General features: G+C 54.9%; 44 protein-coding genes and 1 pseudogene (2 of these 45 cut by a window edge). 27 read left to right on the forward strand and 18 right to left on the reverse strand.

The features are described 5' to 3' along the window. The 3 genes in view from QN378_RS05150 to sixA are tightly spaced (at most 42 nt apart) and all read left to right on the forward strand, a layout consistent with a single transcriptional unit that may run on beyond the window. Positions 1-430: the final stretch of an NAD(P)H-dependent glycerol-3-phosphate dehydrogenase gene (locus QN378_RS05150; RefSeq protein WP_322202994.1), read on the forward strand. Its footprint begins 593 nt before the window's first position; 430 of the gene's 1,023 nt are visible here — the last part of the coding sequence; its start codon lies beyond the left edge, outside the window; its stop codon occupies positions 428-430. Between the two features lie 42 nt (positions 431-472). Then, on the forward strand, positions 473-817 hold the full coding sequence (locus QN378_RS05155) for a DUF4389 domain-containing protein (RefSeq protein WP_323546409.1): 345 nt from the start codon (positions 473-475) through the stop codon (positions 815-817). Then, positions 814-1,269 carry a phosphohistidine phosphatase SixA gene (gene sixA / locus QN378_RS05160; protein ID WP_322202997.1) on the forward strand — a complete coding sequence of 152 codons (456 nt, stop codon included), beginning with the start codon at positions 814-816 and terminating at the stop codon, positions 1,267-1,269. Before QN378_RS05155 ends, sixA begins: the two co-directional genes overlap by 4 nt. 25 nt (positions 1,270-1,294) lie before the next feature. Here sixA and QN378_RS05165 read toward each other — a convergent pair whose 3' ends face one another. The 9 genes from QN378_RS05165 to QN378_RS05205 all read right to left on the reverse strand — a co-directional run bounded on the left by QN378_RS05165 (position 1,295) and on the right by QN378_RS05205 (position 11,486). Next, positions 1,295-2,440 (reverse strand): M14-type cytosolic carboxypeptidase, encoded by a 1,146-nt coding sequence (locus QN378_RS05165; protein ID WP_407074077.1) that lies wholly within the window; start codon positions 2,438-2,440, stop codon positions 1,295-1,297. 259 nt (positions 2,441-2,699) lie between these two features. Next, complete coding sequence (locus QN378_RS05170; protein WP_322202998.1) at positions 2,700-4,691, reverse strand: acetyl/propionyl/methylcrotonyl-CoA carboxylase subunit alpha; 1,992 nt, start codon at positions 4,689-4,691, stop codon at positions 2,700-2,702. Then, complete coding sequence (locus QN378_RS05175; RefSeq protein ID WP_323546407.1) at positions 4,688-5,503, reverse strand: gamma-carboxygeranoyl-CoA hydratase; 816 nt, start codon at positions 5,501-5,503, stop codon at positions 4,688-4,690. Before QN378_RS05175 ends, QN378_RS05170 begins: the two co-directional genes overlap by 4 nt. Positions 5,504-5,527: 24 nt before the next feature. Beyond that, the gene (locus tag QN378_RS05180) at positions 5,528-7,135 is read right to left on the reverse strand and encodes a carboxyl transferase domain-containing protein (protein ID WP_323546403.1); all 1,608 of its coding nucleotides are present in this window, start codon (positions 7,133-7,135) and stop codon (positions 5,528-5,530) included. Between the two features lie 95 nt (positions 7,136-7,230). Next, the gene (locus QN378_RS05185; protein WP_322203001.1) at positions 7,231-8,394 is read right to left on the reverse strand and encodes an isovaleryl-CoA dehydrogenase; all 1,164 of its coding nucleotides are present in this window, start codon (positions 8,392-8,394) and stop codon (positions 7,231-7,233) included. A 183-nt stretch (positions 8,395-8,577) separates the two neighbouring features. Further along, positions 8,578-8,784, reverse strand: coding sequence for a hypothetical protein (locus QN378_RS05190; protein ID WP_323546400.1), 207 nt, complete (start codon positions 8,782-8,784; stop codon positions 8,578-8,580). 260 nt (positions 8,785-9,044) lie between these two features. Further along, positions 9,045-9,944: a hydroxymethylglutaryl-CoA lyase gene (locus QN378_RS05195; protein WP_322203002.1), complete on the reverse strand. Its 900-nt coding sequence runs from the start codon at positions 9,942-9,944 to the stop codon at positions 9,045-9,047. A 26-nt stretch (positions 9,945-9,970) separates the two neighbouring features. Then, complete coding sequence (locus QN378_RS05200) at positions 9,971-10,372, reverse strand: MerR family DNA-binding transcriptional regulator (protein WP_322203003.1); 402 nt, start codon at positions 10,370-10,372, stop codon at positions 9,971-9,973. Between the two features lie 166 nt (positions 10,373-10,538). After that, positions 10,539-11,486: a LysR family transcriptional regulator gene (locus tag QN378_RS05205; RefSeq protein WP_322203004.1), complete on the reverse strand. Its 948-nt coding sequence runs from the start codon at positions 11,484-11,486 to the stop codon at positions 10,539-10,541. A gap of 161 nt (positions 11,487-11,647) precedes the next feature. On the opposite strand from QN378_RS05205, the gene QN378_RS05210 reads away from it, so the two are divergent. Then, positions 11,648-12,883 carry an acyl-CoA dehydrogenase gene (locus QN378_RS05210; RefSeq protein ID WP_323546396.1) on the forward strand — a complete coding sequence of 412 codons (1,236 nt, stop codon included), beginning with the start codon at positions 11,648-11,650 and terminating at the stop codon, positions 12,881-12,883. A gap of 135 nt (positions 12,884-13,018) precedes the next feature. Here QN378_RS05210 and QN378_RS05215 read toward each other — a convergent pair whose 3' ends face one another. Further along, positions 13,019-14,392: a phosphate ABC transporter substrate-binding/OmpA family protein gene (locus QN378_RS05215; RefSeq protein ID WP_322203006.1), complete on the reverse strand. Its 1,374-nt coding sequence runs from the start codon at positions 14,390-14,392 to the stop codon at positions 13,019-13,021. 98 nt (positions 14,393-14,490) lie between these two features. Further along, positions 14,491-15,303, reverse strand: coding sequence for an exodeoxyribonuclease III (gene xthA / locus QN378_RS05220; RefSeq protein WP_322203007.1), 813 nt, complete (start codon positions 15,301-15,303; stop codon positions 14,491-14,493). A gap of 200 nt (positions 15,304-15,503) precedes the next feature. Between xthA and QN378_RS05225 the strand changes: the two genes are divergently transcribed. The 3 genes from QN378_RS05225 to QN378_RS05235 all read left to right on the forward strand — a co-directional run bounded on the left by QN378_RS05225 (position 15,504) and on the right by QN378_RS05235 (position 21,656). Continuing rightward, positions 15,504-16,154 carry a GNAT family N-acetyltransferase gene (locus QN378_RS05225; protein WP_322203008.1) on the forward strand — a complete coding sequence of 217 codons (651 nt, stop codon included), beginning with the start codon at positions 15,504-15,506 and terminating at the stop codon, positions 16,152-16,154. 67 nt (positions 16,155-16,221) lie between these two features. After that, positions 16,222-17,967 (forward strand): autotransporter assembly complex family protein, encoded by a 1,746-nt coding sequence (locus QN378_RS05230; RefSeq protein ID WP_322203009.1) that lies wholly within the window; start codon positions 16,222-16,224, stop codon positions 17,965-17,967. Continuing rightward, entirely contained in the window at positions 17,964-21,656 is a 3,693-nt protein-coding gene (locus tag QN378_RS05235) for a translocation/assembly module TamB domain-containing protein (RefSeq protein WP_323546392.1), read from the forward strand. The genes QN378_RS05230 and QN378_RS05235 overlap by 4 nt, the downstream gene beginning before the upstream one ends. Positions 21,657-21,822: 166 nt before the next feature. On the opposite strand, the gene QN378_RS05240 is transcribed toward QN378_RS05235, so the two are convergent. Beyond that, entirely contained in the window at positions 21,823-22,818 is a 996-nt protein-coding gene (locus QN378_RS05240) for an aldo/keto reductase (RefSeq protein ID WP_322203011.1), read from the reverse strand. Positions 22,819-22,949: 131 nt separating this feature from the next. Here QN378_RS05240 and QN378_RS05245 point away from each other — a divergent pair, with 131 nt between their 5' ends. The 7 genes from QN378_RS05245 to QN378_RS05275 all read left to right on the forward strand — a co-directional run bounded on the left by QN378_RS05245 (position 22,950) and on the right by QN378_RS05275 (position 35,894). Further along, complete coding sequence (locus tag QN378_RS05245; RefSeq protein WP_322203012.1) at positions 22,950-23,873, forward strand: LysR family transcriptional regulator; 924 nt, start codon at positions 22,950-22,952, stop codon at positions 23,871-23,873. A 63-nt stretch (positions 23,874-23,936) separates the two neighbouring features. After that, entirely contained in the window at positions 23,937-24,437 is a 501-nt protein-coding gene (gene tpx / locus QN378_RS05250) for a thiol peroxidase (RefSeq protein ID WP_323546388.1), read from the forward strand. Between the two features lie 174 nt (positions 24,438-24,611). Beyond that, positions 24,612-25,943, forward strand: a complete 1,332-nt coding sequence (locus QN378_RS05255; protein ID WP_322203015.1) for an MdtA/MuxA family multidrug efflux RND transporter periplasmic adaptor subunit — start codon at positions 24,612-24,614, stop codon at positions 25,941-25,943. Next, positions 25,940-29,050, forward strand: a complete 3,111-nt coding sequence (locus tag QN378_RS05260) for an MdtB/MuxB family multidrug efflux RND transporter permease subunit (protein WP_322203017.1) — start codon at positions 25,940-25,942, stop codon at positions 29,048-29,050. Before QN378_RS05255 ends, QN378_RS05260 begins: the two co-directional genes overlap by 4 nt. Further along, positions 29,047-32,154: an efflux RND transporter permease subunit gene (locus QN378_RS05265; RefSeq protein WP_322203019.1), complete on the forward strand. Its 3,108-nt coding sequence runs from the start codon at positions 29,047-29,049 to the stop codon at positions 32,152-32,154. Before QN378_RS05260 ends, QN378_RS05265 begins: the two co-directional genes overlap by 4 nt. Continuing rightward, positions 32,151-33,617 (forward strand): efflux transporter outer membrane subunit, encoded by a 1,467-nt coding sequence (locus tag QN378_RS05270; RefSeq protein WP_322203021.1) that lies wholly within the window; start codon positions 32,151-32,153, stop codon positions 33,615-33,617. The genes QN378_RS05265 and QN378_RS05270 overlap by 4 nt, the downstream gene beginning before the upstream one ends. A gap of 171 nt (positions 33,618-33,788) precedes the next feature. Continuing rightward, positions 33,789-35,894, forward strand: coding sequence for a putative bifunctional diguanylate cyclase/phosphodiesterase (locus QN378_RS05275; RefSeq protein WP_323546386.1), 2,106 nt, complete (start codon positions 33,789-33,791; stop codon positions 35,892-35,894). An 86-nt stretch (positions 35,895-35,980) separates the two neighbouring features. On the opposite strand, the pseudogene mapR reads toward QN378_RS05275, so the two are convergent. The 4 genes and pseudogenes from mapR to QN378_RS05295 form a co-directional block, all read right to left on the reverse strand. Next, positions 35,981-37,390 (reverse strand): annotated as a pseudogene (gene mapR / locus QN378_RS05280) (GntR family transcriptional regulator MpaR). Between the two features lie 56 nt (positions 37,391-37,446). Then, a complete protein-coding gene (gene ccoG, locus QN378_RS05285) occupies positions 37,447-38,859 on the reverse strand; it encodes a cytochrome c oxidase accessory protein CcoG (protein ID WP_322203024.1) in 1,413 nt (470 codons plus the stop codon). A gap of 231 nt (positions 38,860-39,090) precedes the next feature. After that, the gene (locus QN378_RS05290) at positions 39,091-39,312 is read right to left on the reverse strand and encodes a DUF3203 family protein (RefSeq protein ID WP_322203026.1); all 222 of its coding nucleotides are present in this window, start codon (positions 39,310-39,312) and stop codon (positions 39,091-39,093) included. Positions 39,313-39,410: 98 nt separating this feature from the next. Continuing rightward, positions 39,411-39,581 (reverse strand): hypothetical protein, encoded by a 171-nt coding sequence (locus tag QN378_RS05295; protein WP_322203028.1) that lies wholly within the window; start codon positions 39,579-39,581, stop codon positions 39,411-39,413. A 268-nt stretch (positions 39,582-39,849) separates the two neighbouring features. Here QN378_RS05295 and QN378_RS05300 point away from each other — a divergent pair, with 268 nt between their 5' ends. The 3 genes from QN378_RS05300 to glgB are packed head-to-tail and all read left to right on the forward strand — an operon-like array spanning position 39,850 to position 47,452. Next, positions 39,850-41,880 (forward strand): alpha-1,4-glucan--maltose-1-phosphate maltosyltransferase, encoded by a 2,031-nt coding sequence (locus QN378_RS05300; RefSeq protein ID WP_323546383.1) that lies wholly within the window; start codon positions 39,850-39,852, stop codon positions 41,878-41,880. A gap of 20 nt (positions 41,881-41,900) precedes the next feature. Continuing rightward, complete coding sequence (gene treS / locus QN378_RS05305; RefSeq protein ID WP_322203032.1) at positions 41,901-45,227, forward strand: maltose alpha-D-glucosyltransferase; 3,327 nt, start codon at positions 41,901-41,903, stop codon at positions 45,225-45,227. Continuing rightward, a complete protein-coding gene (glgB, locus tag QN378_RS05310; protein WP_323546380.1) occupies positions 45,224-47,452 on the forward strand; it encodes a 1,4-alpha-glucan branching protein GlgB in 2,229 nt (742 codons plus the stop codon). The genes treS and glgB overlap by 4 nt, the downstream gene beginning before the upstream one ends. Before the next feature lie 62 nt (positions 47,453-47,514). On the opposite strand, the gene QN378_RS05315 is transcribed toward glgB, so the two are convergent. Both QN378_RS05315 and QN378_RS05320 read right to left on the reverse strand, forming a co-directional pair. Then, the gene (locus QN378_RS05315; protein ID WP_322206855.1) at positions 47,515-48,717 is read right to left on the reverse strand and encodes an MFS transporter; all 1,203 of its coding nucleotides are present in this window, start codon (positions 48,715-48,717) and stop codon (positions 47,515-47,517) included. Positions 48,718-48,939: 222 nt separating this feature from the next. Continuing rightward, complete coding sequence (locus tag QN378_RS05320) at positions 48,940-50,529, reverse strand: ABC-F family ATPase (protein WP_322169417.1); 1,590 nt, start codon at positions 50,527-50,529, stop codon at positions 48,940-48,942. Positions 50,530-50,894: 365 nt separating this feature from the next. Here QN378_RS05320 and QN378_RS05325 point away from each other — a divergent pair, with 365 nt between their 5' ends. From QN378_RS05325 to QN378_RS05370, 10 genes are all read left to right on the forward strand, one after another. Continuing rightward, positions 50,895-51,596 carry a glutathione S-transferase family protein gene (locus QN378_RS05325; RefSeq protein ID WP_322203036.1) on the forward strand — a complete coding sequence of 234 codons (702 nt, stop codon included), beginning with the start codon at positions 50,895-50,897 and terminating at the stop codon, positions 51,594-51,596. 133 nt (positions 51,597-51,729) lie between these two features. Then, positions 51,730-52,293, forward strand: coding sequence for a TetR/AcrR family transcriptional regulator (locus QN378_RS05330; protein ID WP_322203038.1), 564 nt, complete (start codon positions 51,730-51,732; stop codon positions 52,291-52,293). A gap of 263 nt (positions 52,294-52,556) precedes the next feature. Then, the gene (locus QN378_RS05335) at positions 52,557-52,772 is read left to right on the forward strand and encodes a hypothetical protein (protein ID WP_323546376.1); all 216 of its coding nucleotides are present in this window, start codon (positions 52,557-52,559) and stop codon (positions 52,770-52,772) included. A gap of 258 nt (positions 52,773-53,030) precedes the next feature. Next, positions 53,031-53,360 (forward strand): hypothetical protein, encoded by a 330-nt coding sequence (locus QN378_RS05340; RefSeq protein WP_323546373.1) that lies wholly within the window; start codon positions 53,031-53,033, stop codon positions 53,358-53,360. A gap of 488 nt (positions 53,361-53,848) precedes the next feature. Beyond that, positions 53,849-54,700 (forward strand): transporter substrate-binding domain-containing protein, encoded by an 852-nt coding sequence (locus tag QN378_RS05345; protein WP_322203042.1) that lies wholly within the window; start codon positions 53,849-53,851, stop codon positions 54,698-54,700. Positions 54,701-54,753: 53 nt separating this feature from the next. Beyond that, positions 54,754-55,416, forward strand: a complete 663-nt coding sequence (locus QN378_RS05350; RefSeq protein WP_322203044.1) for an amino acid ABC transporter permease — start codon at positions 54,754-54,756, stop codon at positions 55,414-55,416. Positions 55,417-55,426: 10 nt separating this feature from the next. Then, positions 55,427-56,089: an amino acid ABC transporter permease gene (locus tag QN378_RS05355; protein WP_323546370.1), complete on the forward strand. Its 663-nt coding sequence runs from the start codon at positions 55,427-55,429 to the stop codon at positions 56,087-56,089. Then, positions 56,086-56,874: an amino acid ABC transporter ATP-binding protein gene (locus QN378_RS05360; RefSeq protein WP_323546367.1), complete on the forward strand. Its 789-nt coding sequence runs from the start codon at positions 56,086-56,088 to the stop codon at positions 56,872-56,874. Before QN378_RS05355 ends, QN378_RS05360 begins: the two co-directional genes overlap by 4 nt. 53 nt (positions 56,875-56,927) lie before the next feature. Beyond that, positions 56,928-57,320, forward strand: coding sequence for a RidA family protein (locus QN378_RS05365; RefSeq protein WP_322203048.1), 393 nt, complete (start codon positions 56,928-56,930; stop codon positions 57,318-57,320). Positions 57,321-57,422: 102 nt separating this feature from the next. Next, a protein-coding gene (locus QN378_RS05370) for an IclR family transcriptional regulator (protein WP_322203050.1) crosses the window boundary here: on the forward strand, positions 57,423-57,671 show its 5' end (the start). It continues 516 nt past the right edge of the window; only the first 249 of its 765 coding nucleotides appear in the window; its start codon is at positions 57,423-57,425; its stop codon lies beyond the right edge, outside the window.

Here is a 57,671-nt window from a genome sequence, read left to right on the forward strand (position 1 = left end):
CGGGATGGCCGTCGCGCTGGGCATGGGTGAAAACACCAAAAGCATGTTGATAACTCGTGCCTTGGCCGAGATGACTCGCTTCGCCGTGAGTCAGGGCGCCAACCCGATGACTTTTCTCGGCCTGGCCGGTGTGGGCGATCTTATCGTGACGTGCTCATCGCCCAAAAGCCGCAACTATCAGGTGGGTTTTGCTCTTGGTCAGGGGTTAAACCTAGAAGAGGCCGTAACTCGTTTGGGCGAAGTAGCGGAAGGGGTGAACACTCTGAAGGTGCTTAAGGTCAAATCTGATGAGCTACAGGTCTATATGCCGCTAGTGGCAGGCTTGCATGCAATTCTCTTCGAGGGCCGTACGCTCAATCAGGTTATTGAGGTATTAATGCGTGCCGAACCAAAAACCGATGTCGATTTCATTTCGACCAGTGGGTTTTAAATGTGCCACTGATTACTGAACCCACAGAAAGCAGGTGAAGTTTTGAACGAGTCCAAACTCAAGCAGCATGAATCAGTTTTGCTGCGCGTTATGTGGATGCTGCTATTCGTGCTCATTTGGCAACTGGCCGAAGTAGTGCTCGGTTGCGTAGTCCTGGTGCAACTGGGCTATCGATTGGCTTATGGCGCACCGAGCGGCAGTCTGATGAATTTCGGTGACAGCGTCAGTCAATACCTAGCTCAAATTGGACGGTTCGGGACCTTTCACAGCGATGAAAAACCGTGGCCTTTCACTGACTGGCCAGCGGCTCGCTCCCCGGCAGGTGAAGTGCCACATCGCGTACCGCCCGCAGCACATCCGGTCCGTGATGAGGAACCGAAGCTATGAAGTTGTGGATATTGCGCCATGGCGAAGCTCATTCTCAGGCACGCAGTGATGCCGAGCGGGAGTTAACGCCCCATGGCAGAGGCCAAGTACTGAGCAGTGCGGCGCACCTGTTAGGTAAACCGCTTACCCGAATCATCGCCAGCCCTTATGTAAGGGCGCAACAGAGCGCTGAGTTAGTGCATCAGGTCTTGGGTTTCAGCGAACCAATCCTGACGGTACCTTGGCTGACACCAGACAGCGACTCGCGAATGGTACTCAACCAGTTGGATAAATACTCGACCGAAGACGTGCTGTTGGTCAGCCACCAACCGTTGGTGGGCTCGTTGGTAGGCGTGTTGGTTCACGGCCATTACCGCCAGGCACAACCTATGAATACTGCAAGCCTAGCCGAGTTAGAAGGAGATTTCCCTTTGGCGGGCCTCATGGAGTTGCGCACCGTTCGTCACGTTTGACCACTAGCGATCTTCGGTCACTGTTTCAACGCAAGACTGGAATCATCTCTGCAATTGTCGTCAACACATCCTTGGCCAGTTGTTTGGAGCGCCTACCCGACCAACCTGTCACCGCATCCGGTGCATCGTCGTTGTCTTTGAACGGCATTTCCAAGGTCAGTGCCAAGCACTTATAGCGCTCGCCGGTGCTGTTGCAAGCCAAGTTCATGTTGGCTTGGCCAGGCCGCGCACGGGGATAGCCATAACGCGATTGGAAGTCCCGTGTGATTTCGCTCAAGCGGCGGCGGAAATGCTCTTCCAGTTGCTGCTGATGTGGCGTGTAGCCAGGGTTGCCCTCGCAGGCGGCGGTGAATATGTAAGGAATCTCCTCATCACCGTGTACATCAAGGAACAGATCGACACCGTACTGCTCCATCTGCTGACGAACGAAAAACACTTCCGGGCTCAGCGCCTCGGTGGAATCTTGCCACGCACGGTTAAGGTCTTTACCCATGGCGTTGGTGCGCAAATGGCCATGGAATGAGCCGTCCGGATTCATGTGCGGCACCAGATATAGATTGGCCATCGACAGCAATTGCGCCATTACCGGGTCAGCGGCGTCCTGCAACCGCTCGATCAATCCCTCCATGAACCATTCGGCCATGTGCTCGCCGGGGTGCTGCTGGGCAATGATCCAGATATTGCGCTTGCCCACCGAACCATCACCTTTGCGCAGCAACTGAACGTCACGGCCTTCGATGCTCTTGCCGGTCGCGATCAGTTCTAGGCCGGCTTTATTGATGGCCTGCTCGATCAACCCGTCGTGACGCACCCGGCTATAAGGTTCGAAGTAGGCGAAATAGATCTGCGAATCACTTGGATCGATGCTGAAATCAAGGGAGGAGCCGTCATAGGTGGTCGGTACGCGGAACCAGTTTTCATGGTCATAAGACGCCACGACGTTGTAGCCGCTCCAGGCGCGGCTATAGCTGGATTTACCCGCATTGCCGAGGCTAAATGCATGCGTATGACCTATTTGCAGGTTCTCAACTTTGAAGTGAAACCACTGAAAGTGCGGGCTAAGCGTGTCTGGGCGAATTGCCAGTAAGGTGTGCGATGGGTTGCTGGCGTCGATCACTTCGATGTTGCCGCTGTCGAAATCAGCGCTGATTTTGAGAGAGGTCTGAGTCACGATTGTTTCCTGAGTACGGCAGTGCCAAATAAGCCCGGTACTCTACACCATAGAAACGAATGCAAAAAAAAGACCCGGCAAAAAATGCCGGGTCAAACCGTGATTAGCCTGATGAGGAGATAACCCGAGAGCCGACCTAAAGCTCTTGAATTACCAGACTGATCTTGCGATCAGTTGCCGCAATACTAATCGTTATCATTCGTAAGTAAAGGCTTTTTTCTCTCTACTTAAGAAATATTCTCAATGGCGAGCGGCGGGCTTATAGCGTCAACGGGCTTTCCAGCTCCACCAACGTCGCCCCTTCACTGACCATCTCGCCCTCAACGCAATAAATCGCTTTGACCACACCGGCATGGGGGGCCCGAATGCTGTGTTCCATTTTCATGGCTTCCAATACCACCAGCTGGGTGCCGATATCGACGCTTTGCCCGACCTCAATCATCACCCGCACGATGCTGCCGTTCATGGGCGCGGTCAGGCCACCCTGTTGAGTATGACGGGCCTCAACCTCGGCAATTGGATCAAGGCGTTTGATCGTATGCAGTTCACCGCGCCAATTGAGATACAAGGTGTCGCCACGACGGATTGCAAGATATTGCCGTCGCACGCCGTCGAGCTCGATGACCAGTTGTTCGCCAAGCAATCGCGCTCTACTTGGGCTGCTGTAGCGTAGTTGAATCACCTGCTTCTGGTTGTTACAGCTCAAATGCAGATCGATCTCGGCCGGTACGCCAGCGCGTAAGCCTTGGTTACTGGACCAGGGCGAATGCAGATCATCCTGACGGACAGGGTTCGCTTGGCTTTGGCTGAAGGCTTCGCCAGCTGCCTGCCAAAACTCAGCCGACAGTTCACCGGCTGGCTGCAGCAATTGCGCCTGATAATGCGGAATGAAATCGGTATCCAGCTCCGCCGCAGCAAACGCCGGGTGGGCAATGATACGCCGCAGAAACGCCAGGTTCGTTTTCAGGCCGCCAATGACAAATTCGTCCAGCATCGCCAGCAAGCGCAACCGCGCTTGTTCGCGGGTTTCACCCCAGGCAATCAGTTTGCCGAGCATCGGGTCATAGAAGGACGAAACGCTGTCGCCTTCAGCCACGCCGCTGTCCACCCGGCGACCAGGGCCGGCCGCAGATTCACGGTAGAGCGCCAATGTGCCGGTGGCTGGCAGGAAGTCGTTGGACGGGTCTTCCGCGTAAAGCCGAACTTCGATGGCATGCCCGATCAGCGGCACTTGCGCTTGAGTAATGGGTAGCGGCTCGCCTTGCGCCACGCGAATCTGCCACGCCACCAGATCAAGCCCGGTGATGGCTTCAGTGACCGGGTGCTCGACCTGCAGGCGCGTGTTCATCTCCATAAAGAAAAACTCGCCGCGTGAGTCGAGCAAAAACTCTACGGTACCAGCCCCTACATAGCCAATGGTCTGGGCCGCACGCACGGCGGCTTCGCCCATGGCTTGACGCAGTTTAGGGCTAAGACCGGGAGCCGGAGCCTCCTCAACGACTTTTTGATGGCGACGCTGAATCGAGCAGTCGCGCTCGTTGAGGTACAAACAGTTGCCATGTTGATCGGCAAACACCTGGATTTCCACGTGGCGCGGCTTGAGCAGGTATTTCTCTACCAACATCCGCGATTCACCGAACGACGACTGTGCTTCCCGCTGAGCCGAAGCCAGCGCTTCGGCCAGATCACTGACCTGTTCGACAACCTTCATGCCTTTGCCGCCGCCGCCCGCGGTGGCTTTGAGTAATACGGGGTAACCGATGCGCTCAGCGGCTTCGCTAAAGGTTTCAAGATCTTGTGCGGCACCGTGATAACCCGGCACCAAGGGTACGCCAGCGTCTTCCATCAACGCTTTGGCGGCGGACTTGCTGCCCATGGCGTCAATGGCCGAGGCGGGCGGGCCTAGAAAGATCAGCCCGGCACTTTCGATGGCTCGGGCGAATCCGGCGTTTTCCGATAAAAAGCCATAACCGGGATGGATTGCCTGGGCGCCGCTGGCGTTAGCGGCAGCGATCAATTTGTCGATCAGTAAATAGCTGTCCGCTGCTTTTGTGCCACCCAAGTCGACACAGATATCGGCCTCACGAACATGCCGCGCCTCGCGATCTGTGGCGCTGTGCACGGCAACGGTGGTCAGCCCCAGCGCTTTAGCGGTGCGCATGATACGGCAGGCAATTTCGCCCCGATTGGCCACCAGAATCCGCGTCAGCAGCGGGGCAGCGTTCAAGGGAGGCTTTGGCGATGCGCTCATGGGCGCGGTTCCTTGCTGAGTTCAGGTTGCCACGTGGGTGGGCGCTTTTCCAGGAAGGCGCGCAAGCCTTCCTGGCCTTCCGGGCTGACGCGAATCCGCGCGATGGCATTTTCGCAGTAACGGCGCAGGGCAGGGGTCAACGCACCGTTACCCACTTCTCGTAATAAGTCTTTGCTGGCTCGCATTGCTTGCGGACTGTTAAGCAGCAGGTTGTCGATCCATTGATCGACCCGCTGTTCAAATCCGGCGACTGGATAGCTCTCGGCCAGCAAGCCGATCTCCCGAGCGCGAACCCCACTGAAACGCTCGGCGGTCAAGGCATAGCGTCGGGCGGCGCGTTCGCCAATCGCTTGCACCACAAACGGACTGATAACGGCCGGGGCCAAGCCGATGCGTACTTCCGACAGGCAAAATTGCGCATCGTCGGTGCCTATGGCTATGTCACAACAACTGATTAGTCCCAGCGCACCGCCGTAAGCTGCACCCTGGACGATAGCTACGGTAGGGATTTTCACTTTGGCCAAGTTGTACATCAGCTCAGCCAATTCCCGGGCGTCGTCCAGATTGGTGTTGTAATCCAGCTTCGCCGATTCCTGCATCCAGGCCAAATCGGCGCCGGCGCTGAAGTGCTTGCCGCGGCCTCGAATTAACATGAAGCGCAGGCTGGCATCACTTTGAACGTCATCAAGCGCCAAGATCAGCTCGCGGATCATCTGCGCGTTAAAGGCGTTGTTCTTGTCCGGGCGGTTCAACCACAGGGTGGCAAAACCTCGTGGGTCGGTGTGCAGTTCCAAGGTATGGAAGTCGGTCATGTTCACTCCTTTGGTGAGCCCCGGTTACATCCGGAACACGCCGAATGTGCTCGGCTCTATGGGTGCGTTCAGCGACGCGGACAGTGCCAGCGCGAGAATGTCGCGGGTTTGCGCGGGGTCAATTACACCGTCGTCCCACAAGCGGGCACTGGAATAATACGGATGGCCCTGATGTTCGTATTGATCGAGAATCGGTCGTTTAATCTCGGCTTCTTGCTCGGCACTGAATACCTGACCGCTGCGCTCGGCCTGTTCGCGCTTGACCTGCACGAGAACGCCGGCCGCCTGTTCGCCGCCCATCACGGCGATCCTTGCGTTGGGCCACATCCACAGGAATCGTGGGTCGTAAGCGCGGCCACACATGCCGTAATTACCGGCGCCAAAGCTGCCGCCAATGATGACTGTGAATTTCGGCACCTTGGCGCAGGCCACTGCGGTGACCAGCTTGGCACCGTGTTTGGCAATGCCTCCTGCTTCGTATTTCTGACCGACCATAAAACCGGTGATGTTTTGCAGGAATAGCAACGGGATGCCGCGTTGGCAGGCCAACTCAATGAAATGCGCGCCTTTCTGCGCGGATTCGGCAAACAGCACGCCGTTATTGGCCAGGATCGCAATCGGGTAGCCGTGCAAATGGCCAAAACCGCACACCAGCGTGGTGCCAAACAAGGCTTTGAACTCATCGAATACTGAACCGTCCACCAACCGCGTGATCACCTCACGCACATCGAACGGCTGCTTGGCGTCAGCTGGGACTACCCCATACAGTTCTTCGCTGTCGTATAACGGAGCAATCGGGGCGAGGGTGTTCAGCGCACCTTGTTTGCGCCAGTTAAGGTTGGCTATGCTGCGGCGCGCGACGGCCAGAGCGTGCTCATCGCTGTCGGCGTAGTGGTCGGCGACGCCGGAAATCTTGCAGTGCACATCGGCACCGCCAAGGTCTTCGGCGCTGACGACTTCACCGGTGGCGGCTTTTACCAAAGGCGGGCCTGCGAGAAATATCGTTGCCTGTTGCCGGACCATAATTGCTTCGTCGGCCATGGCTGGGACGTAGGCACCGCCAGCGGTGCACGACCCCATGACCACCGCGATCTGCGGGATGCCCACTGCGCTCATATTCGCTTGGTTAAAGAAAATTCGACCGAAATGTTCCCGGTCTGGAAAAACCTCGTCCTGCCGGGGCAGGTTGGCACCTCCGGAGTCCACCAAGTAGATGCACGGCAAACGGTTTTCCCGGGCAATGGTTTGCGCCCGCAGGTGCTTTTTCACCGTTAGGGGGTAATACGAGCCGCCTTTTACCGTCGCGTCATTGGCGACGATCATGCATTCGACTCCTTCAACGCGGCCGATGCCGACAATCAACCCGGCCGCAGGGACGTCCTCCCCATACACCTCATACGCCGTTAGTTGTCCGATTTCGAGGAAGGGCGAGCCGATATCGAGCAAACGATTGATGCGCTCACGAGGCAGTAATTTGCCGCGGGAAGTGTGACGTTCCTGAGCCTTCGGCCCACCGCCTTGATGAACTTTAGTGAGCAACTGGCGCAAACTTTTAACGTTTTTCAGCATTGCGGCGCCATTGAGTGCGAACTCAGGCGAGCGGGTATTGATCTGAGTGTGCAGGATGGTCATGGGCAACTCCGTATAAGTTGCAAGCTTGAAGCTGCAAGCTGCAAGGATCGACCGGAGCCACCTGCTGCTTGTTGCTTATAGCTTGCCGCTATCCGTTATTTTGTTTCATTGAACAGTTCGCGACCGATCAACATGCGGCGAATCTCGCTGGTGCCAGCGCCGATTTCGTACAGCTTGGCGTCACGCAGCAGCCGACCGGCCGGAAATTCATTGATGTAGCCGTTTCCACCCAAAATCTGGATAGCGTCCAGCGCCATCTGCGTGGCGCGTTCGGCGCTGTACAGAATCACCCCGGCGGCGTCTTTACGTGTGGTTTCGCCGCGTTCGCAGGCTTGGGCCACGGCATACAGGTAGGCGCGGCTGGCGTTGAGCTGGGTGTACATGTCGGCGACTTTGCCCTGAATCAGTTGAAACTCACCAATGCTTTGTCCGAACTGCTTGCGATCGTGGATGTACGGCACCACCACGTCCATGCAAGCTTGCATGATCCCGGTCGGACCGCCGGAGAGCACAACGCGCTCGTAATCAAGGCCGCTCATCAGCACCTTGACGCCGCTATTGAGTACGCCGAGCAGGTTTTCTTCTGGCACTTCAACGTCATCGAAGAACAGTTCGCAAGTATTGGAGCCGCGCATCCCGAGCTTGTCGAACTTGGGGCCGCGGGAAAAGCCCTTCCAGTCGCGCTCGACAATGAAAGCACTGATACCGTGAGCACCTTTTTCCAAGTCGGTCTTGGCATAAATCACGTATGTGCTGGCGTCGGGACCGTTGGTGATCCACGTTTTGCCGCCGTTAAGCACATAGCAATCGCCGCGTTTGTCGGCGCGAAGTTTCATCGACACCACGTCGGAACCGGCATTCGGTTCGCTCATGGCCAGTGCCCCGACATGCTCGCCACTGATCAGCTTGGGCAAGTACTTGGCTTTCTGTGCGGGGGTACCGTTGCGGTTGATCTGGTTCACGCACAGGTTTGAATGCGCGCCATAGGAAAGGGCGACCGACGCCGAACCACGGCTGATTTCTTCCATGGCGACCACGTGGGCCAGGTAACCCATGCCTGCGCCGCCGTATTCTTCGTCGACGGTAATGCCCAGCAGACCCATGTCACCGAACTTGCGCCACAGGTCAGCCGGGAACAAGTTGTCTTTGTCGATCTGCGCGGCGCGGGGGGAGATTTCAGCGGCGACGAAGGATTGAACTTGATCGCGCAACATGTCGATGGTTTCGCCCAAGGCGAAGTTAAGGCTCGGGTAGCTCATGGATGTGCCTTTTCTATTATTGTTTGAAGTGTGATGTTCACCTTTACGTTAACGTAAGCCCGAGAGGGTTTGTGTGTCAACGGGAGACTGGAGGGAGTGAGGTTTTTCAACGGATGGGCATAAGCCAGACAGCACGAAGGGGAGCCCAGGCTCCCCTTCAAGGTTTTTTGTATGCTCTTTTTATTATTCGAGGGCGGCCTGTTTTTGTTTTTGGCGACCAGTCCCTTTCACTGCTTTTTTAATCGATCCCCATTCAGGATCAAGAGCAAACGTATTTTTTTGAGCGCTGATACTGCTTTTATCAATATCGATCCAACCAGTGCTGGAGCTACCTGAAGTAGTTTTATTATTCTCTGTCCGGTTGCGGGACCGAAATCCCTGAAAAGCCATCCACTCCAAAAAGATCTGTTAGCTGCGTCTCTGTCCGTGTTGTTTTTGTTATGTCAGAGCCGATACGTATTGTTTTTATTGGGTACTGCTTCGTTTTCTTATTTTTGTTGTACAAGAGACATAGCAGGAGCCGTGCCAATTTTGTAAATACTTAAAAATCAATGGCTTAAATGAATACCGTTTATTCGGCTCTTGAGGTGTGAATAGAATATGTTTCCGTGTTACCCGTTTCCGGTAACCGCTCATCGTTGGGGTAACACTCAGATTGCCAGTCGTGCCTTTGCCACTCTTGAGCCGCTAGGACGCCCTAACACGTCGCATATCCGTTGGCCGGCATCGATCAATAGGTCGAGATCCACTCCGGTGTCGATGTCCAAGCCGTTGAGCATGTACAGCACATCCTCGGTGGCGACATTGCCGCTAGCGCCCTTGGCGTAAGGACAACCACCCAGCCCGGCGACAGAGCTGTCGAACACTTGAATGCCTTCAAGCAGGCTGGCGTAGATATTGGCCAGCGCCTGTCCATAGGTATCGTGGAAATGCCCCGCCAGTTTTCCCCTGGGAATTTTCCCGGCCACGGTATCGAACAGTGTGCGTGTTGCGCTTGGCGTGCCGGTGCCAATGGTGTCGCCCAAGGAAATCTCATAGCAGCCCATGGCGAACAGCTCATTGGCAACAGACGCCACTTGTTCCGGGGTTATTTTGCCTTCGTATGGACAACCCAGTACGCACGAAACGTAACCACGTACCGGCATGCCATGCAGGCGTGCGGCTTCCATGACCGAAGCAAATCGCTCCAGGCTTTCGCTGATTGAGCAATTGATATTGCGTTGTGAGAAAGACTCGGACGCGGCGGCGAATATCGCTATCTCAGTCGCGCCTGCAGCCAAAGCGTCTTCGAATCCTCTCAGATTCGGCGCGAGTGCCGCGTAGGCGACGCCATCCTTGCGCTGGATTTGAGCAAAAACGTCCGCGGAGCCCGCCATCTGCGGCACCCATTTGGGCGAGACAAAACTGCCTACTTCGATGTAACTCAAACCTGCGGCGCTGAGGTCATCGACCAAACGTACTTTCGCGGCCACGCTGACTGGCTGAGCTTCATTCTGCAAACCGTCACGAGGGCCGACCTCTACAAGGCGTACACGTTGAGGCAGGGGCATGGCATCACCTTATAAGTATTTGAGATTTACTCAGTAACATTATGATTTTTAATGGAACGCTCCAGCGCAGACAAGCAGCGCTCTTCGGCGGTATCCAGTTCAAGCTGCATTTGCTGAATGTCGAGCAACTGCTGTTCCAACTGAGTACGGCGTTCACCGATCTTGCCTAGCATGGTGTGCAGTTGCTTTTGATTGTCCCCGCGAGGATCGTACAACTGGATCAATTCGCGGCATTCGGCTAGAGAAAAGCCAATGCGTTTTCCGCGCAGGATGAGTTTCAAACTGACTTTGTCGCGGGTCGAGTAAATCCGCTCAAGGCCACGCCGCTCGGGGGCGAGCAGACCTTGTTCTTCGTAGAATCGAATTGCGCGGGTGGTGATGTCGAGCTCGCGGGCGAGGTCGGAAATGCTGTAAGTCTGGCTGCTCATGGACGCGCTCGGGGTTAACGTGGGGTTAACCTAAAGTGTGCTTGACGTATACGTCAAGCACTGAGCTGCGCAGTCATCTGCCTTACTCAGTAGTAATCGCTAAAACGCGCGCACTTATTGGGTTAGAAACGACATTAACTTGCAGATAAAAATTATTATTAATTAATCAGTTAGCAGAAGTATCTAAAGCTTTATCGAGTTTTTTATCGTGCGCCGTCACTTGCTGGCACAGTTCGATCATTTGTTCACGCATCCAGCGGTTGGCCGGATCCTGATCGGTGCTTTCGTGCCAATAAAGGTGAGTTTCCACCTGTGGCACGTCGTTGACTGGCAAGTTGAAATAATGAAGTTCATGTCGTCGAGCGAAGCGCTCCGGGACCGTCATCACCATGTCAGTCTGTTGTAGCACTTGCGACGCCATCAGATAGTGCTGCGAACGCAACGCGATCTTGCGTTGAATACCCATTTTGCCCAATGCCAGGTCGACATGGCCCAAGCCACTGCGGCGGCTGGAAATATGGATGTGCGTGAGGGACAGGTAGTCGTCGAGTACAAACTTTTCTTTGGTTGCCAGCGGATGGCCTTTGCGCATGGCGCACACATATTTGTCACCCATTAGCTTGACATGACGCACCTGGGGATCGGTATTGAGCGGTGCGTCTACGGCGAAATCCAACCGTCCAGCAGCGAGTTCTTTAGTGGTTTCCCGGCGCTTGGACAAGAAGCTTTCGATGATCACCGCAGGGGCCAGCCGACGCAGGCGTTGAAACAGTGCTGGCAAGATCACCGCTTCAGTCAAGTCGGTCATGCTGATGCGATAGGTCTTGTTGGCCTGTAGCGGGTTGAAAATACGGCTTTCTTGCACCGACACTCGTAGCAGTGATAACGCATTGCGTACCGGCCCGATAATGTTCTGCGCCATTGGCGTAGGGACCATGCCCTGAGCCGTGCGCACGAACAACGGGTCGTTGAAGGTCTCGCGCAAACGAGCCAGGGCGTTAGACACCGCAGGCTGAGTGATGCCGACTATTTGCCCTGCGCGAGTCAGATTTGCTTCGGTATAGATAGCATCAAACACAATAAAGAGGTTTAGGTCGACTTTGCTCAGATTCATTCCATTGTGCTCTCATGTTGTTTTTGTTGTGACTTGCGTAGCTCGATCATATATCGGTTATGAATGTTTATACACGCTGAGAATAGGTTAGATAAATGCTCCTTGCTGATCTAGCATCGAATTCATGTTTTCACTCACCTCATTTCAGAAGGTAGTTGCCCATGGATTTCGCTTATTCCCCTAAGGTTCAGGAGCTGCGTGAGCGTGTTACTGCGTTCATGGACGCCTATGTTTATCCGGCTGAACCCGTGTTTGAACGTCAGGTTTCTGAGGGTGATCGCTGGCTGCCCACTGCGATCATGGAAGAACTCAAGCTCAAGGCCAAAGCTGAGGGGTTGTGGAATTTGTTCTTGCCTGAATCGGAGCGGGGGGCCGGCCTGACCAATCTGGAATACGCGCCACTTGCTGAAATCATGGGTCGTTCGTTGCTCGGGCCAGAACCATTCAACTGCTCGGCACCCGACACCGGCAACATGGAGGTGCTGGTGCGCTACGCCAACGAAGCACAAAAGGTGCAATGGCTAGAGCCGCTGTTGCGCGGCGAAATTCGTTCTGCGTTCGCTATGACCGAGCCAGATGTAGCGTCCTCCGACGCGACTAACATGTCCGCTCGTGCGGAGCGGGTCGGTGACGAGTGGATAATTAACGGCCGTAAATGGTGGACCTCGGGTGCTTGTGACCCGCGCTGCAAAATCATGGTGTTCATGGGTTTGAGCAATCCTGATGGCCCACGTCACCAGCAACATTCGATGATTCTAGTTCCCACCGACACGCCGGGCGTGACCATCGTCCGTTCGTTACCGGTATTCGGATATGACGACGCGCCCCATGGCCACGCCGAAGTGCTGTTCGAAAACGTCCGGGTGCCCTACGAGAACGTATTGCTGGGTGAAGGTCGCGGTTTTGAAATCGCTCAAGGTCGCCTCGGGCCTGGCCGAATTCACCACTGCATGCGCTCCATTGGTATGGCAGAGCGGGCGTTGGAATTGATGTGCAAACGAGCAATCAACCGTACGGCATTTGGTAAACCGTTGGCGCGGCTGGGTGGCAACATCGACCTCATCGCCGACTCGCGAATGGAAATCGACATGGCGAGGCTGCTGACGCTGAAGGCCGCATACATGATGGACACCGTGGGCAATAAAGTGGCAAAAAGTGAAATTGCCCAGATCAAAGTGGTCGCGCCAAACGTAGCGCTGCGAGTTATTGATCGTGCAATCCAGATCCATGGGGGCGCCGGGGTTTCCAACGATTTCCCGCTGGCCTACATGTACGCCATGCAGCGCACACTACGCTTGGCTGACGGTCCTGACGAAGTACACCGCGCCGCCATCGGTAAGTTTGAGATTGGTAAATACGTACCCAAAGACATGTTGCGTGGTGAACGTCAGGGATAAATAACCCGTTTACGTCCGGTGTAGGACCAATGTGGAGAACCTGTGGGTGCGAAGAAATAACGCGGTGGTCCAGGCACACCGCGTAGCCTTCTTCGACAATCACAATTCGCGCCTACAAAACCTTACCCTAGCGCGTCAGTACACCCACACCTCCACCCTGCGATTCTTGATCCGACCTTCGTCGACATTGTTAGCCGCTACGGGCATTTCATCTCCGAAACCACGGATGTCGCGAAAATTCACACCACTCTTGACCAGTTCTCTACGTACGGCCATGGCGCGGAGCTTGGACAATAATGCTGCACGAGTAGGGTCACTCTTTGGGTCGCCAAAACCCACAAGCGTAACCTCGCCGCTTAGCTTGTCGTGGGCCTTCAAGTAAGCCAGAACCCGCCTCAGATCGCGCTGCGCTTTGTTGTCCAGGAGTGCGCTGCCTTGAGCGAAACGAAAATTTACTGACAATCGTTGCGCTTTTTTAACGATGGCTTGGTAATCAGCGGGCATTTCGGCGGAGACCTGTACCTTAACGGCCTGCACAGTCTGAGAAACAAATCCGCTGTTGGCGACGATCGCCTGACCTTTCGTGCTTTGCGCGAACTGCACCAGCGCTTTAGCCCAGGGCTGGTCGCTTAAAGGCGGCAAGTAGAAGTAAAGCCGCCTCGACAGCGGGTAGTCTTCGGTCGCTATCAGACTGATCGTTGGCAGCATCGGTTTAGAACCGCCGTCGACAATCGCAACTGCCTGTGACTTTCGTACGTAAGGCAGCCCAATAAAACCGATACCGCCCCGGTCTTGGCTGACCTCATCGGATAATTGCTCGCTGGACTCGAAACGCTTCGCGTTACGCGCAAGAATTTTACCGTTCTTGACCAATACCAATTCGTTGAACGTATCGAAAGTGCCGGACTGATCATCGCGAGCGTACAGGTGGATTGCACCGCCCGTTCCCCCCAATTCTTCCCAACTGTGAACCTCGCCCGAAAAAATGCGCGCCAATTGTTCAGTGTTCAACTGATGCAGGGGATTAGCTGGATGCAAAATGACGGCTACGCCGTCGATGGCGATAACTTGTTCAGCATTTGAGCTTTTCAGATCGCCCAGCAGTGCCAAATCACTTAGCTCACTTTGTTTAATAGAACGAGAAGAAGCCGCCAAGTCTGCGGATCCAGTCTTCAGCGCGCTAAAGCCGGTGCTGGAACCGTGGGCCGCAACCTCAATCAACACCCGATGGCCGTCGACTGTTAGCCCCGTCACCCGCTGTTCATTTTCATGCGTCCCGGGTTCGATATGTACATCATGAATACCTTGCGCCTGATAAAGACCCTCAACCAATGCCGGACCCAACTTGGCGCCAATGGTGTTTGAGCCTTGAATACGCAAAGCGGCTAGACCATCAGCAGGCAAAGGCAGTGCAGCAAAGACCGGACCGGGCAGGGCAACGCTCAGCAGACCGAGGAGTATTTTCGTAGCGCGTTTGCGAGATTGACTGGCGAACAGAGCGCACTGCATGTGCGGCACCTTATTTAAACAGAAAGTGTCGGCAGATTAAGTCTGAATGATTGCTAAAATATGACAATACGGCTGCATTGTCATATTTCGTTGCCTGTTTAATTCAATTCCAGCCAGATGGGAGCGTGGTCTGACGGTTTCTCCATAGCTCGAAGGTCATAATCAACTCCGGCATTCTTAATTCTTGACCGCAAACCTTGAGAAGTCATGATCAAGTCAATACGCAATCCGCGTTTAGGCTGGTCTTCAAACCCACGACTGCGGTAGTCGAACCAACTGAAACGGTCAGTTACGTCCGGGTTCAAGTGCCGAAAGCTGTCCACTAGTCCCCAGTTTTTCAAGCGCATCAACCATTCACGCTCTTCGGGCAAGAAGCTGCACTTGCCGGTTTTCAACCAGCGCTTGACGTTGTCTGGACCGATACCGATGTCGCTGTCTTCCGGGGAAATATTAATATCACCCATCACTACCACCGGCTGATGATTTTGAAACTGAGTTTCCAACAGCAGCTGTAAATCATTGTAAAAGCGGGCTTTGGCCGGAAATTTAGTCGGGTGGTCACGACTTTCGCCTTGCGGAAAGTAGCCGTTCATAATGGTCACAGGTTCACCTTTGGCGTCGGCGAACGTACCCCAGATAAAACGTTTCTGAGCCTCATCATCATCGGAATGGAAACCCTTGTGCAGGGTCAACGGCGCTTGACGCGAGAGCAAAGCGACACCGTAGTGACCTTTCTGTCCATGGAAGTGCACGTGATAGCCCAACGCCTCAATCTCGGCGTGAGGGAATTGCTCATCAGATACTTTGGTTTCCTGCAAACCGATGACATCTGGCTGATGTTTTTCAATCAGTGCCGCCAACTGATGAGGCCTCGCGCGCAGGCCGTTAATATTGAATGAAACGATTTTCATGGGCGGGCAATCCTGACAAAACAAAAAAACGATGCTAGCCGACCTATCGGGTCTCGGCCAGCGTGGCGGTTTATCGGATCGACTGCTAGGGTCCGATAATGGAATGAAAATATTGTATGAACGGCTATCCAGTGGTTTACCCCAAATCTGTGTATAGAACGCTGCCGTTCCAATTGCGCTGTATCTACGAGGTTTATTAAATGCCTGACACCTTAACGGCTGTGGCCGAGGTACGTTCGCTAGACAGCGGTTATTCACGCGAAGCGCGTTCACTGCTTTATCACGCCTATCGGCACGAACCAAGCTTTGGCTATCTGTTTGAATCAGAGCGCCCAGGCTATGAGCACCGAGTTAGGGCTACCGTTCGGGAATTGGTTAAACAGCATTTCTTCCAAGAGTTGCCCGCGCTCGGATTGTTTGTCGAGGATCGGCTGATCGGCATTGCCCTAATTGCACCTCCGCAACGACGTTTGGGCATCACCGAGAGCTGGGCATGGCGCCTGCGTATGGTGCTTAGTACCGGTTTTCGTTGCACTCAGCGTTATTTGGCGTATCACCAGGCTGTTTTAGCGTGTTTGCCTTCCGAAGCAGTCCACGTACTACCGTTGCTCGGTATTCACCCACAATTTCAAGGCCGGCATTTCGGCGAGCAGTTGCTTGAGGCACTGCACCAGTGGTGCGCTGTGGATGAAACGTCTGAAGGGGTCGTCCTCGACACCGGAAATCCTCGTTATTTAGAGTTCTATAAGCGACAGGGTTATGAGGAAATCGGAGAGATTGCAGTAGGACCGATCCGCGAGCATGTTTTTTTTCACCCTAGCCCACATACTTTGCTCAATGCGCCGGCGTAACAGCTTGAAACTTGTTTGGTCCGGCGCGTTCTAGTGGCTTTCGCAGCTCGTGATAGCATTCGCACCTATGAAGTTTCACGGAAGATTTACTCGCGGCTTATTTCTGTTATGTACTGTCCAGCTCAGCAGTTTTGCGGCGCTCGCCCAAACGCAATTGGATGTCAGGATCAAGCCCTCCAATGCCGAACTCAAAGCCAACGTCGAAGGGTATGTGGGCAGCCTCGGCGAGCGCGATATAGAAGCGCTAAGGCGTTTTAGCGTAGGTGCCGAGGAGCAGGCACTGAAAGCCGCACAAGCCTTGGGTTATTACCAAGCTCACATCGACAGTGAAGTAGAACCCGGGAAAGACAAAGACCTGCGGCTTGTTATCAACATTGAGTCCGGTGAGCCTGTGCGTTTGCGCACGGTTACGGTACGCGTAGACGGCCCGGCGTCAACGCTTAAAGAGTTTCGCATCCCATCAAGCGACGTTCTGAAACCCGGCGCAGTGCTCAACCACGGCCATTATGAAGACGCCAAGCGACTGATTCAAAATCAGGCCTCGCGTTATGGGTTTTTCAGTGGGCATTTCACCCAACAGCGTTTGGCCATCGACCCAAAAGCAGGGATTGCTGATATCGAATTGGTTTTCGACAGCGGGCCACGCTATGACTTGGGTAAGGTTAGCTTCACCGGCGATGCACCGTTCGACGACGATTTGATGCAACGGATGGTGCCCTTTAAAGCCGACAGCCCTTATGACTCAGAACTAATCGCCGAACTTAACCAAAACCTGCAGTCCAGCGGATACTTTGAAGGCGTGCGCGTCGACGCCGCACCCACGGCCGCGGTGGCCCAAGTGATTCCGGTTTCGGTCCAGTTGGAGACACGCAAACCCCGCACGGTGGGCTTGGGTATTGGTTACTCCACCGATGTCGGTGTGCGTGGCAAGGCTAATTGGACAAGGCATTGGGTTAACTCCCAAGGTGACAGCTACGGTGCCGACATGGAACTGTCTGCGCCCAAGCAAAACGTCGGTCTGTGGTACGACATCCCCCTAGACCCGCCACTGACGGACAAGCTTCGTTTTGCTGGCGGGTATCAGTATGAGGAGATCGCTGGCAGCGACAGCCTCAGTAAGCTGCTCACAATCGGGCCGGAATGGCACAGTAAATTGCCCAGCGGTTGGGAGCGGGTGCTTTCATTGAAGTGGCAGCGCGAGGATTACCGTCTGGGCGACGACGCGGGCCTAAGCACGTTACTCATGCCCGGTGTTAGTTATTCATTTTTGCGCAGCGATAACCGGATTGATCCTCACAATGGCTATCGTCTGCAATTAGATGCTCAAGTTGCTAAAGAAGGGCTCGGGTCCGATACCAACCTGTTTCATGGCAACGTTTTACTTAAGGGCCTTACCACTGTGTTTCAAAATCATCGCTTTTTAGGCCGTATTCAATTGGGCGGTAATGTCACCAACGGTTATAAGTCGATTCCGCCGTCCCTAAGGTTCTTCGCCGGTGGCGATCAAAGCGTGCGGGGTTACGATTATCAGACCCTTTCGCCTACCAACTCCAACGGCGATCGGGTAGGGGGCCGGTACATGGTGGCAGGCAGCGTTGAGTACCAGTATTCCATTGCTGAAAAGTGGCGAATTGCGACGTTTATCGATCAGGGTAATGCGATCAACTCTTTGCAACTTCCCAGCTTGAAAACGGGTATTGGCGTTGGCATTCGGTGGGTGTCCCCGGTAGGGCCTTTGCGCCTTGATCTCGCCCACGCTCTGGATGATAACGGCGGGATTCGTTTGCACTTTTCCATGGGGCCCGAGCTGTGAAACGGGCAACGAAGATTGCCGTTATCAGCCTGACCGGTTTTTTTACTGTATTAGCCATTCTGGTTCTCGGGCTGTATGCGATTCTCGCTACCGATGCTGGCAGTCGTTGGGCGCTTGGGCAGGTTCCCGGATTGCAGGTCGACAACTTCAATGGGCGCCTGGCTGGAGAATGGCGGGCTGATCGGCTGCGCTGGGTTCAGGGTGATAACCAGGTTGAAGTCGACTCTGCGGTATTTGTTTGGTCGCCGTCGTGCCTAATGACCATGACCCTCTGTCTCGATCAAGTGTGGGCTCATCGAATCAGTTTGCAGTTTCCGCCTGTGCCTGAACAGAACAGTGGTCCAATAACGCTACCTACCATAAAACTACCGTTGGCGATTCGGTTGGGCGATGTGCGAATTGATAGCCTGTCGCTCAACGGCAGCGAGCAATTGAAAGACCTGCAATTGACGGCGCAATGGACATCCCTGGGCGTGCAGATCGGTACTGCGCATTTGCAACGAGACGATCTTGTTCTGGATCTTTCTGGTGTGTTGCAACCGAACGGCGACTGGCCATTGACCGCCCTAGGTCAATTGAAATTGCCGGCTCCTGGCAATGTGCCGTGGACCCTGGCCTTGAACATTCAGGGCGATTTACTGAAGACTCTCCACTTTAACGCCGACAGTGCAGGCTATCTCCAAGGTGAATTGGCCGGGCGACTGCAACCGTTGGTAGAAAACCTGCCCGCACAGGTGAAGATTACTGCTGAAAATTTCAAGGCGGCTGCCGATCTGCCCGACACGCTGCAACTCAACCAGCTTGTGCTAATTGCCGGAGGTAATCTGAAAGACGGTTATCAAGTCACTGGCAATGCCAGCCTGCCTGCGGAAAAAAGCCCGGTCGCGCTGATGGTTAAAGGGCGCGTCGACGCTCAGGGTGCTGATATTGCGGCTATCGACCTGACGGCCGGCTCCGATCAATCAATGAGGCTCAGTGGCAGGCTCGCCTGGCAGCAAGGTTTAAGCGCCGATGCGAAAATCGAATGGCTGAGTTTCCCCTGGCACCGTCTTTACCCAGCCGTTGCTGAACCTCAAGTGTCGGTGCGTACCTTTGCAGGTGAAGTGTCTTACAGTGATGGCAGGTACTTGGGGAATTTCAACTCGACGCTCGACGGTCCAGCGGGGGCCTTCACCTTGAGCAGTCCGTTCAGTGGTGATCTCAAACAGGTGTTTTTGCCGCAGCTTGAATTGAGTGCAGGTCAGGGTAAGGCCAGCGGTCATTTGACTCTGCAATTCGCAGACGGTATTGGCTGGGACACTGCGTTGGACTTAAGCGCAATCAACCCGGCGTATTGGTTGGCAGAGCTTCCAGGCAACCTGGCCGGACCTCTGCGCAGTGAAGGCGAGTTCAGAAACCAAAAACTGACCCTAACTGCCGACCTGGATTTGAAAGGTAAGCTAAGAGGCCAGCCGGCTGTTCTTCAAGCCAAAGCAGACGGCGCAGGAGATAAGTGGACCGTCAGCGCGTTGGATATCCGCCTCGGTGATAATCGAGTTCAGGGTAACGGCAGCGTGCAACAGAAGTTGCTCGGTCACCTAAACATTAATCTGCCGCATCTGTCCCAACTTTGGCCGCAATTGCAGGGGCAACTCAAGGGGAGTGTGAATCTGGCTGGCAGCTTGCAATCACCCCAAGGCCAGATATCGTTGACGGGTGGGCAGTTGGTGATGGGCAATAACCACTTAAAAACATTGACCCTTGACGCGAAACTGGACAGCACACAGCGCGGGTTTCTAGATTCGAATGTCGCCGGAATTCGGTTTGGCGAAACCCAGCTGGGGACCTTGATCGTCACTGGCCAGGGCGATATCAAGCGTCAAAATATGCAGGTCAGCCTGAAAGGTCCGTTGCTGAAATTGGCCTTGGTTAGCGATGGTAGCCTGGATAAAGGTAACTGGCGCGGCCGCTTGGCCAGTGGCGAGGTTCAGACCGGTGGCCAGGACTGGCGCTTGCAGCAACCCGCCAAGCTTGAACGTCTGGCGGACGGCAAAATCAATTTCGGTGCACATTGCTGGATATCAGGTGCTGCGAGCCTGTGCGGTGAAGATCAGCGGTTGATGCCGGAGCCACGGCTTCGTTATCACCTCAAGCAGTTTCCTCTCGACAGCCTAGCCCAATGGTTTCCCAAGGATTTTGCCTGGGAAGGCTCGTTGAACGCCGACGTGCAAATTGATTTGCCTGCGTCCGGTCCTAACGGAAAAATCTCGGTGGACGCCAACGGCGGTAGGCTACGTCTCCTGGAAAAAGACCAATGGCTGGATTTTCCCTATGAAAGTCTCAAGCTCTCAAGCACTTTAACTCCCAAGCGCATCGACTCACGGTTGGACTTTCGTGGCGGCAAATTGGGTACGTTATCGATGACGGCACAGATTGATCCGCTGGCGAAAAGCAGACCCATAACGGGCAACTTCGACCTCCGTGGGCTTGATATTTCTATCGCCCGCCCGTTCGTGCCAATGGTCGAAAAGCTAACCGGTCGTCTTAACGGAAGCGGGCATGTATCGGGTAGTCTATTGGCGCCCCAGGTGAGCGGCGAGATCACCCTTAGCGACGGCCAAGCCTCAGGCCCGGAGTTGCCGCTTACTGTGCAGGACTTAAAAATCCAAGCGTTGATCTCAGGAGAAAGTGTGCGCTTGAACGGCAGTTGGAGCAGCGGCAACACTGGGCGGGGCAGCTTGAACGGACAGGTCGCATGGGGCGAGGCGCTGGCGGTGGACGTCAATCTCAAGGGCACGCACTTGCCAGTAACGGTAGAGCCGTATGCCGAACTTGACGTGGCGCCGGACCTGCATATTTCAATGAAGGGGGACAAGCTAGCGATCTCCGGCAAAGTGCTGATTCCCAAAGGCTCGATCACTGTCCGGGAATTACCACCATCGACGGTCAAACTTTCGGGTGATGTGGTCATCATAGGCCAACAAGCGATTGATTCCACTCAGCCGAAGCAGCCATCTTTGGCGATGGCTATGGATATCGACGTAACAGTCGGCGAGGAAATGCTCAGCTTTACCGGATTCGGGCTAACCGCCAATCTGGCAGGGCATGTCCACATAGGCGACAACCTCGACACCCGTGGTGAACTCAATCTCAACGATGGCCGTTATCGGGCTTATGGGCAGCGCTTGATTATTCGTAAGGCCCGGCTGTTGTTCGCTGGGCCTATCGATCAGCCTTATCTGGACATCGAAGCGGTCCGTCAGATCGATGACGTGATTGCGGGCATTCGCTTGACGGGGAGTGCAGAACAGCCGACTACCGTGGTTTTCTCAGAACCGGCCATGACTCAAGAACAGGCTCTTTCTTACCTGGTTCTGGGTCACCCGCTTACCACCACTGGTGCAGACAGCAATATGATGGCCCAGGCAGCGCTGGCATTGGGGTTGGCGGGAAGTTCTTCCACAACCGGCGCATTGGCTAAAAATTTGGGCATCAAGAATTTTGAACTGGACACTGCCGGCAGTGGTACCACTACCAGCGTGGTCGCCAGCGGCAAAATCACTGACAAAATAAGCCTGCGTTATGGGGTTGGCGTATTCGATCCGGCCAACACTATTGCGCTACGTTATACATTAAGTAAGAAGGTATACCTTGAAGCCGCCAGTGGCATTGCCAGTTCGCTGGATATCTTCTACAAGCGTGATTTCTAGGCGGCGTTGCACCGAGTGGTTGCATTCGCTGGCAAGCCTGCTCCCAAAGGATCTTTGTCAATGGGGAGTTGGCTTGCCAACGAAATAGTGGGGACTAGCAGCATAAATTTCAGATCAACCACGACCCGGAAGCGCCAAATTCATTCGCGAAGCGATGCACGCAATATCACTGATTCACCAGCTTCAAGGACGTATCTGTGTACCGTTTGCCGGCAATGGCCTCGACCGGAAACAAATCCTTGAGCGCTTGCAGCTCCCCTGAACTTAGTTTGATGTCCAGCGCCGCGACATTTTCTTCCAGGTATCGTCGTTGCTTGGTGCCCGGAATCGGGATTACATCATTGCCCTGCGCCAGCACCCACGCCAACGCCAGTTGTCCCGCTGTCACGCCCTTGTCTGACGCCAACTTCTGAACCTTCTCGACTAATAGCAGATTTTTGCCGAAGTTTTCGCCTAAAAAGCGAGGGCTGGAACGACGGTAGTCATCGGCTGCGAAGTCGTTCGGACTTTTCAATGTGCCTGTCAGAAAACCACGTCCTAACGGGCTGTAGGGTACAAAGGCAATACCCAGACGGCGGCAGGCTTCGAGGCTGCCGTTTTCTTCAGGGTCGCGGCTCCACAACGAATACTCAGTCTGTAACGCGCTGATTGGATGCAACTTGTGCGCGCGCTCCAGGGTACTGGCGCTGGCTTCACTCAACCCTAGGAAACGCACCTTGCCGGCTTTGACCAAATCGGCCATGGCACCAACGGATTCTTCAACCGAGATTTGTGGGTCGATTCGATGTTGGTAGTACAAATCCAGTGTTTCGATGCCCAAGCGCTTTAGCGTCCCATCGATAGCGCTACGGATGTATTCAGGGCTACCGTTCACGCCCCTGGCAGTAGGGTCCCCTAAGTCTCGAACAAAACCGAACTTGCTGGCGATGAACACTTGGTCGCGTTTGCCACGTATCGCTTTACCGATCAGCTCTTCATTGGTGAACGGACCATACATGTCCGCCGTGTCCAGCAGATTAATTCCTAACTCCAGGGCCCTGTGTAGTGTCGCCAGGGCTTCTTTAGAATCGGTGCCGGTGGTGTAAAAATCGGTCATGCCCATGCAGCCGAGGCCGATGGCAGAAACGTGAGGACCGTTTGTTCCGAGTTGACGAGTTTGCATTGATCACTCCTGCTCGTTAAAAGATAGCCCTATTGTTACCCTCGACAGAGCAGGGATAAACCGGCTAAAAATGCTTTCACTGTTTAGAAAAACTAAATAATGAATCATCAATCAATCAGTAGGCTGTACGAATGGACCGATTTAACGCGATGCGCGTTTTTACCCGTATCGTCGAGCTAGGCGGTTTTGCCAAGGCGGCCGACAGCTTGCATATACCCCGCGCGTCGGCAACGATTTTGGTCAAGCAGCTGGAAGCGCATTTGGGCGTTCAATTGCTCCAACGCACGACACGCCAAGTCAAACCGACCCTGGACGGAGAGGCTTATTACCAGCGCTGCACGAGTTTGCTCACAGATCTTGAGGACACCGAAGCGATATTTGCGTCCAATCAGGTCGAGCCTAAAGGCACGCTACGTATTGATATCCCGGTAGGCTTCGGCCGCTTGATTATTTTGCCCGCACTGCCCAAATTTACTGCCCGCTACCCTCAACTTGAGCTGGAAATCGGAATGAGTGACCGTCCGGTCAAGCTAATTAGGGAAGGGGTGGATTGTGTGGTGCGTATCGGACCATCCCTTGACGACTCATTGGTTGCTCGATTGTTGGCCCATATTCCGCAAATCACTTGCGCCAGTCGGGAGTATTTAGCGCGCGTGGGCATGCCAAAAAGCTTGGAAGATCTTCAGGGGCATCAAGTCATCGAGTACTTTTCTGCCAATTCCGGCAAACGCTACGGACTGGAATTTCAACTGGGGAGTGAGGTCCATGAAGTAAGCCTGCCCCGGGCACTTTCAATCAACAGTGCGGACGGCTACCTTGCTGCCTGCGAAGCCGGATACGGTTTAATGCAGACGCCGCACTATCACATTGTTGAGCAACTGCGCAGTGGGGCATTGCTGGAGGTGCTTGGCGCATATCGGCCTCCCACCATGGCGCTGATGGCCTTGTACCCGCCGCATCAGCAAATGTCACGGCGGGTGCGCGTGTTCATTGACTGGCTGGTGGAGCTTTGTGCTCAGCATAATCTGTCAAACAAAAAGCATTCATCCCAATAGGTCGCTAAGCACTTTCGTGTTTAACTTCTGGCTCTTCCAAAACCGTTCAAAAGGACTCAGTTCATGGCTCAAGTGACTCATAGAGGCAACCCTATCCAGGTCAGAGGCGAACTACCAGCCGTCGGAAACGCAGCTCCTGCGTTCTCGCTGGTTGCGGGTAACCTGGCTGACGTGACCTTGGCTACCTTCGCCGGCAAGCGCAAAATACTGAATATTTTTCCAAGCATCGACACTCCGACCTGCGCCACTTCCGTACGCAAATTCAACGCGCAAGCCAATGAGCTGACTAACGCTGTTGTCCTGTGTATTTCTGCCGACCTGCCGTTCGCTCAAGCCCGTTTCTGTGGCGCTGAGGGTCTCGAAAATGTGCAAAATCTTTCGACTATGCGCGGTCGTGAATTCATCGAGAACTACGGTGTGGCGATCGCCGAAGGTCCCTTGTCCGGTCTGACGGCACGGGCAGTGGTCGTACTCGACGAAAATGACAAAGTGCTGCACAGCGAGCTGGTCCCGGAAATTGGCCAAGAGCCGAATTACGATGCCGCCTTAGCTGTACTGAAGTAACAAGTTGTAACATTAACGGCCTGGACTAGTTCGGGCCGTTTTTTATTTATGCTTCAGGGCCTTATAGAAAGTAAGTGCTAAGTAAATAGCCGGTAAAGGCCCTTTGCTTCTCATCCCACAATGCTTATTGTTCTGCCTCTCAATGAAGCCGCCGCGCACAATGGTTGATTATTCATGCAATCGTCTGGCCCCCGCAGTTCCCGTCGTTGGCTGATTAGCCTGTTAGTCCTATTGGTCATCATCGGCCTGTGCTGGAAATTCTGGCCGTCTAACGGATTGCAGCGAGGTGGCGATGATAAAGGTACTTCTACTGCAACCCGCCAAAAAGGCGGAGGCGGTGGGACTAAGAGCGGGGCGCCGAGGCCGGGTTTTGGTGGAGCAACCGGACCGGTTCCTGTCCGGGTGGCAGCGGCAACTTATGGCGATTTCCCTATCCTCTATAAAGCATTGGGCACCGTGACGGCAATGAACACCGTCAACGTGCGTAGTCGCGTGGCAGGAGCATTGGTCAAGATCAACTTTCAAGAAGGACAGATGGTCAAGGCCGGAGACTTGTTGGCTGAAATAGACCCCCGCAGTTATCAAATCCTTTTGGAGCAGGCTCAAGGCACGTTACTGACCAACCAGGCGTTGTTAAAAAATGCGCAGGTTGATCTTGAGCGCTATCGAGACCTGTACGCCGAAGACAGCATTGCCAAGCAGACGCTGGATACTGCTGCATCTCTTGTCAATCAATATGTGGGCACGATAAAGACGAATCAGGCCGCTGTAGGCGACGCTAAACTCAATCTTGAATTCACCAGAATCCGAGCGCCAATCAACGGCCGGGTGGGCTTGAAGCAATTAGACGTCGGCAACCTTGTTGCTGCCAACGACACCACGGCGTTGCTGATTATTACCCAGACCAAACCGATCACGGTGGTTTTTACCCTGCCGGAGAAAGACCTTTCAGCGGTAATCAGCCGCTATCACAGTGGTGACAAATTGCCTGTAGAGGCGTGGGATCGGGGCGACGTGAAGCTGCAAGCCAGCGGTGTATTGGCCAGCCTGGACAACCAGATCGACGTCGCCACTGGCACGCTGAAATTCAAGGCGCGCTTTGAAAACCAGGACGAGGCGCTGTTCCCGAATCAATTCGTTAATGTGCGTTTGCATGCCGACACGCTTAAACATGCGGTCCTGGTGCCTTCAGCAGCCGTTCAATTTGGCACGAATGGCACCTTCGTCTACGTGATGGACGGCGACAAAAAGGTCAAGGTTCGTCAGCTTGTAGCTGGCGCCAGCGATGAGTCTTCCACAGTTATCACCAGCGGTTTGGTCGCAGGCGAGCGTGTAGTGCTGGAGGGCACTGACCGCTTGCGTGATGGTAGTGACGTTGAAGTGGTGAACGATAGCAAAGACGTGCCCGCCACTACAGACCAGAATCTACGGGGCAAACCGCCCCAGGACTCCAGTGAGTCTACCAAGGCTGGCGAGGCTGCCAAGGCGGGCAAAGGCAGCGTATGAACATCTCACGGTTGTTCATCCTGCGTCCGGTAACAACCACCCTGAGCATGTTGGCTATTGTGTTAGCCGGTTTGATTGCTTATACCCTGATGCCGGTCTCAGCATTGCCACAAGTGGATTACCCGACGATTCGGGTCTTGACGCTATATCCCGGCGCGAGCCCTGAAGTCATGACCAGTGCCGTCACTGCACCGTTGGAGCGGCAGTTCGGACAAATGCCCGGCCTCACGCAGATGGCCTCCACCAGTTCGGGGGGAGCTTCGGTTATAACTCTACGGTTTAGCCTGGACCTGAACATGGACGTCGCCGAGCAGGAAGTGCAGGCAGCCATCAACGGCGCCACCAACTTACTGCCAACTGATTTGCCCGCTCCTCCTGTTTACAACAAGGTAAACCCGGCCGATACGCCAGTGCTAACGTTGGCCATTACTTCGAAAACAATGCCCCTGCCCAAGCTTAACGATCTTGTTGATACACGCATGGCGCAAAAAATCTCGCAGATCAGTGGCGTGGGTCTGGTCAGCATCGCTGGCGGCCAACGTCAGGCAGTACGAATCAAGGTCAATCCCGACGCGTTGGCCGCTAATGGATTGAACTTGGCCGATGTGCGCACGCTGATCACTGCGTCTAACGTCAACCAGCCTAAAGGAAGCTTCGACGGCCCGACTCGGGTTTCTACACTTGATGCCAACGACCAGTTGAAGTCAGCTCAGGAATACGCTGACCTGATTCTGGCCTACAAAAACGGCGCACCCTTGCGTCTCAAGGATGTAGCCGAAATCGTCGACGGTGCGGAAAATGATCGGCTGGCTGCGTGGGCCAACGAAAACCAGGCGGTGCTGCTGAATATTCAACGCCAGCCCGGTGCGAACGTGATTCAGGTGGTTGATCGGATTAAGGCGCTGCTGCCGAGCATCACCGATAATTTGCCTGCCGGATTAGACGTTACCGTACTTACCGACCGCACCCAGACGATTCGCGCCTCGGTAAACGATGTGCAGCATGAATTGCTGATCTCAATCATCCTTGTGGTACTGGTAACCTTCCTTTTCCTGCGCAGACTCAGCGCCACGATTATCCCGTCGATTGCAGTCCCACTCTCGCTGGTTGGGACCTTTGGTGTGATGTACCTAGCAGGTTTCTCGGTCAACAACCTGACATTGATGGCGATGACCATCGCCACTGGTTTTGTGGTGGATGATGCCATTGTTATGTTGGAGAACATCTCGCGGCATATTGAAGAGGGCGATACACCGTTTCAAGCGGCGCTCAAAGGTGCGCGGCAAATTGGTTTTACTCTGGTGTCGCTGACCATTTCGCTAATAGCAGTGTTAATTCCATTGCTGTTCATGGCTGATGTGGTTGGGCGATTGTTCCGTGAGTTTGCGATCACCTTGGCCGTCGCGATTCTGATTTCGCTGTTCGTTTCGCTGACGCTGACACCAATGATGTGCGCGCGATTGCTCAAGCGTGAACCAAAATTAGAGGATCAGGGGCGTTTCTACCGGGCCAGCGGTGTCTGGATCGATTGGCTGATAGCTGCGTATGGACGCAAGTTGCGCTGGGTACTAAAACATCAACCACTGACATTACTGGTGGCCGTCGCCACATTAGGGCTAACAGTGTTTCTGTACATGATCGTGCCCAAGGGCTTCTTTCCAGTGCAGGACACCGGGGTCATTCAGGGTATTTCTGAAGCGCCGCAGTCGGTATCGTTTGCTGCCATGAGTGAGCGTCAACAGTCGCTGGCGACCATCGTTTTGCAAGATCCGGCGGTGGAGAGCCTCTCGTCTTACATCGGTGTCGACGGCGACAACGCCACCTTAAACAGCGGGCGCATGCTGATCAATTTAAAGCCGCATAGCGAACGCAGCGTGAGCGCGACGCAAATCATTCGGCGTTTACAACCCGAGCTTGAAAAAATATCTGATATCCGACTGTTCCTTCAGCCGGTGCAAGACTTGACGGTTGAAGACCGGGTCAGTCGCACACAATATCAATTCAGCATGTCGTCACCTGACGCGGCCCTGTTATCGCTGTGGAGCGGCAAGCTGGTGGATGCCTTGATTCAACGTCCGGAATTAAAGGATGTCGCCAGTGACTTGCAGGATAAAGGGTTGCAGGTATATCTGGTTATCGATCGCGATGCAGCCAGTCGAGTCGGTGTCAGCGTAGCCAACATCACCGATGCGCTGTACGACGCGTTCGGTCAGCGACAGATTTCTACCATCTACACTCAGGCCAGCCAGTACCGTGTGGTACTGCAGGCGGCAGTAGGGGTTGACCTTGGTCCTCTGGCGCTGGAGCAGGTTCATGTCAAAACCGCGGCGGGTACTCAGATCAAACTATCGAGTCTGGCGCGGATTGAGCAGCGGCAGGGGCAGCTGGCTATCGCCCACATTGGTCAGTTTCCGGCCGTCATGATGTCTTTCAATTTGGCGCCGGGGGTAGCGCTGGGCAAAGCGGTTGAAGTGATCAACCAGGTCCAGAAGGACATTGGCATGCCGATAGGTGTGCAAACCGAATTCCAAGGCGCAGCACAGGCGTTTGAGGCCTCACTGTCGAGTACGTTGCTGCTGATATTGGCGGCGGTGGTGACCATGTACATCGTACTGGGCGTGCTATACGAAAGTTATATCCACCCGATTACCATTCTTTCAACCTTGCCGTCTGCGGCGGTCGGTGCGTTGTTGGCCTTGTTGATCAGCGGCAATGATTTAGGGATGATCGCGATCATCGGGATTATTCTATTGATTGGCATCGTAAAGAAAAACGCCATCATGATGATTGACTTTGCGCTCGACGCTGAACGTAATCGTGGCATTGCTCCGGAAACCGCGATATACGAAGCGGCGCTGTTGCGTTTTCGGCCCATTTTGATGACGACATTGGCGGCGTTGTTCGGTGCGGTGCCATTGATGCTGGCGAGCGGCTCTGGCGCAGAGCTGCGTCAGCCGTTGGGTCTGGTGATGGTCGGCGGGTTGATGGTGAGTCAAGTATTGACGCTGTTTACGACGCCAGTTATTTATCTATACTTCGACCGGTTAGGTCGGCGCTGGAACCATAAACCGGACACCGCGGCCGACTTGGAACAAGCCAAGGTATGAACCTGTCGGGGCCGTTCATTCGTCGACCGGTGGCGACCATGCTACTGAGCTTGGCGATCATCCTGCTGGGCAGCGTTGCGTTTAATCTACTGCCTGTGTCGTCATTGCCGAACATGGACTTCCCGGTAATCGTCGTCTCGGCCAACTTGCCGGGTGCCAGCCCAGAAGTCATGGCCTCGACCGTGGCCACGCCGTTAGAACGTTCGCTGGGTACTATCCCCGGCATCGCCACCATGAGCAGTCGTTCAAGTCTAGGCTCCACACGGGTGATTTTGCAGTTTGACTTGGACCGCGACATCAATGGCGCGGCGCGGGAAGTTCAAGCCGCTATCAACGCAGCGCGCAACCTGCTGCCCAGCGGTATGCGCAGTATGCCGACCTATAAAAAGATCAATCCTTCCCAAGCGCCGGTTATGGTCTTGTCGTTGACGTCGGATGTGCTGGAAAAGGGCGAACTGTACGATTTGGCGTCGACCATCCTCTCGCAGAGCCTGTCGCAAGTGACCGGCGTCGGTGAGGTGCAAATTGGTGGCAGTTCTTTGCCAGCGGTTCGCATTGAGTTAGAGCCACAGTTACTCAGTCAATATGGCGTGTCGCTGGACGATGTACGCACCACCATCGCCGCTGCCAATGTCCGTAAACCCAAAGGATCAATAGAAGACGCCGACCACAATTGGCAGATTCAGGCCAATGATCAACTAGAGAAAGCCAAAGATTACGCACCGCTTATCATCCGCTACCAGAACGGTGCGGCGTTGCGTCTGAGCCATGTCGCTAAAGTCACCGACGCAGTGGAGGACCGTTACAACAGTGGGTTTTTCAATGACAAACAAGCGGTTTTGCTGGTCATCAATCGCCAGGCGGGCGCCAACATCATCGAGACTGTAGCGCGAATAAAGGCGCAGCTTCCGGCTTTGCAAGCGGTGCTTCCGGCCAGCGTCAAACTGGACTTGGCCATGGATCGCTCGCCCGTGATCAAGGCAACGCTGCATGAAGCCGAAACCACGCTATTGATCGCGGTAGTATTAGTGATTCTAGTGGTGTTCTTTTTTCTCGGAAACTTCCGCGCTTCACTCATTCCAACCTTGGCGGTACCGGTGTCCTTGGTGGGTACCTTCGCCATCATGTATTTGTATGGTTTCTCGCTAAACAACCTGTCGCTGATGGCGCTGATTCTCGCCACAGGGCTGGTGGTGGATGACGCTATTGTGGTGTTGGAAAACATCTCCCGGCACATCGACCGAGGCATACGGCCGATGGAGGCAGCGTACCTCGGCGCCAAAGAGGTCGGTTTTACATTGCTGTCGATGAACGTGTCGTTGGTGGCGGTTTTCCTTTCCATCCTGTTCATGGGTGGAATCATTGCCAGCCTGTTCCGCGAATTTTCCATCACCTTGGCGGCGTCAATCATCGTTTCGCTGTTGGTGTCTTTAACCCTGACGCCGATGCTGTGCGCACGCTGGCTAAAGCCGCACAACCCGGCAACAGAAAACGCCTTGCAGCGCTGGAGTCGTGGGCTAAATGACCGGATGATCGTGGGTTACGATCGCTCCCTTGGCTGGGTATTACGGCATCCCCGGCTGACGCTGTTGAGCTTGTTTGTCACTATCGGTGTCAACTTCGCGCTCTACGTCGTGGTGCCCAAAACCTTCATGCCTCAACAGGACACGGGTCAATTGATCGGTTTCATACGAGGCGATGACGGCCTGTCGTTCGCGGTGATGCAGCCGAAAATGGAAATTTTCCGGCGCGCCGTGCTCGCTGATCCAGCTGTCGACAGCGTAGCGGGGTTTGTCGGTGGCAACGGAGGCACCAGCAACGCCACGATTATCGTGCGCCTCAAGCCAATCGCGGAGCGCAAGTTGGCCGCTGATAAGGTCATCGATCGTTTGCGCAAGAATATGCCGCTGGTGCCTGGAGGAAGGTTATTCCTTCAAGCCGACCAGGATCTGCAGTTTGGTGGCGGCCGTGAGCAAACTACCTCGCAATATCAATACCTCCTGCAGAGCGGTGACCTGGCTAGCCTGCGCTTGTGGTATCCGAAGGTGCTCGAAGCACTCAAGTCGGTGCCAGAACTTACCGCGATCGACGGTCGCGAAGGCCGGGGGGCGCAACAAGTAACGCTGCAGATTGACCGCGACACTGCCAAGCGCTTGGGCATTGATATGAAGATGGTGACGGCGGTGTTGAATAACGCTTACAGCCAGCGGCAAATCTCCACTATTTACGACAGCCTCAACCAGTACGAAGTGGTCATGGAGGTCAACCCTAAATTCGCTCAAGACCCAATAACGCTAGATCAAGTGCAGGTGATTACCGCCTCGGGCGCCCGAGTTCCGTTGTCGAGCATTGCTCACTACGAACGCAGCTTGGCGGACTCCCGAGTGACGCACGACGGGCAGTTCGCTTCTGAGGATATATCCTTTGATCTGGCAGACGGTGCCACCCTTACCCAAGCCTCGGCAGCCGTTGAGCGGGCCGTGGCCAAAATTGGCTTGCCGACCGACGTTATCGCGAAAATGGCGGGTACCGCAGACGCTTTCGCCGCTGCCCAAAAAACTCAACCGTTCATGATTCTGGGCGCGTTAGCGGTGGTGTATCTGGTGCTGGGCATTCTCTATGAAAGCTATATTCACCCCCTGACTATTCTTTCGACCCTGCCGTCAGCCGGAGTGGGTGCCTTGCTTACCATCTACATGGTGGGCGGCCAATTCAGCCTGATCTCGTTGCTGGGCCTGTTTTTGTTGATCGGCGTGGTGAAGAAAAACGCCATTCTGATGATCGATTTGGCGCTGCAACTGGAGCGTGACCAAGGCATGAGCCCGATGGACTCGATCCGCAGCGCTTGCTTGCAACGGCTGCGACCGATATTGATGACTACGTTAGCGGCGATTCTCGGGGCAGTGCCTTTATTGCTGAGCAGCGCTGAAGGAGCAGAAATGCGTCATCCATTGGGCCTGACCATTATCGGTGGCCTGATCTTCAGTCAGATACTGACCCTCTACACCACCCCGGTGGTTTACCTTTATCTCGACCGTCTTCGCCATCGCGTCAATAAATGGCGTGGCGTGCGTACTGATGCCGCATTGGAAACTCCGTTATGAACGACCGCCTGCACATCTCTTCCGTTTTTCAGCGGCCCGTGCACTGGCTCGGTACCGGCCTTTGCGTGCTGCTGCTTAGTGCCTGCGCGGTCGGGCCGGACTATAAAAAACCGACTGTGACCACGCCCGTCCAATTCAAGCAGGCGCTGGGCTGGCGTCAAGCAACGCCTAACGACGCGTTGAAGCGGGGTGCATGGTGGGAGGTTTATGGCGATGAGCAACTCAACGGGTTGGTGGAAAAGCTCAATACTTCCAACCAGACTGTCGCGCAATATGACGCTCAATATCGACAAGCCCAAGCGTTGGTCCGTAGCGCCCGCGGTGCTTTTTTTCCGACACTTGGTCTGACCACTACTAAAAACCGCTCTAGTCAGGGAATTGGCAGCAGCAGCTCAAGCCTGAGCAGTTCGAGCAGTGGCATCCGGGACACTTATAACGCTCAGTTGAATGTCAGTTGGGAAGCCGATATCTGGGGAAAATTACGCCGCATAAGGGAAGCCGACCAGGCCAGTGCTCAGGCCAGTCTGGCTGATCTGGCATCTATGCGTCTGAGCCTGCAATCGCAACTGGTGCAGAATTATTTGCAGTTACGGGTAATCGATGAGCAGAAACGCTTGCTTGAGGCCACGGTAGAGGCTTACCAGCGTTCATTGACGACTACGCAAAACCAATACCGTCATGGTGTTTCTGGGAAGGATGCGGTCGCGCAGGCGCAGACCCAGCTTAAAAGTACCCAAGCAGACTTGATTGACCTGATTTGGCAGCGCGCGCAGTTCGAGAATGCCATTGCGGTATTGATGGGACAAGCTCCGGCAGACTTCAGCCTGGCCGCCATCACCTCAGTTCCGGCACTGCCGGAGATACCGCTGCAAGTGCCTTCCCGGTTGCTTGAACGACGCCCCGACATCGCGGCGGCGGAACGGTCAGTGATGGCCGCTAACGCTAATATTGGCGTAGCAATAGCTGCTTACTATCCCGACTTGAGCTTGAGCATGAACGGCGGTTATAGCAGCTCCACTTTCGCCAACTGGATCAGTCTGCCGAACCGCTTCTGGTCGGTCGGACCCCAACTGGCGACCACATTGTTTGACGGCGGGCAACGTTCGGCTGAAGTCGATCGCACTGAGGCAGTCTACGATCAGACCGTGGCTCAATACCGACAAACCGTGCTGAACGGTTTTCAGGAAGTCGAAAACTATCTGGTCAAGCTCAAGGTCTATCAAGACGAAGCGGTGGTGCGCGCCGAAGCGTTAGACGCGGCGCGTGAGTCACTTCGCTTGACCAATAACCAGTACAAGGCTGGGTTGATCGCCTACCTGGACGTGGTAACGGTGCAAACCACGGCGTTAAGTAATGAAAGAAGCGTGCTGACCCTCCTGCAAAGTCGACTTATTGCTAGTGTTCAATTAATCGCCGCGTTGGGCGGTGGCTGGGATGCGGAAAATGGATTGACCCTCCGATAATCAATCTTACGGTCAGGAATATTGCCCTTGCGGCTGGTATGCCTTAGTTATTTACTGAATCAACGCTTCGGATTCAACTAAACAGTCCGCGACTTCTTGTACAAGTTGAGTACACTATTAAGCTTTTATTTGGGCAAAATATTGTTATCCGCCCGGATCACGAGAAGCCGCATGCTCATTGGTAACTACACACCATCGTTGGTCTTGATCTCCGTATTTGTGGCGATATTGGCCTCTTATACCGCGCTGGATCTGACCGGTCGGATTGCAACGGCAAAAGGGCGTGCCGCCTACATGTGGATAGGCGGTGGTGCATTGGCTATGGGCACCGGCGTGTGGTCGATGCATTTCATCGGGATGCTCGCGTTTCACCTGCCCATCGAATTAGGTTTTGATATTCCAATTACCCTGTTGTCGTTGTTAATTGCCATTCTCGCTTCCGGGTTCGCCCTTTGGCTGGTCAGTCAACCGCAGCTACCCTTACTGCAACTGGGTTTTGGCGCATTGATTATGGGTGCCGGGATCAGTGGCATGCATTATTGCGGGATGGCCGCATTGCGCATGCAGCCCGGTATTGATTACGACCCTTTTCGTGTAACCCTTTCACTGCTTATTGCTTTTAGTGCGTCGGCGGCGGCGCTGTGGACCGCTTTTCGTCTGCGTCAGCAGGCTCCCTATGTGCGCTTGATCCGCGCCGGAGCGGCAGTGTTTATGGGGGCGGCGATTGTCGGCATGCATTACACCGGCATGGCTGCGGCCACCTTTGCAGAGGGTAGTTTCTGTGGCGCAGTGGGCACCGGCTTACGCTTCAACGGGCTGGACATGTTAGTCCTGATCACCAGCCTGGCGGTGCTGAGCATCGCCCTGCTTACGTCGGTTCTCGATGCGCGGCTGGAAGCGCGCACCACTGTATTGTCCGATTCGCTCAGCATGGCCAATCAAGAGCTGACGCATTTGGCGTTGCATGACACGCTGACTGGTTTGCCAAATCGCGTTTTGCTGGCCGAACGTGTTGAACAGGCCATGCGCAAAGCTGATGAACATGGCGGCAGCTTCGCACTCATGTTTATGGACCTTGATGGCTTCAAACCTATAAATGATGCCTTTGGCCACTATCTTGGTGACCAGCTGTTGCGCCAGGTCGCATTACGGCTGCGCAAGGAACTCACTAGCCAAAATACCTTAGCGCGTATCGGCGGTGATGAGTTCGTGTTGCTGGTCGACTTAGGCGAGCGCGCTGACGTCACGGCATTCGCTTCCCGCCAGGTTGCCTTGATGAGCCAACCGTTTATTGTTGCCGAAAACACAGTGCAAATTTCTGCGAGCATTGGCATTGCTTTATATACCGGGAGCGGTGAGACGCAGCATGAGTTGCTGATGAATGCCGATGCCGCGATGTACCACGCTAAAGCGGCAGGAAAAAACGGCTTCAGCTATTTCGACGTTTCAATGAACACCAACGCGCGCAATCAATTGCAGTTGCTGCAGGACTTGCGTACCGGACTTAAAGAGCAACAGTTTTGCCTGTATTACCAGCCTAAATTCGATGCGCTGACGGGCCTGCCGATAGGGGCTGAAGCGCTATTGCGCTGGCAACATCCACAACAAGGGTTACTGTTGCCTGACAAGTTTATTGGCTTGGCAGAAAAAACCGGTTTGATCATCCCTATCGGCGACTGGGTACTTAACGAAGCCTGTCGCCAGATGCGTGTCTGGTACCAGCAGGGCTACACCCATTGGCGGATCGCGGTCAACCTCTCTGCGCTGCAGTTTTGCCATGCAGGTTTAGTCAGTAGCGTTGCCATGGCGCTAGAACTGCATCAGTTGCCCGCCAATAGCCTGACATTGGAAATCACTGAAAGCACGGCCATGAGTGACGCCGATGCGAGCATGACGGTGCTTCGACAGTTGGCGGGAATGGGCGTTGACTTGTCCATTGATGACTTCGGCACCGGCTATTCCAGCTTGATGTATCTTAAGCGTCTGCCAGCCAATGAAATCAAGATCGACCGTGGCTTCGTTCGTGATTTGGAACATGACAGCGATGACGCCGCTATTGTCTCGGCCATCGTCTCCGTGGGTCAGGCGCTGGGCCTTCGCATCGTTGCCGAGGGGGTTGAAACCAACGTCCAGCAAAATTTTTTGACTCGTCTAGGCTGCGATTCACTGCAAGGTTTTCTGCTGGGGCATCCGCTTCCCGCCGAAGAATTCATGGCGGATATCCATGCCGCAGAAGCGCAGTCAGGTGAGCAGTCGCAAGTTATACCTGAGATGTGAAGTTCGTGGTTTTTCTTCGAAAATACCTGGATAGGTGGCAAAAAAACTGCGGTTAGGCTCCGCCAGGGCATACGTTATCGTTTCGCTCAGAACGAACGAATAATTCGCCCCAGGGTTTCCATGGCTTTCTCTGCTGTCTCGTTCCAGGGACTGCCGTAATTAAGGCGGATACAGTTATTAAAGCGTTGGGTCGGTGAAAATATCGGCCCGGGGGCAATGCTGATGCCTTGGGCCAGGGCCATCTGAAACAACTTCAACGAATCCATTTGCTCGGGCAGTTCCAGCCACAGAAAGTAGCCGCCTGCGGGCTGGCTGACCCGGGTTTGTGCCGGGAATTAGCGGACGATGGCGCTGAGCATGGCGGCTTGTTGCTCCTCCAGCGCGTAGCGCAGTTTACGCAGATGGCGGTCATAGCCGCCGTGTTGCAGGTAGTCGGCAATGGCTGCTTGGGCGGGCATTGACGCGCAGAGCGAGGTCATCAATTTGAGCCGCTCGACTTTTTGCGCGTAGCGTCCTGCGGCGACCCAGCCAATCCGATAGCCAGGCGCTAGGCTTTTGGCAAACGAGCCGCAGTGCATCACCAAACCATCGGTGTCGAACGCTTTAGCAGGTTTTGGCGCTTGGGAGCTGTAATACAATTCGGCATACACATCGTCTTCGATCAGGGGCACTTGATGTTGACGCAACAACTCCATCAATTGCCGCTTCTTGGCTTCGGGCATGGTTGCCCCCATAGGGTTCTGAAAACTGGTCATGCACCAACAGGCTTTGATCGGGTGGCGATCCAAGGTCTGGGCCAGTACCTCAAGATCGATACCATCACGAGGGTGAACCGGAATTTCAATCGCTTTGAGCTTGAGGCGCTCTAATACCTGCAAGCAGGCGTAAAACGCAGGGGCTTCGATGGCGACCAGATCGCCGGGCTCAGTCACAGCTTGTAGGCACAAGTTCAGCGCTTCAAGCGCGCCATTAGTGATGATTAATTCTTCCATGGGTAGCATCAAGCCGCAGACCATGTAGCGCAGAGCGATTTGCCGCCGTAGCTGGGGATGGCCGGGCGACATGTCAGTGACAACCATGCGCGGGTCCATGTCGCGCGCTGCACTGGCCAGCGAACGGGCCAACCGCTGCAAGGGAAACAACATAGGACTCGGAAATGCTGAACCAAACGGCACGGTTTGCGGGTCTTTAATTGAATCAAGCACCGAGAACACCAACTCGCTGACATCCACCTCGGTGGACTCGCTGACCTGATGACTGATCACTGGTTCAGAAAACTGCCTAGGCGCGTTGTTAGTGACGAAATAGCCGGAGCGAGGCCTTGCCCTGATCAGCCCGCGACGCTCCAGCAAATAGTAAGCCTGGAACACCGTCGAAGGGCTGACGCCGTAAGACTGGCTTGCGTAACGCACTGAAGGTACTCGCTCGCCGGGCCCCAGCACCCCAGAGCGGATCAGTTCAGCGATGTCTTCGGCAAACTTTTCATAGCGTTTCATCGGTGCTCGCTGGCTGACAATCGGTGGAAAATAGTGCATGAACCGTTCCGAGATAATCACCGATTGAGCGGCGCAACAAACCGGCTTTGTGCCAAGCTGCGGACACTGGAATCAGCATCGTCTACCACCTCAAAACTGATGCTCTGGGAACTGCTGGTCGGGTGGTCGGCGATCATCGCCACCGACACCGGAATGTCGATGATTTCCCCCGCCGCGAGACTGATTTGAGCCTTGCCGTGATACTCCAAGCCTGCACCCTCGACCAGCGCCAGATGATACTGCTGTGGCTGCTGAGTTTTGTTGATGATTTTCAGGCTATAGATATTTTCGATCTGGCCTTGGCTATTTTCGCGGAACATACCTCGGTCCTTGCTGACGTCCAACGAGACCATCGGCCGCTCGACCAGCGACAACACCAGCGCGCCGATCATCAATGCCAACACCGCGCAATAGCCGATCAAGCGTGGCCGAAGCAGGTGGGTATGACCGCCTTCGAGGGTGCGTTCGGAGGTATATCTGACCAAGCCGCGTTCATAGCCCATTTTGTCCATGATCGAGTCGCAGGCGTCGATGCACGCTGCGCAGCCGATGCATTCCATCTGCAAACCGTCGCGGATGTCGATGCCGGTGGGGCAGACCTGCACGCACACTTGGCAATCTATGCAATCACCTAGCCCGACCGAGGAGGGCTCGACGTCACGTTTACGCGGGCCGCGATTTTCGCCACGTGCCGCGTCATAGGAAACGGTGAGGGTGTCTTTGTCGAACATCACGCTTTGAAACCGCGCATATGGGCACATGTGCATGCATACCGCTTCGCGCAGCCAGCCGGCATTGATATACGTCGCCGCCGCGAAGAACAGCACCCAGAACAAGCTGACACCGCTTAATTGCAGGGTCAGCATTTCTATGGCCAGTGGCCGAATCGGGGTGAAGTAGCCCACAAAGGTCAGGCCGGTCAAAACGCTGATCACCAGCCATAAGCCGTGCTTGGCGGATCGTCTCAGTAGTTTATTCACTCCCCACGGCGCGGCTTGTAGCTTGATCCGCTGATTGCGTTCGCCTTCGGTAAGTTTTTCGCACCACATGAAGATCCAGGTCCAGGAACTTTGTGGGCAGGTATAACCGCACCACACGCGCCCGGCGAATACCGTGATAGCGAACAAACCAAAGGCGCAGATGATCAGCAGCGCAGACAACAGAATGAAATCCTGCGGCCAAAACGTCGCGCCAAAGATATGGAATTTGCTATCAGCCAGATCCCAGAGCACCGCTTGGCGGCCGCTCCAGTCCAACCATACCGTGCCGAAAAAAAGCAGGAACAGAAGTCCCGTCCCGCTCAAGCGCACAGTGCGGAACAGGCCGGTGAAACTGCGGGTGTGGATCAGTGTGTCGTTGGACCTGGCCTTTGATCTTGCACGGGAAGGTTCAACCAATTCAATGATCTGGACGGGGATGCGCTCGCTCATAGTAAGTACTCATCAGCCTCGATCAGGCCAATGAACTATGGGCGCGCAACTGGTTGCATAACAGACTCAGGTATTTGAATAAAAAGCAGATCAGATAGGCCATTTGTCCTAGGGATTTGCTAGGTTTTAAAGCATTTAGATGCCGGTAGGTCCGAACCTTTTGGTGAGAGTTGCCGCTGGGTACGCCTGACACACCGCCTCCGTCGGCAAGCCAATTGCAACAGAACTCCTTCAATCCACCACGGTATGGTGCCGTTTATCCAGAGCGCCTAACACCGTCAATGAATCCGCCTCGTCTTCGGTAATGGACACGCTTTGGCCGTCGATTTGGGCTTCAGACATGTGCGTGGCGTCATTGGTAATGATCACTACCTCGATAATGGGGCTTTCATAGCGCACCTCTTCAATGACGGCGGAGCAGTGCTCGCGGGTGTTGTCAAATTGCAATGGCATGGTTGTTTTCCTCTCAGTGCTTCACTAGCGTCTGCCCTCGCTATACGACAAACCTCGCGACTGAAGGCCTAAGGTTTGGTCGCACTTAAGGGCATTAGTCATAAAAACGCTTTGCCAAGAATTGCCGGCGATTGCTCGGGAGGTGGATCACCTTTGGGCGGCTCCATCACGGGTGGCATTGTCGGGGGTTCCTTCCCGGGCGGTGGCGTCGGCAAAGCAGGGTCGTCGATCATTGGGTCAGGCGTTTCGGGCGGGATAGGGATGTTCATTGGGCTACCTCCTCATTGCTATGTGTCAAGGTTTAACAGGTGAACGGTTCGACCACATCCAATGGGTAAATGATGCTCGCATCCGACGAAGAGCCGTCTACGCTCACCCTCGCACCCAAACCCTTTTGAACTTTTTCCGCCCGTCCACGTTCGGAAACTATGCGGCCCCGTGAGGTGGAACAGCGCAGGATGGGCTCGCTCTTTCTTTTTAATTGTGTGATTTTTTGCCGGAGAGCGTCTTTTATAAGGGCGTGAGGAGTGATGCTCGATGAATGTGACCGCAGATCAGCCCTACGGCCCGGATTCTTTGGCCCGCGATGTACCGCATCAAACTCAACCGTTGACCCTGACCCAAGCGCTGCAATTGCCGCGCATCGTAATTGAAGACACGATGCCGGCGATCGAGGGCGGGCTGTTTGCGGTCAAGGCGATCGTCGGCCAGCCGATTGTGGTGACCAGTAAGGTATTCGCTGACGGTCACGACAAGCTGGCGGTGGTGATTCGTTGGCGGGCTGCCGATGAGGAACAGTGGCACAGCGCGCCGATGCAGGAACTGGTTAACGACAGTTGGGTCGGTGAGTTCGTCCCGTCGTCAGTTAGCCGCAACGTGTTTCGTCTTGAAGCCTGGATTGATCAATTCGCCAGTTACCGCTATGAGGTGCAGAAAAAACATGCGGCCGGCGTGCCTATTGATTTGGAGTTGGAAGAGGGCCGTATTCATCTTAGCCAGGCGATGGAGCGCAATGAAGGCGAACTACACGATCGCCTGGCCGCTGTGATTGAGCAGTTTGCGAGCTGCGATCTGGAAGGCAAAGTCGCACTGTTGCAGAACCGTGAAACGACTTCGCTGATGGCTAAAGCTGAAAATCATGCGTATTTGAGCCGCAGCGTCGAGTTTCCGGTGGACGTAGAGCGGGAGCTGGCCCAGTTCGCCAGTTGGTATGAGCTGTTTCCGCGCTCGATCACTGACGACCCTGCACGGCATGGCACCTTCAATGATGTGCTTGGTCGGTTGCCGATGATTCACGACATGGGTTTTGACGTGTTGTATTTCCCGCCGATCCATCCCATTGGCCGTGCGCATCGCAAGGGCCCGAACAATTCGCTAGAAGCCGGACCCGACGATCCGGGCAGCCCTTATGCCATTGGCAGTGTCGAAGGCGGCCACGACGCGATTCACCCGCAATTGGGTACCCGTGTTGATTTTCGCAATCTGGTCAAAGCTGCTGCTGAACACGGCCTGGAAATCGCTCTCGATTTTGCTATTCAGTGCTCCCAGGATCACCCGTGGCTCAAGGAGCATCCGGGTTGGTTTTCGTGGCGTCCCGATGGTTCGATTCGGTATGCGGAAAACCCGCCGAAAAAATATCAGGATATCGTCAACGTCGACTTCTACGCGCCGGATTCGATTCCCAGTTTGTGGCTGGAGCTGCGGGACGTGGTGTCGGGTTGGGTCGAAGAGGGCGTGAAGATTTTTCGGGTCGATAATCCGCACACCAAACCGCTACCGTTCTGGCAATGGATGATTGCCGACATTCGCCATGAACACCCGGACGTGATGTTCCTCGCAGAAGCATTTACCAAGCCGGCGATGATGGCGCGTCTGGGTAAAGTCGGGTACTCCCAGAGCTACACCTATTTCACTTGGCGCAACAGCAAGGCCGAGCTGTCGGAATACTTTGCTCAACTCAATGAATCGCCATGGCGCGACTGTTATCGACCCAATTTTTTCGTTAACACGCCAGACATAAACCCAGGCTTTCTGCATGAGTCGGGGCGTGCCGGGTTTCTGATTCGGGCGGCACTGGCGACGATGGGGTCGGGCTTGTGGGGCATGTATTCAGGGTTCGAGCTGTGCGAGTCGGCGCCGATACCCGGCAAGGAAGAGTACCTGGACTCAGAGAAATATCAGCTGCGGCCGCGGGATTACACCGCACCGGGCAATATCATCGCCGAAATTGCTCAACTCAACCGCATTCGTCGCCAGAACCCTGCGTTGCAGACCCATTTGGGCCTGAAGCTCTATAACGCGTGGAACGACAATATTTTGTATTTTGGCAAACGCAGTGCCGACGGCAGCAACTTTATTTTGATCGCGGTCAGCCTTGATCCGGTTAACGCTCAGGAGGCGAGCTTTGAATTGCCGTTATGGGAAATGGGCCTGCCCGACGATGCCGCAACATCGGGTGAAGATTTGATGACCGGCCACCGCTGGACCTGGTACGGCAAGTACCAATGGATGCGCATCGACCCTACTTATCAGCCATTTGGCATTTGGCGTATCCAGACCACGAATTAAGCATTAACAAGGAACTAAAGATGGCGAAGAAACCGAGGAGTGCGGCCTTCATCGATGACCCTCTGTGGTACAAGGACGCGGTCATTTATCAGGTTCATGTGAAATCTTTTTTTGATTCGAATAACGATGGGATAGGTGACTTCCCCGGCCTTATCGCCAAGCTCGATTACATCGCCGATCTGGGGGTTAATACGATCTGGCTGCTGCCGTTTTATCCTTCTCCACGCCGCGATGACGGCTATGACATTGCTGACTATCGTGGCGTCCACAGCGACTACGGCACCATGGCCGATGCCAAGAAGTTCATCGCTGAGGCCCATGGGCGCGGGTTACGGGTTATCACTGAACTGGTCATTAACCACACCTCTGACCAGCACCCCTGGTTTCAGAAAGCTCGTGCTTCCAAGCGTGGCTCCAAAGCGCGGGATTTTTATGTGTGGTCAGACAGCGACCAGAAATACGACGGGACGCGAATCATTTTTCTCGACACCGAAAAATCCAACTGGACGTGGGACCCGGTTGCAGATCAGTACTTCTGGCACCGTTTTTATTCACACCAGCCGGACTTAAACTTCGATAACCCGGCAGTGATGGACGCTGTACTGGAAGTGATGCGTTATTGGCTAGACATGGGCATCGACGGTCTGCGTCTCGACGCAATCCCATATTTGATTGAGCGCGACGGGACCAATAACGAAAACCTGCCTGAAACACATCAGGTGTTGAAGAAGATTCGTGCCGAGATCGACGCCAATTACCCTGATCGCATGCTGTTGGCCGAGGCTAATCAATGGCCTGAAGACACGCAGATGTACTTCGGCGACACCAAAGGCAAAGACGGTGACGAGTGCCATATGGCGTTCCACTTTCCGCTGATGCCGCGCATGTACATGGCGGTGGCGCAGGAAGACCGTTTTCCGATCACCGATATTTTGCGTCAGACCCCGGAAATTCCGGAAAACTGTCAGTGGGCGATTTTCCTGCGCAACCACGATGAATTGACCTTGGAAATGGTCACTGATCGTGAGCGCGACTACTTGTGGAATTACTACGCCGCTGACCGCCGTGCTCGGATCAACCTGGGTATTCGTCGTCGGTTGGCGCCGTTGGTCCAGCGTGATCGGCGGCGTGTTGAACTGCTCATCAGCATGTTGCTGTCGATGCCCGGTACGCCGACGTTGTACTACGGCGACGAGATCGGCATGGGCGACAACATTTACCTCGGTGACCGCGACGGGGTACGAACGCCGATGCAATGGTCCATCGACCGCAATGGCGGTTTTTCCCGTGCCGACCCGGCGAGCCTGGTGCTTCCACCGATCATGGACCCGCTTTACGGCTACCAATCGGTGAACGTCGAAACTCAGAATAATGATCCGCATTCCTTACTGAATTGGAATCGTCGGATGTTATCGGTGCGTAAACAGCAGAAAGCTTTCGGGCGTGGCACGTTGAAAATGCTCTCGCCGACCAACCGCCGAATTTTGGCCTATACCCGGGAATACACCGGGCCCGACGGCAAGACTGAAATCATTCTGTGTGTGGCCAACGTGTCCGCTGCCGCTCAGGCGGCGGAGCTGGAGCTGTCACCGTTTACCGGGATGGTGCCGGTGGAAATGCTCGGCGGCAGTGCGTTTCCGCCTATCGGTCAACTGACGTACCTGCTGACGTTGCCACCTTATGGTTATTACTGGTTCTTGCTGGCGGCGGAAAATCAAATGCCCAGTTGGCATGTCGAGCCGGCGCAGAGCATGCCGGACTTCCCGACGATGGTGTTGAAAAAGCGTCTCGAAGAACTGCTCGACGAGCCGTTACGTAGCGTGATGGAGAAGACCTCTCTGGCGGTGTATCTGCCCAAGCGCCGTTGGTTTGCAGGCAAGGACAAAGCCATTGATCAAGTCAAAATTGCCTATGCCGTGCGTTTTGGCGATGTTCAGCATCCGGTGCTGTTGAGCGAGCTGGAAGTGACAGCCGGCGACCATCAAGGTCGCTACCAATTGCCGTTCGGTCTATTGGCGGAGGATGAAGTCAGCAGCGCGTTGCCACAGCAATTGGCGTTGGCGCGGGTTCGACGCGGGCGTCAGGTTGGCTTCATCACCGATGCGTTTACCCTGGAAACCTTCATCCGCGCTGTGGTTCAGGGTATGCAAGCTGAAACCGTACTGCCCTGCAGCGAAGGCGAAATACGGTTTGAGCAGACGCCGGAAATGACCCATCTGGGCCTGACCAACGAATCCGAAGTGCGTTACTTATCGGCGGAGCAGTCCAACAGCTCGGTAGTAGTGGGCGGCAGTCTGGTGCTGAAAATGATTCGTCGCGTCAGTGCCGGTACTCACCCGGAATTGGAAATGGGCGCATACCTGACAGCGGCGGGATTCAAATACATTTCACCGTTACTGGGTTCAGTGGTGCGGGTCGACAATGATGGGCAGGACAATTTGTTAATGATCGCTCAGGGCTACTTGAGCAATCAGGGCGATGCGTGGGAATGGACTCAAAACAACCTTGAACGCGCTGTGCGTGACGAGTTGGCTCGCGGGCGCTCGGACTTGGATCAGCACTTCAATGCGCTGCTGGAACTTTCGGACTTCTCTGCCTTGTTGGGGCAGCGACTGGGCGAGATGCACCAAATATTGGCAGCGCCGACCGACGATCCCGACTTTGTTGCGCAGCTTACCAGCGCAAAAGACAGTGAAGCGTCGGGCCAAAGTGTCGTGGCGCAAATGGAGCATGCGCTGGAGTTGCTTGAGCTACACCGCAGCAAGTTGGAAGCTGACGACCAAGCCTTGGTCTCGGAGTTATTGAGTCAACGCAAACAGGTGCTGGCCCATATCAAAGACCTGGCCAAGCGTTCAGTGGGCGGGTTGCGGCTGAGGGTGCATGGTGATTTACACCTTGGCCAGGTGTTGGTGGTCAAGGGTGACGCTTACCTGATCGACTTTGAAGGTGAGCCAGCACGTGCGCTTATCGAACGCAGGGCCAAGTACAGTCCGTTTAAAGACGTCAGTGGCGTATTGCGTTCGTTCGACTATGCAGCAGCGATGGCCGTGCGCAATGCCCAAGCCGTCGATAGCTCCGTAGAAGCTAAAACCGCACGTCAAACGGTGGCCGATACGTACTTGTCCCAAGCCCGCCAAGCGTTTATTGAAAGTTATCGAACGGCTACCACGGGCATGGCCCACGCCTGGAAAGACAGTAATGGCGAAGCTGCGGCGTTGGAATTGTTTACCTTGGAAAAAACCGCATATGAAGTTGTTTACGAAGCTGAGCATCGTCCCAACTGGTTGGCCGTGCCCTTGCAAGGCTTACGTGGACTGCTGACTTTGTCTGATGGAGAACGAACATGAGTGCACATAAGGAACACGGCAGAGGCACAGTGCAAATGCTGCCCGGTGCGGCCGACATGGACGCGTTGATTCGCGCCGAACACCATGACCCGTTTTCGATGCTTGGCCCTCATGACGATGGCAAGGGCGGTCAGTACGTCCGCGCTTACCTGCCTGACGCACTGAGCGTAAAGGTTCTGGCGCGAGACGGTGAGCACGAGCTGATCACCCTGGAAATGAGTTCGACGCCGGGTTTTTTTGCAGGGCACCTCGCACATTCCCAACCCTATTTGTTGAAAGTCAGTTGGGCGGGTGGTGAGCAAATTACTGAAGACCCTTATAGCTTCGGTCAGCTACTGGGCGAAATGGATCTGTACCTGTTTGCGGAAGGTAATCACCGGGACCTGAGCAGTTGCCTGGGCGCACAGGTGATGAATGTCGATGGTGTTGACGGGGTTCGCTTCGCGGTTTGGGCGCCTAACGCTAAACGCGTCTCGGTGGTGGGCTCGTTCAACAATTGGGACGGACGTCGTCACCCGATGCGGGCACGGTATCCGTCTGGCGTATGGGAGGTGTTCATTCCTCGTCTGAAGCCAGGTGAAGCCTATAAATATGAAATTCTTGGGGCCGACGGGATTCTCCCGCTCAAGGCGGACCCGGTGGCGCTCGCGACCCAGATGCCACCAGAAACAGCGTCGGTGGTTGCAACGCCGTTGAATCACGACTGGCAAGACAGCAATTGGATGCAATCGCGTGGTGGACGTCATTCACCGAAAGCGCCGCTGTCGATTTACGAGTTGCACGCCGGCTCGTGGCAGCTTGATCACAGCGACGAGTTCGTGGTGCGCCAGTACAACTGGCAAGAACTGGGCGATCGCTTGATTCCCTACATCAAGGAATTGGGCTTTACCCATATCGAACTCATGCCGATCATGGAGCATCCGTTTGGTGGTTCATGGGGGTATCAGCCGCTGTCACAATTCGCCCCGACGGCTCGCTACGGTTCGCCGCAAGACTTTGCCGAATTCGTCGATGCCTGTCACCGTGCAGAAATTGGCGTGATCCTCGATTGGGTGCCGGCGCATTTTCCGACCGATACCCACGGTTTGGCCCAGTTCGATGGCACCGCGTTGTACGAATACGGCAATCCTCAAGAAGGTTTCCACCAGGATTGGGACACGCTGATCTATAACTTGGGCCGCACCGAGGTCCACGGTTTCATGCTGGCGTCGGCGTTGCATTGGCTCAAGCATTTCCACATCGACGGCTTGCGGGTCGATGCCGTTGCCTCAATGCTCTACCGCGATTATTCGCGCAAAGCCGGGGAGTGGGTGCCCAATCGCCACGGTGGTCGGGAGAACCTCGAAGCCATCGATTTCCTGCGCCACCTCAACGACGTTGTCGCGTTGGAAGCACCGGGTTCGATGGTGATTGCCGAAGAATCCACGGCGTGGCCCGGCGTTAGCCAATCGACGCAACAGGGCGGATTGGGCTTCCAGTACAAATGGAATATGGGATGGATGCACGACACCCTGCACTACATGGAGCAGGACCCGATCCATCGCGCTCACCACCACAGTGAGTTGAGTTTCGGTCTGGTGTATGCCTGGTCGGAGAAATTTGTTTTGCCGATCTCCCACGACGAAGTGGTTCACGGTAAACACTCACTGATCGACAAGATGCCGGGTGATCGCTGGCAGAAGTTCGCTAACTTGCGTGCCTACTTGACCTTCATGTGGACCCATCCCGGCAAAAAACTTCTATTCATGGGTTGCGAGTTCGGCCAGTGGCGCGAGTGGAACCATGACGAGCAGCTGGATTGGTATTTGCTGCAATACGCCGAGCACATCGGTGTTAAGACGCTGGTCAGTGACCTTAACCGCCTCTATCGCCAGGAACCTGCGTTGCATGATCGCGATTGCGAGCCGATGGGCTTTCAGTGGGTGATTGGCGATGATGCCACCAACAGCGTGTTCGCTTACATGCGCTGGAGCGCCGAGGGCGAACCGGTGCTGATCGTGGCGAACCTAACCCCAGTGCCGCGCGAGGCTTACCGTGTTGGCGTACCGTTCGAAGGGCCGTGGATTGAACTGCTAAACAGTGACGCTGACACCTACGCCGGTTCTAACGTCGGTAATGGTGGGGAAGTCAAGGCGGTGGAAAGTAAAAGCCATGGTCAGCCGTTTTCTCTGCAATTGAACTTGCCGCCGTTGGCTGTCTTGATTTTGAAGCCCAAACCCGAGTGACAGTACCTGCGCCGCGGCTTATGGCTGCGGCGCATTAAGCGGGTTTTTCGCGCCCAGACCGATCAATACCGGGGGCGGCGGGACAAACCGATGGTTAGCGCCAACCCGGCCACCGAGAGCAGTGCTGCAGCGAAAAATATCATTGAATATCCAAACCCCAGGGCGATGCTGCCCATCACTGGGCCGGCAATGGCCAGCGCCAGATCGAAAAACACCGCATAGGCACTCAAACCTGCGCCACGACTGGAGTTTGGCACCTGTTTAATCGCCTCGACGCCCAATGCCGGGTACACCAGCGATAGGCCGAAACCGGTCATGCCTGCGCCAATCAATGCGAACTCGGTGCTGGGCGAGACCCACAACATGACCAATCCAGCGGTTTCGATGAGCATGCAGGCGATGGCTGCGTTGAAGCCGCCAAAGCGCTTGATGGCGTTGATGAAAATCAACCGCGACAGGATAAAGCAGATGCCGAAGACCGTCAGGCAGTAAGCAGCGCCTTGCCAGCCTCTGCTCAGATAAAACAGGGTGATGAAGGTGGTCAGGGTGCCGTAGCCGATGGACGCCAGGGTCAGGCTCACGCCAAACGGAGCGACGCGGCCGAACACCGCCCAAAACGGCATCCGTTCGCCTCTGATAACGGGCACTGAAGGCTTGTTACGAATCAACACCAACGCCAGTAACGAGATAATCAGCAGCGCAACGCCGAGGCTGACGAAGCCCAGTATGCCGACCATGACCACCCCGATCGGGGCGCCAATGGCGATGGCACCATAGGACGCAATGCCGTTCCAGGAAATCGCTCGGGCAGTGTGCTCGGTGCCGACTTGGCCAATGCACCAACTGATGGTGCCAACGCCGATCAATCCTTGGGCTACACCGAGAAACACGCGCGCGATGATAAGAATCGTCAGGCTTAGGTCGGGCAGGCTTTCAAGCAGCATGGCAGCCAGGGTCATTACGCCGCTGATGACGATCCCGATCAGGCCATAAATGATCGCGCGCTTGGTGCCAATGCTGTCTGCCACACGACCCGCAAGCGGGCGACTTAGCAACGTCGCCAAATATTGCGAGCCCACGGCCAGGCCCGCAATGACTGCACTGAAACCCAGCTGGTCGTGAACGTACCCCGGAATCACGGCAATCGGTAAGCCGATGCACAGAAAGGCAACGAAGGTATAAAACACAATGGAGACGATCTGCAGGGTGATCGCCACGGAACTTGGGGGTGTGACCGAGGAGGGTGCAGGTTGTGCAGCAGACATGTGGCTCATTCGCTGGCAGGCGGTTGGAGTCGGCATGATGGCGTGCGCCGAGGATAAAAGGAAGCTGGCTAACGATTGTTTTGCTTGCCCACTTCCTGCAGGAGGACCGCCACGTAGAGACCCTCCGGCAGCTCCTAAAGAGCACTATCAGATCAAAAAACCCCAAAAAGTCAGGACGGGTGTCCAACTTTTGGGGTGCAGTTCATTCACGCGGGCTTTAAATCAGAACACAACGCCTTGGCTACGCAGGTAGTCATCGTAAGTGCCGCTGAAGTCGACTACGCCGCTTGGGCTTAGCTCGATGATGCGGGTGGCCAGTGACGAGACAAACTCGCGGTCATGGCTGACGAAAATCAACGTGCCTGGATAGTTTTCCAATGCGAGGTTTAACGCCTCGATGGATTCCATGTCCAAGTGGTTGGTTGGCTCGTCCATGATCAACACGTTCGGCCGTTGCAAAATCAGCTTGCCGAACAGCATGCGACCTTGTTCACCGCCGGAGATCACTTTGACCGATTTGAGGATTTCGTCGTTGGAGAACAGCATACGGCCCAAGGTGCCACGAACGATCTGCTCGCCGCCCTGAGTCCAACGGCCCATCCAGTCAAACAGGTTGGATTCGTCTTCGAAATCAGATGCGTGATCCTGAGCGTAGTAGCCCAGTTCAGCCGCGTCGGTCCACTTCACTGTGCCGGCGTCCGGCGACAGCTCGTTGACCAGGGTGCGCAACAGTGTTGTTTTACCGATACCGTTCGGGCCGATAATTGCTACGCGTTCGCCTGCTTCAACCACGAAGCTGAAATCCTTGAACAATGGCTTGCCATCGAAACCTTTAGCCATACGCTCGACGATGACCGCCTGGCGGTGCAGCTTTTTATTTTGCTCAAAGCGAATGAATGGGCTGACTCGACTTGACGGCTTGACCTCGGCCAAGTGGATCTTGTCGATTTGCTTGGCGCGGGAGCTGGCCTGCTTGGATTTCGAAGCGTTGGCCGAGAAGCGGCTGACGAACGATTGCAGTTCGTTGATCTGCGCTTTCTTCTTGGCGTTGTCCGATAGCAATTGCTCGCGGGACTGCGTCGCCACGGTCATGTATTCGTCGTAGTTGCCAGGGAACAGGCGCAATTCGCCGTAATCAAGGTCAGCCATGTGCGTACAAACGCTGTTCAGGAAGTGCCTATCGTGGGAAATGATGACCATGGTGCTGTTGCGCTGGGTCAGGATGTTTTCCAGCCAGCGAATGGTGTTGATGTCCAAGTGGTTGGTCGGTTCGTCGAGCAACAGCACTTCTGGATTGGAGAACAACGCCTGCGCCAGCAATACGCGCAGCTTCCAACCCGGCGAGACTTCGCTCATCGGGCCGAAGTGTTGGTCGATGCCAATACCCAAGCCCAACAGCAGTTCACCGGCTCGGGATTCGGCGGTGTAGCCGTCCATTTCGGCGAACTCGGTTTCGAGCTCGGCAACGGCCATGCCGTCAGCTTCGGTCATGTCCGGCAGCGAATAAATGCGATCGCGCTCGGCCTTGACCTTCCACAGTTCTTCGTGACCCATGATCACAGTATCGATCACGGTGAATTCTTCGTAAGCGAACTGGTCCTGGCGCAATTTACCCAGACGTACGTTCGGCTCCAGCATCACCTGCCCGCCCGAAGGCTCCAGGTCGCCACCCATGATTTTCATGAAAGTGGACTTGCCGCAGCCATTAGCGCCGATAAGGCCATAACGGTTGCCGCCGCCAAACTTGACCGAGACGTTCTCGAACAAGGGTTTAGCGCCGAATTGCATGGTGATGTTAGCTGTGGAGATCAAAAGTGTGTCCTGCAAGGAAGCAAAGGCGTAAAGGCTCGAGGGCCCGGCACAATGGCGTTGGGGGCGAACCCAAAACAGCCAAAAAGCGCACGGCCAAAGCAGGTTGAACGCAGAACGCGCAACCCAAAATCAGTCAGTGCGGCTTTAAAGGGGCGTAATAGTAACACTTGGCGCACGGAAGGGCAGCCGGAGACTACGGATCTGAATTTGGGCGTGGCTGCGCGACGTGGTGAAGCAAACACTGCATTCTGATAGAACTGTATCTAACAAACGTTAGATAGGGCTTGACTCGAAACTATCTGCTCGTTAATGTCTGGCTACCTAACGGTCGTTAGATAGCCAGCCCTCCAACTCCAGGATCGACCATGACTTCTAAACTTCAACTCTTTACCTCCCCTTCAGCCTTTCCCAACCCGCAGCGTTTGCGGCTATTCATGCATGAAAAGGGCATCGCTGATCAGTTTGACGAGACTGTTTATGATATGGCCCCAGGGGGCGAGCAGCGTGGGTGGCGTCACTTAAACATGAATCCATGGGGCGAGACGCCCACGCTCCAACTGGCGGATGGAAGTTTCATTTCCGAAACGGCTGCCATCGTTCGTTACCTCGACCAGTCCTATCCCGGTCGCAAGATCATGGGGGAGACCGCGCTGGAACAGGGGCTTGATAACATGTGGGATAACCGGGTATGGGTGCACATCCTGTACCGGATCGTGACGTCGTTTCATGTGCTACACACCGGGCTCGGATTCAAACTTGAACTTACCAAGAATGAGGCGTGGGGCGAGCACTGCCGTAAAGAGGCATTGGCCCATGCGGCACTGGTCGATCGCCATCTGTCCGACGGTCGCGAATGGCTGCTGGGCGGCAATGCTCCGACCTTCGCGGACATAACGCTGGCAACCGCCATCGCGTTCTCTAAGTTCCCGGTCAACGCTACGCCGCTGGACGAACGTTTTGAGTTCTTGGCCGCCTACTGGATGCGTTGGCAGAAGCGCCCTAGCTTCCGTGCTGCTTACGCCGATCGCAGCAGTGGCATTCCTGAGCTGGACTCTCTAGCCGAATAACGGTTCTGGCGGGCAGCCCCGGAACCGTCGGGGTCGCCCATTCCGCTTCGGGAAATCGACCTAACAAGCGATAGGTTTCTGATATAGGATGCCGCGCACCTCTGCTACTTCATCCTTTGGACACAGCATCATAATGATTACCAACGCCCGAGAGGCCATCCTGTTGGCCGCCACGAAAATTGCCCAATCACGGGGCTACAATGGATTAAATTTTCGCGACCTTGCCCAAGAGGTAGGGATCAAAGCGGCGAGCATTTACTACCACTTTCCTAGCAAAGCCGATCTTGGCGTTGCTGTTGCCAAGCGATACTGGGAGGACGGCGTAGCAGCGCTTGAAACAATCTACGAACAAAACCCGAACCCGATTGAAGCTCTGCGTCGCTTTCCGGAAATTTTCCGTCGATCACTTGAAGCTGATAATCGCCTTTGCCTGGGCAGTTTCGTGGGTGCCGAAACAGATAGTTTGCCAAGCGAAATGACCAAGGAGATCCAAGCTTTTGCTGATGTGAACATTGCGTGGTTAAGCAAGCTTCTTTTGGCCGCAAAAGTTTGCACGCCGCAGGACAGTGAGGTACGGGCCAGCGCGATTTTTGCAGCTGTTGCTGGCGCTCAGCTCCTCGCAAGAAGCCGGTCGGATATCTCACTTTTCGACGCGTTGATTGATGCTTACCGCGCCTTCGGTCCTCTGCCCGTGTAGATAAAATGAAGGCGGTTTTCTGGGGCGAGAGTGCAGCGGCGTCTGAGATTGACCTATCCAAAATGCGGTTGGAGCTGACGACGGGATGGGCCAGTGACAATAGGCGACAGGTTTTTCAAATTGTCTACGTAAAATCAGAGGACGAAATTTTCACGTCAGCCTGACGTATTGTGAACATTTGGCCCTCTAGTCTATTTTCCATCCAATCCATGCCTCGGGGCGTTTTTGAGATCCTGTCGCATTCCCGTAATAAGGAGCAACAGATGGCAATCGGCGTTATTTCATCATCAATTCCTGTGAACGTTGGCGTAACCGCCGAACATCAAGCCAAATTCAGAGTGACGACCCATTCAGCGTCATCACCCTCGGACCACGCCGTAGCATCAGATTTGAAGAGTATCGCTGGAGCCGCTGCTGATACTGAAAAAGAGGGTGGCCCTGACGATCTCCGTGCTCAGGCCATAAATGTCAAGGTTTAGCCATTGCCCTCTTTCCTGTAGTAGTCCCCGGCGTCGGGGACTGGCTGCATTTTTTTAACGTGGTCTGCACTTACTCATTTATTTCGCGCTAACGCTCTTGAACCTGTCTGATTTATTTTCTGACTCTTAAATACGACGGAATTTTCACTTATTACCGACGCAAACAAAACGCTTGCGGCCCTACGCTCTGATTTCGTTCAATCCCTCGCGCTAGGGCCTTTGATGCCTTTGCGTATTTAGCAAAATCAGGAGTTACCGATGTCCATTGGCGCAATCTCAGCTTCTATCTCTGTAAACGGTGGGGTTACTAGCCCCGTTACTGACAAAACGAAAGCGACTGCCGTTACGACGACTGGAACTTCAGCCACCAGCACCACCGTCAGCGTCGCTGCGGCGGCTTTGAAGGAAGCAACTGAAACATCTGCCGAAACTGCAAAAGAGGCGGGTCTTGGCGATCGTGTGGCTCAACGTCTGATCGACAAGCAGCACTTGGCTTCCGCATCGAACTCTCCAGTGCAAACGCCAGCCAAAGGTACTGTGAACGGTTCAGGACAGATTACGGGCGAGACCATTAATACCAAGGCCTGATTATTACATCAGATGAAACTAGCGACAGTCCTCATGCGCTGAGGACTGTTTATAGTTTCTGAACACGCGAATGTTTCTTCGCTAAACCATTTCAAACCAAGATCCTCTCAGGTAGATAACCTACGTTGACTTCGCCCCGTCACCCTCTGCGTTGGCTCAAACGGGTTCTTACCTGCAAAGCTTCGCTGCTTTAGTTCACTGCCCCCCAAATACGGTGTTGACGAACGCAACTACGCATAAATCGGTCGGACTTAGCGCGTTTGCCCCACTTTGGGGTCTGGCTACACACGTTGTAGCAAACGGTAGCGAGTCATCACATCAAAACCGTCACGTACCCAACGCGTTTACTTGAGTTAGCGCATTGATCTAAAAGCCTTTTTTTACGCGTTTTTTTTGGCCCTGTTCTGTGGCACACTTTCTGCTGTCTATTCCGTTGTTACATACCTTGTTCCGCTATAGCGGAATTTAACCACGGCGGAGTTCATCACATGCATCGCGGACCTTCCTTTTTGAAAGCTTGTGCGTTTGTTCTTGCGGCCACGGCCACGCTTATCAGTTCGGTGCAGGCGGCGGACGCCAGCAAACTCGACAGCGTATTGCAGCGCGGCCATCTGGTGGTGGGTACCGGCAGCACCAACGCGCCTTGGCATTTCCAGGGTGCGGACGGCAAGCTCCAAGGCTTCGATATCGACATCGCGCGGATGATCGCCAAAGGGCTGTTCAACGACCCCAGCAAAGTCGAGTTCGTGGTGCAGTCGTCCGACGCACGGATCCCCAACTTGCTGACTGACAAAGTCGACATTAGCTGCCAGTTCATTACCGTCACTGCCAGCCGCGCCCAACAAGTTGCGTTTACCCTGCCTTACTACCGTGAGGGTGTGGCGCTGTTGCTGCCGATCCAGAGTAAGTACAAGCAAATCGATGACCTGAAAGCTGCCGGTGACGGCGTAACCGTGGCCGTGCTGCAGAACGTCTACGCCGAAGAGTTGGTGCACCAGGCCCTGCCCAAAGCCAAAGTCGATCAGTACGACAGCGTTGACCTGATGTATCAGGCCGTCAATTCCGGCCGTGCCGATGCAGCTGCTACCGATCAGTCCTCGGTGAAATACCTGATCGTGCAGAACCCAGGCCGCTATCGCACCCCCAACTTCGCCTGGAGCCCACAGACCTACGCCTGCGCTGTCAAACGTGGTGATCAGGACTGGCTGAACTTCGTTAACACTGCGTTGCACGAAGCGATGACCGGAGTTGAATTTCCGGCCTATGCGGCCTCGTTCAAACAGTGGTTCGGTGTCGATCTACCGACTCCGGAAATCGGTTTCCCTGTCGAATTCAAATGACTCGGTGAGAACAGGGCAACGCGTCGATTGCCCCGTTCCAGGTACTGCTGACCATGAACTATCAGTTGAATTTTGCCGCCGTCTGGCGTGATTTTCCCAGCTTGCTGTCCGGCCTGGGATTGGGGTTGGAACTGGCGTTGATCTCAATTGCCATTGGCTGCGTCATTGGCCTGATGGCGGCGTTCGCACTGCTGTCGAAGCACCGGATTTTGCGCATCATCTCCTCGGTGTACGTTACGGTGATCCGTAATACGCCGATTTTGGTACTGATCCTGCTGATCTACTTTGCGCTGCCGAGTTTGGGCATCCGCATGGACAAGCTGCCGTCGTTCATCGTCACCCTGTCGCTGTACGCCGGGGCGTATTTGACCGAAGTGTTTCGTGCGGGGCTGTTGAGTATTCACAAGGGCCAGCGCGAAGCCGGGCTGGCAATTGGCCTGAGCGAATGGCAAGTGCGCGCTTACGTGATCATCCCGGTGATGCTGCGCAATGTGTTGCCCGCGCTGTCGAACAACTTCATCTCATTGTTCAAGGACACCTCGTTGGCGGCGGCGATTGCCGTGCCGGAGCTGACCTACTACGCCCGCAAGATCAACGTTGAAAGCTATCGGGTCATCGAAACCTGGATGGTGACCACAGCGTTGTACGTGGCGGCCTGTTACCTCATCGCCATGGTCTTGCGCTACTTAGAGCAACGCTTGGCGATCCGTCGCTAGGAGGTCTGGTATGTACGAAGCTCATAGCTGGCTGCAAGAACTGTGGATCGCCCGGGGAGCGTTGTTGTCGGGTTTTTTGACCACCATTCAATGTTCAGTCATTGCGATTATCTGCGGCACGGTGATCGGCCTGTTTGCCGGGTTGGTGCTGACCTACGGCAAGCTCTGGAGTCGCCTACCGTTTCGGCTCTATGTCGATCTGATTCGCGGCACTCCGGTGTTTGTGCTGGTGTTGGCCTGCTTTTATATGGCCCCGGCGTTGGGCTGGCAGGTCAGCGCATTTCAAGCCGGTGCGCTGGGACTGACGTTATTTTGTGGTTCCCACGTCGCGGAAATCGTGCGCGGCGCCTTGCAAGCGATTCCTCGCGGGCAACTTGAAGCGGGCAAGGCCATTGGCCTGACCTTTAAGCAGTCACTGGCTTATGTGTTGCTGCCTCAGGCGCTTCGGCAGATTTTGCCGACGTGGGTGAATTCCTCCACCGAGATCGTCAAGGCCTCGACCCTGTTGTCGGTGATTGGTGTTGCTGAACTGCTCCTCAGCACCCAACAGGTCATCGCTCGAACGTTCATGACGTTGGAGTTCTATCTGTTCGCCGGATTACTCTTTTTCATCATCAACTACGCCATCGAGCTTCTTGGACGGCAAATTGAAAAACGGGTGGCCTTGCCATGACACCGACACACACCGCTACTGCCCCTGCGTTGCTGAGTATCGAAGGGCTACACAAATCCTACGGGCCGGTTGAGGTGCTCAAGGGCGTTGACCTGCACATGCAGCGCGGCAACGTCGTGACCCTGATTGGCTCCAGCGGTTCGGGCAAGACCACCTTGCTGCGCTGCGTCAATTTGCTCGAAGAGTTTCAAGGTGGCCATATCCGTCTGGATGGCCAGGACATCGGCTATAGCGATGTCGATGGAAAACGCGTCCGTCATCCTGAAAAAGTCATTGCTCAGCACCGGTCCATGACTGGCATGGCGTTCCAGCAATTTAACCTGTTCCCGCACCTCAGCGCCCTGCAGAACGTTACCTTGGGCTTGCTCAAAGTCAAAAAACTGCCCAAGGACGAAGCCGTGGCGTTGGCTGAAAAATGGCTGGAGCGGGTGGGTCTGCTGGATCGTCGCAATCACTTTCCGGGGCAACTCTCCGGTGGGCAGCAACAGCGCGTGGCAATTGCCCGAGCAATTGCGATGAACCCGAGCCTGATGCTGTTTGATGAGGTCACCTCGGCACTCGATCCAGAGCTGGTCGGCGAAGTGCTAAGCGTGATCAAAGGCCTGGCCGAGGAGGGCATGACCATGTTGCTGGTCACCCATGAGATGCGTTTTGCCTACGAAGTGTCGGACCACATCGTCTTCATGAATCAAGGCCGCATCGAGGAGCAGGGGCCGCCCAAGGCGTTATTCGAACAACCCAAGTCGGCGCGCTTGAGTGAGTTCCTCAAGAACATCCGTTTTTAATCGGCCAGCCGATTGAGCATTAACCCTTTTAGATAAAACAGCAGGAGACGTTCATGAGCATTACTCGTTATGGCACCGGCAGTACCGCCGGCGGTGGCCAACCCCGTCCTTTCGCCCGTGCCGTTGAAGCCGATGGTTGGCTGTACGTGTCCGGCCAAGTGCCTGCGCAAAACGGCGAGATCATCAATGGAGGGATCGTTGAACAGACTCACCAAACCATGAAGAACCTGATCGCCATCCTTGCCGAAGCCGGGTATGGCCTGGAAGACGTGGTGCGCACCGGCGTCTGGCTCGAAGACCCACGGGACTTCTGGAGCTTCAACAAGGTGTTTTCCGAATATTTCACCAGCGAACATGCACCGGCCCGGGCCTGTGTTCAGGCCAATATGATGGTGGATTGCAAAGTCGAGATTGACTGCGTGGCGTACAAGAAGCCAAAGGTCTGACACCCTGCGCACTGATTGTTCCTGCCTGAGCGTGGGAACCTTCAGTGGGCAGCGTTAAACTGCTCGGCATTCTTACCGACCGCTTAATGGGTAGTGCGCACAATGACCGAAGACACCATCAAACGCCGGGCCAGAGGGCTGGATCGGGCGTTCGATATCCTCGACTTTCTCAAAGAGAAAGGCACGCCGCTACGCCCGAATGAAATCGCGACCGGTATTGGCAGTCCAAAATCTACAGTCTATGAACTGGTCAGCTCGCTGCTTGAGCGGCGGATTCTGGAGACCGTGGGCAGAGACGGGCATGTCTACCTGGGGCGTCAGTTGTACTTTCTCGGGCAAGCGCATTTGCGG

Origin of the sequence: Pseudomonas sp. 10S5 (assembly GCF_035019745.1) — a bacterium.
Lineage (GTDB): Bacteria > Pseudomonadota > Gammaproteobacteria > Pseudomonadales > Pseudomonadaceae > Aquipseudomonas.

Coding starts and splice junctions, on each gene's coding strand:
- QN378_RS05185 (WP_322203001.1), bottom strand. CDS start 8,394: ATGAGCTACCCGAGCCTTAACTTCGCCTTGGGCGAAACCATCGACATG.
- QN378_RS05330 (WP_322203038.1), top strand. CDS start 51,730: ATGATTACCAACGCCCGAGAGGCCATCCTGTTGGCCGCCACGAAAATT.
- QN378_RS05230 (WP_322203009.1), top strand. CDS start 16,222: ATGAAGTTTCACGGAAGATTTACTCGCGGCTTATTTCTGTTATGTACT.
- QN378_RS05335 (WP_323546376.1), top strand. CDS start 52,557: ATGGCAATCGGCGTTATTTCATCATCAATTCCTGTGAACGTTGGCGTA.
- glgB (WP_323546380.1), top strand. CDS start 45,224: ATGAGTGCACATAAGGAACACGGCAGAGGCACAGTGCAAATGCTGCCC.
- tpx (WP_323546388.1), top strand. CDS start 23,937: ATGGCTCAAGTGACTCATAGAGGCAACCCTATCCAGGTCAGAGGCGAA.
- QN378_RS05175 (WP_323546407.1), bottom strand. CDS start 5,503: ATGACCGACTTCCATACCTTGGAACTGCACACCGACCCACGAGGTTTT.
- QN378_RS05245 (WP_322203012.1), top strand. CDS start 22,950: ATGGACCGATTTAACGCGATGCGCGTTTTTACCCGTATCGTCGAGCTA.
- QN378_RS05365 (WP_322203048.1), top strand. CDS start 56,928: ATGAGCATTACTCGTTATGGCACCGGCAGTACCGCCGGCGGTGGCCAA.
- QN378_RS05355 (WP_323546370.1), top strand. CDS start 55,427: ATGTACGAAGCTCATAGCTGGCTGCAAGAACTGTGGATCGCCCGGGGA.
- xthA (WP_322203007.1), bottom strand. CDS start 15,303: ATGAAAATCGTTTCATTCAATATTAACGGCCTGCGCGCGAGGCCTCAT.
- QN378_RS05325 (WP_322203036.1), top strand. CDS start 50,895: ATGACTTCTAAACTTCAACTCTTTACCTCCCCTTCAGCCTTTCCCAAC.
- QN378_RS05290 (WP_322203026.1), bottom strand. CDS start 39,312: ATGCCATTGCAATTTGACAACACCCGCGAGCACTGCTCCGCCGTCATT.
- QN378_RS05360 (WP_323546367.1), top strand. CDS start 56,086: ATGACACCGACACACACCGCTACTGCCCCTGCGTTGCTGAGTATCGAA.
- QN378_RS05255 (WP_322203015.1), top strand. CDS start 24,612: ATGCAATCGTCTGGCCCCCGCAGTTCCCGTCGTTGGCTGATTAGCCTG.
- QN378_RS05350 (WP_322203044.1), top strand. CDS start 54,754: ATGAACTATCAGTTGAATTTTGCCGCCGTCTGGCGTGATTTTCCCAGC.
- QN378_RS05265 (WP_322203019.1), top strand. CDS start 29,047: ATGAACCTGTCGGGGCCGTTCATTCGTCGACCGGTGGCGACCATGCTA.
- QN378_RS05210 (WP_323546396.1), top strand. CDS start 11,648: ATGGATTTCGCTTATTCCCCTAAGGTTCAGGAGCTGCGTGAGCGTGTT.
- QN378_RS05300 (WP_323546383.1), top strand. CDS start 39,850: ATGAATGTGACCGCAGATCAGCCCTACGGCCCGGATTCTTTGGCCCGC.
- QN378_RS05195 (WP_322203002.1), bottom strand. CDS start 9,944: ATGCCCCTGCCTCAACGTGTACGCCTTGTAGAGGTCGGCCCTCGTGAC.
- ccoG (WP_322203024.1), bottom strand. CDS start 38,859: ATGAGCGAGCGCATCCCCGTCCAGATCATTGAATTGGTTGAACCTTCC.
- QN378_RS05340 (WP_323546373.1), top strand. CDS start 53,031: ATGTCCATTGGCGCAATCTCAGCTTCTATCTCTGTAAACGGTGGGGTT.
- QN378_RS05215 (WP_322203006.1), bottom strand. CDS start 14,392: ATGCAGTGCGCTCTGTTCGCCAGTCAATCTCGCAAACGCGCTACGAAA.
- treS (WP_322203032.1), top strand. CDS start 41,901: ATGGCGAAGAAACCGAGGAGTGCGGCCTTCATCGATGACCCTCTGTGG.
- QN378_RS05225 (WP_322203008.1), top strand. CDS start 15,504: ATGCCTGACACCTTAACGGCTGTGGCCGAGGTACGTTCGCTAGACAGC.
- QN378_RS05260 (WP_322203017.1), top strand. CDS start 25,940: ATGAACATCTCACGGTTGTTCATCCTGCGTCCGGTAACAACCACCCTG.
- QN378_RS05205 (WP_322203004.1), bottom strand. CDS start 11,486: ATGAATCTGAGCAAAGTCGACCTAAACCTCTTTATTGTGTTTGATGCT.
- QN378_RS05275 (WP_323546386.1), top strand. CDS start 33,789: ATGCTCATTGGTAACTACACACCATCGTTGGTCTTGATCTCCGTATTT.
- QN378_RS05345 (WP_322203042.1), top strand. CDS start 53,849: ATGCATCGCGGACCTTCCTTTTTGAAAGCTTGTGCGTTTGTTCTTGCG.
- QN378_RS05270 (WP_322203021.1), top strand. CDS start 32,151: ATGAACGACCGCCTGCACATCTCTTCCGTTTTTCAGCGGCCCGTGCAC.
- QN378_RS05315 (WP_322206855.1), bottom strand. CDS start 48,717: ATGTCTGCTGCACAACCTGCACCCTCCTCGGTCACACCCCCAAGTTCC.
- QN378_RS05200 (WP_322203003.1), bottom strand. CDS start 10,372: ATGAGCAGCCAGACTTACAGCATTTCCGACCTCGCCCGCGAGCTCGAC.
- QN378_RS05180 (WP_323546403.1), bottom strand. CDS start 7,135: ATGACCATCCTGCACACTCAGATCAATACCCGCTCGCCTGAGTTCGCA.
- QN378_RS05170 (WP_322202998.1), bottom strand. CDS start 4,691: ATGAGCGCATCGCCAAAGCCTCCCTTGAACGCTGCCCCGCTGCTGACG.
- QN378_RS05240 (WP_322203011.1), bottom strand. CDS start 22,818: ATGCAAACTCGTCAACTCGGAACAAACGGTCCTCACGTTTCTGCCATC.
- QN378_RS05190 (WP_323546400.1), bottom strand. CDS start 8,784: ATGGCTTTTCAGGGATTTCGGTCCCGCAACCGGACAGAGAATAATAAA.
- QN378_RS05295 (WP_322203028.1), bottom strand. CDS start 39,581: ATGAACATCCCTATCCCGCCCGAAACGCCTGACCCAATGATCGACGAC.
- sixA (WP_322202997.1), top strand. CDS start 814: ATGAAGTTGTGGATATTGCGCCATGGCGAAGCTCATTCTCAGGCACGC.